This window comes from Brevibacterium samyangense (genome assembly GCF_039529845.1).
Classification (GTDB): domain Bacteria; phylum Actinomycetota; class Actinomycetes; order Actinomycetales; family Brevibacteriaceae; genus Brevibacterium; species Brevibacterium samyangense.
Genome location: NZ_BAAANO010000027.1, coordinates 1 through 43,487 on the forward strand (window position 1 = coordinate 1; position 43,487 = coordinate 43,487).

Here is a 43,487-nt window from a genome sequence, read left to right on the forward strand (position 1 = left end):
TGGTCACATCGGCAGGAACGGGGATCAAGACGAAGAGATTCTCGGCTCTTCGGAATCAAGGGTGTAGGTGAGGTCTGAACCCTCCGGCTTCGAGCAGCGACCTGGCGATGTAGTGGGTGAGGTTGCGGAAGCCGAGCGCGGAGCCGCGGAGGTGTTCGAGGCGTCCGTTGATCGCCTCGGTCGGGCCGTTGCTGGTGCCGGGCCGGTCGAAGAACGCGAGGATGTCGGCGGCGCGTTGCTTCATGGTGCGGCCGAGCTTGCGGATCTCCACGAGCGCCGCGGGAACCCCGGTGGTGATCGTGGCGATCACCGCCTGCATGGCCTGCCTGGCCTTCTTCTTGTCGGGTTCCCGGTAGGCGGCGACGATGCGCTGGTAGATGCCCCAGGTCGCCTCGACCTCGACATGCTCCTCGCTCGCGAACACCGCGTCCAGGCGTGCCCGCTGCTTGTCGGTGAGCAGGCTCGCGCCGGTGTGGAGGGTGCGGCGGGCCTTGTAGAGCGGGTCGCCCTTCATCCCGCGGTGCCCGGTGGTGTCCTGCTGGACCCGGCGCCGGCAGGCATCCAGTGCGTCGCCAGCGAGACGGACGACATGGAATGGGTCCATCACCGCAACCGCGTCGGGGAGCTCTTCCGCGGCGGCGGTCTTGAACCCGCTGAACCCGTCCATCGCGACCACCTCGATCCCGTCGCGCCACTGCTTCGGGCGGCCCGCGAGCCATTGCTTGAAGACGGACTTGGAGCGGCCTTCGATCATGTCCAGCAAGCGCGCGGGGCCGGTCTTCTCGCGGGCGGGCGTGAGGTCGATGATCACGGTGACGTACTTGTCGCCGAATCGGGTGTGTCGCCAGACGTGCTCGTCGACGCCGATCGTGGTGACCCCGTCGAACCGGGCCGGGTTGTCGATGAGGCGCCGCTTGCCTTCGACGAGGATCGCGGTGTTCGCGGTGTGCCACGACACCCCGAGACCGGCGGCGGCGCGCGAGACGGTGAGGTGGTCGACCACGATCGCAGTGAGTGCCCACCCGATCCCGCCGCGGGAGATCTTCGCCCGGGGCGCGGCCGCCTTCGACGTGTCCTGCCGCCAGGTGCGGCGGCAGGACACGCACCGGTAGCGGCGCACCCGGATTAGCAGCGTCGTCGGCCGGTGCCCGAACGGTTCATGCGCCAGCGGGCGCGTCACCGTGTCCCGTGGCGCGCCCTCGGCGCCGCACCTCCGACACCACGGGTCGTCCTCGACGACGCGGCACTCGATCACCGCCCGATCTGGCTCGAGACGCTGCCCAACGGCCTCGAGGCCGAGCTCGTCGAGACGGCAGAACGTGGTCAGGTCGGGCGCGGCGAAGGTAGCGTGGTGCAAGTCGAGGTCTTCCGGCGGATGGGCAGTGTAGGAACTTCCATCTTGGAAGACCTCGACGTCTATCCACGAACCAGCCGCCCACCCCCGACTACACCCTCAACTGCGAAGAGCCTCTCATCCTCCAACCTGACTTGCACAGGTTTTCGGGGTTGAGCTGATTCGCCGAGCATCGTTCCAGGTCAGCGGGCCGTGGTGCGCTGAAGTGACACACTAAATCCAAGGTGTTCCTGCGAAAGGTGAAGACAGCGTCCGGTGCGACCGCTGTGCAGATCGCCAAACGCGAGAACAGACGCGACGTCGTCCTCGAGCACCTCGGATCCGCCCACACGGATGCCGAGCTCGCTGCACTGTGGAAACGGGGCCAGGAGAAGCTCCACGCCGGCCAGGGCGTACTCGACCTCGGACTTCCCGACGATCCCCGCCAGGCTCTCATCCAGTCCAAACGATCCCGGCTGTTACTGGATGTTCTTCGCTCCGCGTGGGTATCCCTGGGTTTCGACACGGCCGGGGACGAAACGTTCTTCCAACTCGTCGCTGCCCGCCTGATCGAACCGACCTCGATGAGTGACTCCAGACGGGTACTCGAAGAGATCGGCATCTCCCCGGTACACCGGAACACATTCCACGCTGCCCTGCGCCGGTGCGGGAACCAGGGATACCGGGACGACATCGCCACGAAGTGCTTCGAGTACTCGACGACGCACGGTGATATCTCCCTGGTCCTGTACGACGTGACAACCCTGTACTTCGAAGCAGAGAAAGAAGACGGGCTGCGGAAGGTCGGATACTCCAAAGAACGCCGCGTCGACCCGCAGATCGTCATCGGTCTCCTCGTCGACCGGAACGGGTTCCCCCTGGAGATCGGGTGCTTCGAAGGGAACAAAGCCGAGACCCACACCTTCCTGCCGATCGTGAAACAGTTCCAGGAACGCCATCGCATTGCGGAAATGGTCGTCGTCGCTGACGCGGGCATGCTGTCGGCGGCGAATATGCGCGAACTCGATACTGCGGGGCTGCGGTTCCCCCCCCCCGATGAGAGGAAAGGGCATGACCGAGGCGACGACCCAGACGGACTACCTCACGCGCGCCGAGGCCGCCGCCCGATGCCGGGTACCGCTGCCGACGTTCGACAAGCTGCGCCGCGAGGGGTTGATCCCCGAACCTGATGCCCAGGTCGGCAAACACAAGCTCTGGAGGGCAGACACGATCGATGAGTTCCTTGAGGTCGGCGGAACAAGACGCTGATGGCTGGCCGACCATCGAATACCTCCCCGTGGCGCATCGACCCGAAGACAGGTCGGCCGCTGCCCGAGGGGATACGTTGGCGGGCAGATCGCAACCGCTATCAGATTCGCGTCACGGTCACCGATCTGACGGGGAACAAGCAGCACCGCTCGCGCATGTTCCTCACGCTCGCCGAGGCGAAACGGGAACTGGCGAAAGAGATTGCTGGCCGCAATCCGAACGCCGGCATGACGCTCACCCAGTGGCACGAGCGCTATTGGCCTGCCGTCGCCGCGTCGGTACGCGTCGGAACCGCGCACGGGTACGACGTGTCGTGGCGCAAGCGGGTGCAGCCGACCCTCGGCGATAAGAAACTCGAAGAGATCACCTCGCCACTCATCGAGTCTGCGATGGTGTCATGGGCGGGATCTCCGTCGATCAAGGTCGATTCGCTCGCGGTGCTCAGCCGCCTGTTCGACGGTGCACGCCGGGCGAGGATCATCGACTACAACCCGGCACGAGAAGTGAAGCGCCCGAGCCAGGACACCTCCACTTCCCCGACCTCGCGGGCACTTACTGTGCAGCAGATCAGGAGACTGCTCGAACTCATCCCCGCGGGAGTGTACCGGCGTTACGCGGCAGCGCTCGTGTTCACAGGGATGCGTGCGGGTGAGGCAACCGCGCAGCGGGTGCGCGATGCCGACCTGGACCAGAACATTCTCCGCATCAGCCGCAGCTTCTCCCCCGGCAAGAACGGCGAACTGGTCGAACAAAGCCCCAAGAGCCATAAGGAGAGGGAAGCCCCGATTACGAATCAACTCCTTCCCTTTGTCATCGAGGCGGTCGAGGGTAAGGAACCAGATGACCTGTTGTGGGCTGGACAGAACGGTGGCGGACTCACCGCACGTAACTTCCGCCGCGCTGTCTATTGGGAGAAAATCAAGCAAGAACTTCGCCGCCCCGACCTGCGGGTGCACGATCTCCGGCACACCTTCGCCACGATCCTCTTCGACGCAGGAGCCTCTGCACCTGACGTGCAAGCCGTACTCGGGCATTCCAGCCTGCAAGTCACCGAACGATATTCACGCGCACGCGAGGGTGCCGCTCGGCGGGCCGGGTCGGTGCTCGACGAGCTCTTCGAGCCCGACAAGCCGAAGTCGAAGAAGAACACCAAGAAGAGCAGCACGACGAACGGCGCAAAGAAGTCGCGGCGCTCGTCTGCGAGCCCGAACCTTGCCGACTCGTTCAGCAACCCGTTCGAAAGCGCTGACTACAGCACGGGCCGCGGAAATGGCCCAAGGTCGCGGCGGGCTCGGCTTGTAAGGACCACGATAGATCCTGCGACTTCGAGCAGGATGACGGCGGGGCGGCGCAAGACGACGCTAGAGCGACGCAGAACCGGCGTCTGACCAGGAAAAATAAAAGAACCCCCATGAGTAGAAGCCTCATGAGGGTTCAGTAACGGTGTAATAGCCGCTACGTGGCTCCGACCGGCGTCGATCCGGTGACCTTTCGATTTTCAGTCGAACGCTCTACCAACTGAGCTACAGAGCCTGATGGGAATCACTCGCCAGGAGTGTTTCCGCGACCTCGACGGGACTCGAACCCGCGACCTCCGCCGTGACAGGGCGGCGCGCTAACCAACTGCGCCACGAGGCCAATATTCAGTTCTTCCGCTTCCGTGGTTCTCCCACTTCTGCGGATCCCCCAACTGATCCGGTGAACCGTTCCGGCCGGGTTCGTACCCCCAACGGGATTCGAACCCGTGTCGCCGCCGTGAAAGGGCGGTGTCCTAGGCCACTAGACGATGGGGGCCCAGTTCTTCCCGCCGTCACCGGCGTGCGAACCTCGAATAGCTTAGCGCACCACTTTCGGGCATTGCAAAGCGAAAGGATCGTTCCCCCTGGTGATGTGCGTCACCGCAGGTGAGCAGCCGGTCAGCCGCAGGTGAGCAGCCGGTGAGCACCCGGTCAACGCGGGCCACCGCCCTCGTAGAATCCGCATATGGAGTACATCGACGACGCCCGCTTCGACCAGCTCGTCGACGAGGCGATGGAGGATCTCCCCGAGGGCGTCGTCGACCACATGAACAACGTCGTCCTCTTCGTCGCCGACGACCCACCGCCGGAGGAGCCCGACCTCCTCGGCGTGTACGACGGCATTCCGCTCACCGAGCGCGACGGCTCCTGGGGGTTCGTCCCGCCGGACACCATCTTCCTCTTCAAGAACAACCTCGTGGCGTTCTCCGAGGACGAGGACCACCTGCGGGAGGAGATCCTCGTGACGATCGTCCACGAGATCGCCCATCACTACGGCATCGACGACGCCCGCCTCCACGAACTCGGCTGGGGCTGAGCCGCCCGACCGTCCCCACGACCTGCCCTCACCATGAGCACCGTCCCGCCGAGGCGCCACGCGGCACCCGGCTCCACCGCACCTCGGGCGCGGGAATAGTTCGTGGATCGGAACCGTTTGCCGGATGGTCACCCGAGGGCCGCCTCGGGGCGCCGCATCGGGACCGGGGCTGCTCCGAGCCACGTTCCCGCAGGCGCTCCACGGGGTTTGGCCCGGTCAACGGGCATCCTCTAGGGTGACCGATAACCCAAACGGAAATCGAGAATCCGCCCTGGATCGCCGGTTCCGACGCTCCCGAAGGACGAGCTCGGGTCCCGGCCCCCTCAGGGCAGGAGGCACAGTGTCGATAGCAGTTCGCTCCCACGCGGCCGCCACGCCGGCGCTCCGCGTCCTCAACCTGGCCGGAGTCGAGTACTCGGTGCACGAGTTCGATCACGACCAGACGACCCGCCGCTACGGAACCGAAGCCGCGGAGAAACTCGGGGTCGATTCGCATCGCGTTTTCAAGACCCTCTACATCCTCGTCGACGGTGAACCGGTGAACGCGCTCGTTCCCGTCACCGGACAGCTCGACCTCAAGGCCCTCGCCGGAGCCCGCAGTGCGAAGAAGGCCCAGCTCGCCGGCGTCGCGGAGGCCGAACGTCGCACCGGCTACGTCACCGGTGGCGTGAGCCCCTTGGGGCAGCGTCGCTCGGCACCCGTCGTCATCGACCAGTCCGCGCAGGACCACGACACGATCTTCGTCTCCGCCGGCCGCCGCGGTCTCGAGATCGAGATCCACCCCCGCGACCTCGCGATGACGACGAACGCGCAGTTCGCGAAGATCGCCACCCTGGACTGACCCGGGCCGGGCCGGGCGGGCGGGAATCCCGGCCCCGCCTCGGTACCGCGGCACCCCCCGACCCATCCGCCGCCGAGGTGCCTCAGAAGTACCCGGCCGCCCCCACCTCGGGTTCGGCCGCCCCCGCGGAGAGATCCGCGAGTACCGCGAGCGCCCGCTCGACCTCCTCCGGTGGCACGGCGAGTGTGTGCCGCACCGAAGCCCCGTACTCGCTGTCCGTGATCCGCCACCCCTGCTGCTCGGCCGCGAGCGTCACGGCGGACGCCTTCGCGTAGTCGAGGTCGACGACGATCGGGGTGCGCAGTTCGCGTTCCTCCACCGGCAGCCCGTCGAGCGCCTCGGACACCGCTCCCCCGTACGCCCTCACGAGCCCACCGGCACCGAGGAGCGTGCCCCCGAAGTACCGGGTCACGACCGCGACGACGTAGGTGAGTCCGTGCCCCGTGAGCACTTCGAGGATCGGGGCGCCGGCCGTGCCGGACGGCTCCCCGTCGTCGCTGAACCTTTGGGTGCGGGAGTCCGGATCGAGCACGAAGGCACTGCAGTGGTGCCGGGCCTTCGGGTGGAGGGAACGTTCCTCCTCGATGACGGCGCGCGCCTCGGCCTCCGTCTCCACGTGTGCGATCCGGGCGATGAACCGGGAACGTTTGATCTCGATCTCCGCGGTGCGTTCACCGCGGGGCGTGCGGTACCCCATGAGCCGGACGGACCGGTGTCAGCTCGCGCGGGAGTACAGCATGAGCTGTTCCCACTTGCGGGTGTACATGTTGAACGCGCGGATCGCGGCCTCGGTGTCGTCCTGGTCGAGCGCGTCGATCCATTCGTGCACGAGTTCGGACCCGGTGTCCGGCCACAACACCTCGGACATCCCGCCGAGGTCGAGTTCGAGGACCGAGTTCATGTCGAAGGAGTCGAGCCAGGTCGTGAAGCTCTCGGCACTCTCGACGACACTCACGAGGCGCGACTTCTCCTTCGCCACGTCGAAGGCCCACTCCATCCGGGCCGAGGCGGTGAGGATCGGGGTGCGGATGAAGACGCGGGGGTTGCCGTGCTCGTCCTCCGCCTCGATGACCTCATCCTCGTCCGGGTCGATCGCGAGCCACCACACGGGTGACACGTCCCAGGAGCTCGTCCGGGTGAACACCCGGGTGTCGGGATCGTCCTGCATCCACTCGACACGGAGTGCTGCGGCACGCCGACGCGCCGCCTTCGGCACGATCATGTCGAGTTCGCTCTTCGAGGACACCTCCTCGAGGGCGTCGAGCGCATGCCACGACCGGATGTCGTCCTGGACGGGGCTCACCCGCGTGAATCCGTCGCCTCCCTCGTCGGACGTGAGGAAGATCGGGGTACCGCGGTAGGAGTCCGCGACCGGGTCCGGAGGCAGACTGATGAGGCGCGCATCCGCGTCCGCGGCGACGAGTTCCTCGATCCGCTCACGGTTGTCACCGACGGGGAAACCCGTGTACTCCGGGTGCACGACGAGCGGTTCGAAGACTCGCAGTCGGATCTCGTAACTCCGCGTGTAGGACATGCCCTCCAGCCTACTCGGCGGGCCGGACACGGCGCCTTCCCCGGGCCCGGGTGGTTAAGCGGGATGCGGGTGGGAACAGGACCCGGAACAGGCCCCGCGCAGCTCCCGGTTCCTGCGGCCGACAGCGTCTCGGGAGCGTGTCCACATCAGCGTCCGCGGAATGGCGCGGTCCCCGTGGGCACGGTAGGATTCTCGTACGATTAGTTGAGACAGCACCCGGGGCCCTGAATAGGGGAACGGAACCGGCATTATCCGCCCCCGCCCCGGGACGACAATGGAGGGGGTCACGCCTGTGGGTCGCGGCCGCGCTAAGGCAAAGCAGATCAAGGTAGCCCGGAAGCTCAAGTACTACAGCCCGGACACCGACTTGGGTGCACTCCAGAAGGAGCTCGGCGGTGGGGACTCCCACCACGGTTCCTCTTCGGATCCCTTCGACGACGAACCCGACTACTCGGAATACGCCGACAAGTACGCGGACTTCGACGACGACGAGGACGACGACCGCTCCTGATCCGACCGAGTGCACCGAGCACTTCCCGCTCGGACAACTCGAGCCTCATGCAGAAGGCCCCGACTCCCACGAGGAGTCGGGGCCTTCTGCCGCGCACAGGGGCTCGGTCGAGGTGGGTGCTCAGTCGAGCAGGATGGCGGCGCCGCCGTCGACGCCTTTCGCGCCCTGGACGTAGTACTCGTCCGAGGCGTGGGCACCGTCGTTCGCGGAGACCTCACCGAGGACCCAGGCGCCCTCGACGGCGTTCACCACGGCATCGACCGAGGCGCCGTCGACGACGAGCACCATGCCGACACCGAGGTTCCACGTGCGTTCACGATCCGCCCGCGGCACACCACCGAGGTCGCCGAGCACGGAGAAGACCGCGGGGATCTCCCAGGTGGAGCGGCGCATCGTCGCGATCGTGCCCTGCGGGAGGACGCGGGCGATGTTCGCCGAGAGGCCACCGCCGGTCACGTGGGACATCGAGTGGACCGCGCCCGGGCGCTTCTCGAGGAGGTCGAGGAGCGGACCGGTGTAGACGGTGGTCGGGGTGAGGATCTCCTCGCCGAGGGTCCGGCCGAACTCGGGCACCTCGCGGTCGAGGCTCCAGCCGGCGTCCGCGATGATGCGGCGCACGAGGGAGTAGCCGTTCGAGTGGAGACCCGAGGACGGGAGGGCGACGAGCACGTCACCGGCGCGGACCTTGTCGGCACCGAGGAGCATGTCGGCGTCGACGACGCCCGTGGCGGCACCCGCGACGTCGTACTCGTCGAGCCCGAGGAGGCCCGGGTGCTCGGCGGTCTCGCCACCGACGAGGGCGACACCGGCGGAGGCGCACGCCTCGGCGATGCCGCGGACGATGTCCGCGATGCGCTCGGGGACGACCCGACCGCAGGCGATGTAGTCGGTCATGAAGAGCGGCTTCGCCCCGGCGACGACGATGTCGTCGACGACCATGCCGACGAGGTCGTATCCGATGGTGTCGTGGATGTCGAGAGCCTGCGCGATCGCGACCTTCGTCCCGACACCGTCGGTGGAGGTCGCGAGGAGCGGCTGCCGGTAGTCCTTGAGGAAGGAGACGTCGAACAGCCCGGCGAAGCCGCCGACCCCGCCGAAGACGTTCTTCGTGTGGGTCGCGGAGACGGCTGCCTTCATGAGTTCGACGGCCTTGTCACCGGCCTCCACGTCGACGCCGGCAGAGGCGTAGGTGGTTCCCGGATTCTCGATGCCCTGGGTCTCGGTCACGGTCAGCAGCTCCTCTCGAGAGCGGTCGCGGCGTCGCTCGGCACGGTGATCGGGTAGGTACCCGTGAAGCAGGCCGTGCACAGTTCCTTCGGTTCCTGCGTCGTCGCGGCGATCATGCCGTCGACGGAGATGTACCCGAGGGAGTCCGCGCCGAGGGACTGGCAGATCTCGTCGGTGGTGAGACCGTTCGCGATGAGTTCGGCGCGGGTCGCGAAGTCGATGCCGTAGAAGCACGGCCACTTCACCGGCGGGGAGGAGATCCGGATGTGGATCTCCTTCGCCCCGGCCTCCCGGAGCATCCGCACGAGGGCGCGCTGGGTGTTGCCGCGCACGATCGAGTCGTCGACGACGACGATGCGCTTGCCGGCGATGTTCTCCTTGAGCGGGTTGAGCTTGAGGCGGATGCCCTGCTGGCGGAGGGTCTGCGAGGGCTGGATGAAGGTCCGACCGACGTAGGCGTTCTTCATGAGGCCCTGGCCGAACGGGATCCCGGACTCCTCCGCGTACCCGACGGCGGCGGGGGTGCCGGATTCCGGGGTCGCCATCACCATGTCGGCCTCGACCGGGTGTTCACGGGCGAGGACACGGCCCATCTCCGCGCGGGAGGCGTGGACGAGCTTGCCGTTGATGACGGAGTCCGGACGCGCGAGGTACACGTACTCGAACACGCAGCGGGCCGGCTTCGGCTCCGCGAACCGGTACGAACGCAGGCCGTCCTCGTCGATGGCGATGAGCTCACCGGGTTCGACCTCACGGACGAAGGACGCGCCGACGATGTCGAGGGCCGCGGTCTCGGAGGCGACGACCCAGCCGTGCTCGAGGCGACCGAGCGCGAGCGGACGCACCCCGTGGGGGTCGCGCGCGGCGTAGAGGGTGGTCTCGTCCATGAAGACGAAGCTGAAGGCACCGACGAGCTTGGGGAACATCTCGAGGGCGGCCTCGGTGAGGTCCTTGCCCTCGGCGGAGGCGAAGAGTTCGGTGACGAGCGAGGTGTCGTTCGTCGAATCGCGGTACGGGCGGGTCCGGCCGGTCTTCTTCGTGTGGGTACGGACCACGTGGTCGTGCGCGGGGCGGCGGGCGTCCGCCATCGCCTCGAGTTCCTCGAAGTTCGTGAGGTTGCCGTTGTGGGCGAGTGCCACGGTGCCCCACGGGGTCGGGCCGAGGGTCGGCTGCGCGTTCTCCCACATGGGCGAACCCGTCGTCGAGTACCGGGTGTGACCGATCGCGAGGTGGCCCGGAAGCGTTTCGAGATCGCGCTCGTCGAACACCTGGGACACGAGTCCCATGTCGCGGTAGACGAGGATCTGCTCGCCGTTGCTCGTCGCGATCCCGGCGGACTCCTGACCGCGGTGCTGGAGGGCGTAGAGGCCGAAGTAGACGAGTTTCGCCACGTCCTCGCCGGGAGCCCAGATGCCGAACACACCGCACTGGTCCTGCGGTTTGCGATCGGTGGGGTCGATTTCGTGTGTGAGAAGACCATCAGCGCGTGCCACGGGGAACATTCTCCCACAAGGAACCGGGCACGAACGCGCCGTTCACGGGGGTGTAGGCCGGATCACATCGGCCATCGTTCGGGTTCCGGAATATCTTCCGCGGTCAGGAGTCCTTCTCCGGGCCCTCCGGCCCCGCTGCGCGCTCCCCGTCGCCGGGATCCGTTGCCGGGCCCGAGGCGCTCGGCGGCTCCTCGAGGGACGACATCTCGTCCTCGGCGGGCGCCTCGGCAGTGGCCGCCTCCCCGCCCAGCGCTTCCGGGTTCACGACGTCGTAGCCGGTGTACTCGCCGGAGACGGTGTAGCTGCGGGCCCGCTTCGTCGCGACCCGGTCGAGGACGAGCGCGACGATCGCGCCCAGGAACCCGAATCCGACGGCGAGGAGCACGACGATGAGCCAGACGGCGGAACCACGGGCGTACTCGGTGCCGGCGACGGGTTCCGCCGGCGGACGGAGCGCGAAGAAGAGACCGACGAGGCCTCCGAGCGCAGCGCCGAGCCCGATGAAGACGGAGTAGCGGGGGCTGCGACGGACGACGACCTCGACGGGTTCGGCGATCTTCTCGGGCATGGACGTTCCCCCAGCGGTGACGGCGTTCGATGACGTACGGAGCGCACGAGGCGCCCGTCCAGTCTAGTGGGGAGCCCTCCACACCCGGCTCAGGCGTCGGGGTGGCGTCGCTTACGCCGTGATCGAGCGGGGCGGCCCCTCACCCGAAGAGCGGAAGCTCCTCGGTCAGGTCGGCGCGGGTACCGGAGGCGGTGACGGCGGCGGAGGCCGTCGCCTCGGCGAAGGAGAGGGAGCCGGTGACGAGCGAGAGCCAGGTCTCCGGATCGGTCTCGATGACGTTCGGTGGGGTTCCGCGGGTGTGCCGGGGCCCCGGGATGCACTGGGTGACGCCGAACGGCGGGACCCGCACCTCGACGGAGTTGCCCTCGTGACGGGCCGCAAGTTCCTCGAGCGTGAACCGGACCGCGGTCGCGAGCGTCGTGCGGTCGACGGGAGCAGCTCCCACGGCTCGCGCGTCCTTCCAGCGGTCGAGCGCGTTCCTGCCGGTCTCCGGGTCGATCCTCCGTCGTACAGCCATGGAGGGAATGGTAGCCGCGGATCCCCGGAACGTCCGGGAGGCCGGTGCCGTCCAGCGAACGTTCATGCGTACCCACGAATATGGGACACGTGATCCGCACCACGCGGATCACGTTTCCACACGCGTCTTATGTGAAGGAGTCGAGTCACCATGAAGGCAGCACGTTTCTACGACCGCCAGGACATCCGCATCGAGGACATCCCGGAACCCGAACTGCTCCCGGGCACCGTCGGCATCGACGTCGCCTGGTGCGGGATCTGCGGCACCGACCTCCACGAGTATCTCGAAGGCCCGATCTTCGTCCCGCCGAAGGGCCATCCGCATCCCATCTCCGGCGAAGAGGCGCCGGTCACCCTCGGCCACGAGTTCTCCGGCACCGTGAACGCCCTCGGGGACGGCGTCACCGACCTCCACGTCGGCCAGAAGGTCGTGGTCGAGCCGTACATCATCCGCGACGACGTCGAGGTCGGCCCCGGCAAGGAATACCAGTTGTCGAAGGACATGAACTTCATCGGGCTCGGTGGTCGCGGAGGCGGCCTCGCGGAGAAGATCGTCGTCGAACGCCGATGGGTCCATCCGATCGCCGATGACGTCGCACTCGACGAGGCCGCGCTCATCGAACCGCTGTCCGTGGCGCACCACGCGTTCGTCCGGTCCGGAGCCGCCTCCGGGCAGACCGCACTCGTCGGCGGTGCGGGCCCGATCGGGCTGCTCACCGCCGCGATCCTCAAGGCCGAGGGCCTCACGGTGTACATCTCCGAACTCTCCGAGAAGCGCAAGCAGATGGCGCGCGACGCGGGCGTCGCGGACGAGGTGTTCGACCCCCGCGACGGCGACGTGGCGGAGGCCGTGCGCGCACGGACGGACGACGAGGGCACCGATGTCGCTTTCGAGTGCAGTTCCGTCCCTGCCGTCCTCGACACCCTCATCGATGCGGTGCGGCCCGGCGGTACCGTCGTCAACGTCTCCATCTGGGGCCACAAACCCGAGGTCGACATGCCGAAGCTCGTCCTCAAGGAGATCGACCTGCGCGGCACCATCGGCTACGCGAACGACCATCGGGCGACGATCGAACTCGTCGAATCCGGGAAGCTCGACCTCGCCCCGTTCATCACGGCGCGCATTCCCCTCGACGACCTCGTCACCGGCGGATTCCAGCAGCTCATCGAGAACAACGAATCGCACGTGAAGATCCTCGTGGATCCCCACGCCTGAGGGGTCCGCCGGGGTACTCGGTGGGCGGGGCGGGCCGTGTCCGCCCCGCCCACTATCCTTGTCCCCGTGAAGGTACTCGTCATCGGGCCCGGAGCCCGCGAACACGCCCTGGTTGCCGCCCTCTCCCGTGATCCGCAGGTCGAGGCGGTGATCGCCGCCCCCGGGAACCCCGGTATCGGGCTCCTGTGCGAGACCCGCCCGGTCGACGCCACGGACCCGGCCGCGGTCACCGCTCTCGCCGAGGAACTCGACGTCGACCTCGTCATCGTCGGCCCCGAGGCACCCCTCGTCGCCGGCGTCGCCGACGCCCTCCGCGAGGCGTCCTTCGCCGTCTTCGGTCCCGGCCAGGAGGCCGCGACCCTCGAGGGCTCGAAGGCCTTCGCGAAGGAGATCATGGAGTCCGCCGGGGTACCGACCGCCTCGGCCGTCGCCGCGACCTCCGAACAGGAGGCCGCCGAGGCACTCGACCGTTTCGGCGCCCCGTACGTCGTCAAGGCGGACGGCCTCGCCGCCGGCAAGGGCGTCGTCGTCACCGAGGACCGCGCCGCCGCCCTCGCCCACGCCACGAGCTGCCTGAGCGTCTCCGACCGCGTCGTCATCGAGTCGTATCTCGACGGCCCCGAGGTCTCCCTCTTCGTCCTCTGCGACGGGAAGACCGCCGTTCCGCTCGAACCCGCGCAGGACTTCAAGCGCATCCGCGACAACGACGAGGGCCCGAACACCGGCGGCATGGGCGCCTACTCGCCCCTCCCCTGGGCTCCCGAGGGCATGGTCGAGGAGATCGTCCGCACCGTCGCGCAGCCCGTCGTCGACGAGATGGCCCGCCGCGGCCACCCCTTCGTCGGACTCCTCTACTGCGGCCTCGCCCTCACCTCGCGCGGCATCCAGGTCATCGAGTTCAACGTGCGCTTCGGTGACCCGGAGACGCAGTCGGTGCTCGCCCGCCTCGAATCGCCGCTCGCCCAGGTGATGCTCGCGGCCGCCGAGGGGCGCCTCGCGGAGATCGAGCCCCTGCAGTGGTCGGACGACTACGCCGTCACCGTCGTCTTGGCGGCCGAGAACTACCCCGACTCCCCCCGCTCCGGCGACGCGATCGGTGGGCTCGAGGAGGCCGCCGACCTCGAGGACGTCATGGTCCTCCACGCGGGCACCGCGACCGCACCCGACGGGGAGATCGTCACCTCCGGCGGCCGCGTCCTCTCCGTCGTCGCGAAGGGCGCCACCCTCGACGCCGCCCGGGAGCGCGCGTACGCCGCTGTCGACCTCATCGACTGGGACGGCGAACAGCACCGCTCCGACATCGCCCTCGCCGCCGCCGAGGGACGCATCTCCGTCCCCACCCGGGGCTGAACCGCCGCTGCCGGCCCCGGGCCCACCGGTTCCGGCCTCCCGAGGCGCCCCGCCGGCCCCGCAGAGAAGCCGGCCCCGCAACGAACAGGACTTCGCATGACCACGATTCCCGCCCCCACCTACGACCTGCCCGAGTGGACGCACGTCTACTCCGGCAAGGTCCGTGACATCTACGTCCCGAAGGGCGCCACCGGATTCGCCGACGCCGACCGCATCCTCATGGTCGCCTCGGACCGCATCTCCGCCTACGACCACGTCCTTACCTCGGAGATCCCGGACAAGGGCGCGGTCCTCACCGGGCTGAGCATGTGGTGGTTCGACCAGCTCTCGGACGTCATCGGCAACCACATCCTGCCGGACGCCGAGGTCCCCGCCGAGGTAGCTCATCGGGCCATGGTGTGCACACCCCTCACGATGTTCCCCGTCGAGTGCGTCGCCCGCGGGTACCTCACCGGATCGGGCCTCGCCGACTACCGCCGCACCGGCGCGGTGTGCGGCAATGTCCTCCCCGAGGGCATGGGCGAGTCCGACCGCATCGAACCGGCGATCTTCACCCCCGCGACGAAGGCGGAGATCGGCGACCACGACGAGAACATCGACTTCGCCCGGGCGAGCGAGATCCTCGGGGCCGAGGACGCCGAGGCCCTGCGTGACCTCACGCTGCGCATCTACACCCGTGCCGAGGAGATCGCCCGCGAGCGCGGCATCGTCCTCGCGGACACGAAGTTCGAGTTCGGCCGGGACGCCTCCGGTGCGATCGTCCTCGCCGACGAGGTCCTCACCCCGGACTCCTCGCGGTTCTGGGACGCCGCCGAGTACGCCCCGGGCAAGGCCCAGGCGAGCTTCGACAAGCAGTTCGTCCGCGACTGGCTCACCGGCCCGGACAGCGGTTGGGACAAGAACTCCGACGTCGCTCCCCCGGCCCTGCCGCAGGAGATCGTCGAGAAGACCCGTGCCCGCTACATCGAGGCCTTCGAACGCATCACCGGCACCGCCTTCCCGCTCGCCTGAGCGCACTCCCCCACCCGCCGAGGCGTCCCTCAGCACCCGCTGTCGGGGCGCCTCGGCGGCATTCGGCGGGTGTGGTCCGGAGCACGCCGTGGGCCGCACAGCGGCCCCGGGCACGTTGGTAGACTTGCCGCCGGAGCGTTCATCATCTGAAGGGAACATGCACATGGGACGTGTCGTCGTCGAGGTCATGCCGAAGCCGGAGATTCTCGATCCGCAGGGCAAGGCCATCGGAACCGGTCTGGCACGTCTGGGCTTCGAGGGATTCACGAGCGTGCGCCAGGGCAAGCGCTTCGAGCTCGAGGTCGACGGTGACATCACCGACGCCGTGCTCGCGCAGGTCGAGGAGGCCGCCACCAAGCTCCTCTCCAACCCCGTCATCGAGGACGTCGTCGCCGTACGCGTCGAGGACCCGGCCGAGGCCGCGAAGTGACCGCGCCGCTCATCGGCGCCCCCGCCTCCACCGAGGCCACCCCCGGCGCGGAGAACATCAGGGTCGGTGTCGTCACCTTCCCGGGAACGCTCGACGACCGTGACGCCATGCGCGCCGTGAAGCTCTCCGGTGCCACCGCCGTCAACCTCTGGCACGCCGACTCCGGACTCTCCGACGTCGACGCCGTCATCCTTCCCGGCGGGTTCTCCTACGGCGATTACCTGCGGTGCGGTGCGATCGCCCGCTTCGCCCCGATCATGGACTCCGTCATCGACGCCGCGAACGGCGGCATGCCCGTTCTCGGCATCTGCAACGGATTCCAGGTCCTCTGCGAGGCACACCTGCTGCCCGGCGGCCTCATCCGCAATGATCACCAGCAGTTCATCTGCCGTGATCAGAAGCTCCGTGTGGAGAACACGAACACCGCGTGGACGAACATGTACGGGGAGAACGAGGAGATCGTCATCCCGCTCAAGAACGGCGAGGGCGGCTACATGGCCGACGACCACGTCCTCGACGAGCTCGAGGAGTCCGGTCGCGTCGTCTTCCGCTACCTGGACGTCAACCCGAACGGTTCGCGCCGCGACATCGCCGGCATCACGAACGAGCGCGGCAACGTCGTCGGCCTCATGCCGCACCCCGAGCACGCCGTCGAGGCGGGCTTCGGTGCGGACACCGCCGCGGGCATCCGCACGGGCGTCGACGGGCAGAACATGTTCGTCTCCGTCCTCAAGAGCCTGCTGAACGCCTGACCCGCGGAACGCCCGGGTCGTCCACCGGACGCACCCGGCGTCTCTGCACCGGCCCCCGTCTCCTCCCGGAGGTGGGGGCCGCGTCGCGTCCGGCGTCATCCCGGCATGTGCGCCTTGCTACTCTGACGGCATGAGCGAATCCCTCCAGGACCTGGTCAACCGCGCTGTCTTCCTCTCGACGGAGGCACAGAGCCACTTCGGTGCGCTGCTCGCGGACGAGGACGGGAACGCTCCCGAGTGGAACGTCGACTTCTCCGACTCCCCCTCGCTCTCCTTCGCGAAGGAACCGCCCTTCGTCGTCACGCCGCACATGGTGGGGTCGTTCTCCGAACGCCTCGGGTCGTGGCACTGGGCGTGGGACAACATCAACGGTTTTCCGCCCGCCGTCATCGGCACCGCCGAGGCGCTCCGCACCCACACCGCGGGCCTCGGCATCGCAGAACTCACCGAGGAGGAGGTGAGCGCCGACGAGGACACGGCCTTCCGCCACACCCTCGTCGCGAAGCTCCTCACCGGACTGTGGACCCACTACCCCGCACCTGCCGGTGGCGGTACCACGGTGTGGCTCCTCGTCGACCACCCGGACCTCGCACTCGGCGAGCCGGAGATCCGCACCCTCGTCCGCTCGGTCGCCGCCGGCCTGCAGACGACGACCGTCTCCGACCACGCCGCGGCCCTCCGCTCCTACGCCCACCTGCGCGGATTCCCCCTCGTCGCGCTCGACGTCACCGAGGACGAGGCTGCGGAGAAGAAGACCCGGATGCGCCTGTTCGCCGCCGACGGCAGTGCGGACATCACCTTCGACGAGCTGCACCGCGTGGTGAACGCGGAGATGCACCAGCCGCTCTCCCCCGCACTCGAGGCCGAGTACGCGCAGCTCGTCGCTGCGCTCCCGTCCGTTCCCGAGGCACCCGTCACCCCGATCGCCCCCGGCACCGCCGCCGGCGGAGCGGTTCCGGTGGCTCCCGAGGTCGTGGCACCGGAGATCGTGGCACCCCAGGCACCGGCTCCCGCCGCCTCGGCCCCGGCTGCCGCTGCTGAGGAGGGTGTCCGGGCGCCGGAGGCCCCTGCGGCAGCGAGCAGCACCTCGGCCGCGGACGCTGCGCCCACGGACACGCAGCCCACGGTCCACGAGGAGGAGACGACGGAACCCGTCGTCGAGGCTCCGATCGCCTCGCCGGACGCGGACTCGATCGCGGAGAGCGCCTCGGCCCCGCAGGCGCCGACGGAGCCGGAGCCGGCAGCCGAACGCACGGAGGCAGGCGAACGTGCGGAGGTCGAGCGCACGGCGGCGGACGAGCGCACGGAGGCCGAGGAGCAGAAGAAGCCGGAGAAGAAGGGCTTCTTCAAGCGTCTCTTCGGACGCTGACGCACAGAGTTCACCCGCCGGACAGGTCTGTTGCAGGATCGGTACCCGGCGGGCCCTCGGGCTGTGGTCCGTGTCAGGCCCGGACAGTACAGTGGTCGTTGGTATTCCAGGTCCGAATGCCGCCGTCCCTGTCCGATACAGACCCGTAGGTGGTCCGACTCAGCCCGTAGGTGCCCGTGGTTCTTCCGCTGTCCCGTTCGATCGACACCACTCGTGACGAGCCGTCACGCATGCGCCGCCTCACCGGCCTCGCGCTGTCGTCGGTGTGCGTACTCGCGCTCCTGAGCGGATGCGGTGGTGCCGACAGCGAGGTCGTGCCCGGAGGGCACAGCGGATCGGTGGCTCCCGACAGCGCGACCGAGGCGCCCGTGGAGTCGAGCACACCGGCCGACAGCGGCGATCCGACCGAGGCGCCGGCGTCCGAGGAGTCCGCTCCCCCGGCCGACGAGGGTGGAGAGGACAGCGCTCCCGAGCGCGGGAGCGGCGGCGGTTCCGGTGAGGTCGACGACGCGGGGTACCGTGACGTGGGCCTCGGCGCCGCCACGGAGATGACGACCTTCACCGGCGCGGAGGCCGCGTCGAGCGAACCCGGCCGCATCGCCGCCGAGTACTACGCCGCCCTCACCCGTGCCGCGAACGACGAGAACTGGGGCTCGGGAGAGCTCAAGGACCTCTCGACGGGGAACATGCAGGACTCGAACTCCGGCGTCCTCGGCGTCTCCGGGAAGGGAACCTTCATCGGTCCCGTGCCGTTCGTGGCGACGGAGGCGGAACAACTCGGTGGTACGGCGAACGTGTACGGCTGCACGACGACGGGCGGGGTGACCCGTGACGACTCCGGCGAGGTCTTCGGCTCCGTCCGGGCGGTCGGCCGGTTCCTGAACCTCGTGTCGGAGGACGGAGAACTCAAGGTGGATGCCGTGGTGGAGATGCCCGATGCGGATTGCGCCGGTGTCTCTCTCGAGGTGGAGGAATGGTGACGATGTCGACTACAGGTCCCCGGGGCGCTCTCTCGCGCCGAACACCACGGCGGATTCTCGCGGCAGTCATGGCGGCATTCGTTGTGGTCACGACCCTCGTCCTGGCACCCACCGTGCCGGCGGCCGCCGCGGGGGAAACCACCGAGGACGGCAACTGCCGGTACTACATCAACGACCACAACTTCGGGTACTGGTGCTCGAACTGGAAGAACCCGCGCCACGAGACGATCAAGGAGTTCCTCGACGTCGACAAGGACTGGTTCCGCGACCTCCGCGATCCCCGGATGCCGGAGTGCTGGATCGAGGACCAGGCCAAGGTCGTCCCGAACAAACAGCTCGCGGAAGGGGAGAACCTCTACCTCGAGACCTGCATCCTCCGGTACGAGGGCATCAACCTCGCCCAGACCCAGGTGCGCGAACTGCAATTCACCTATTCGCACACGTCCTACACCGAGGAAGAGTTCCGGAACGCGGAACGACTGCCCGAGGAGTACGAGCCCCTCATCGAGCTCGTCGAGGACTCGAACCGGTTCCCCGCCACCACGGTCTCCTACAAGCCGGAGGACGGCGCGCGCGTCGGGCAGAACACGATCTTCTACTTCGATGCAGCAGGAATGCAGCGCAACCCCGGCGGGGTCATGTACCTCGAACCGCTCGAAACGCCGAACGGCGCGCTCATGACCGCGTTCCTCACCCGCCTCGAGGTCTACCCGGACGGTGAGGGACCCGGGAAGCCCAAGGACACGTGCTACGGCAGTTCGATCAATCCGAGGCAGGACGTGATCAACCGCTGGGAGAACAGCCCGTTCGCCGAGTTCTCGCCCCTGTGCACACATGTCTACGAGCGATCGTCCCGCAACCAGATCGCCGGCGTGTACTCCGCCGTTTCCTACGCGACCTGGGACGTGATGATCAGCGATGACGGAGGGAACTCCTGGCGCCGCTTCGGCGAAAGCATCCGTCAGGGCATCACCCGTGTCGCCGTCCGTGAAGTCCAGACCATCGTGGTTCCCTGAGGAGGACAGCACGCATGACGTACACCCCCACGACCCGCCTCCCCCACCAGGGACACGAGACCCCGCAGGCCCGCCGCTCCGACATCCTCAAGGGCATCGCCGCGATCATCGGCACGCTCCTCGTCGTCGTCGGACTGCCGATCGGACTCGCGGCGTTCCTCGGGAACCCGTTCGCCGACTTCGCCTCCGAGGGGCTCGCGCTCTTCTCGCGCGGCCTCGATTCCTCGCTCGTGCTCCAGGTCTTCATCATCGTCCTGTGGCTCGCCTGGGCCTACTTCACCGTGAGCCTCGCGCTCGAGTTCGTCCGCTGGTTCCGCAACAAGCGCCGGTACGGCACGGGGCTGGGCCCCGGCGGCGCCGGGATCCTCACGCGGCGCCTCGTCGCCTCGATGATGCTGCTGTTCAGCGCCTCGTCGTTCGCCCCGAGCTTCCAGAGCCTCACCGCGCCCTCGGGCGCGCAGGCCGCTGCGGAGGCGGAGATCCAGCGCGAGATGCACGAGGTCGCGATCGTCGAGCACAACATGGCGGTGCAGAACGCATCCTTCACGATGCAGGGCTCGGTCGGCGACTCGACCGGGAAGCACACCACGTCCGACGGCACCGTCATCTCCTATGTCGTGCAACCGCAGCAGGGGCGCCACTACGACACCCTGTGGGACATCGCCGAGCGGTACCTCGGCGACGGCATGCGGTACAAGGAGATCTTCGAACTCAACCGTGACAAGGAGCAGGCCGACGGCTCGAGGCTCCGCGACGCGGACCTCATCCTCCCCGGCTGGACGCTCGAACTCCCGGCCGATGCGAAGGGCCCCGGCCTGCAGATCTACCAGGCGGCACCGGCGCCCGCCGTGCCCGGCGGTACGGCGACGGGCGGCGAGAGCTCGGCGAACGGCGGCGGCTCCGTCGAGGAAGCCGCCGGCGACAGCACCGACGCCGAGTCCATCGTCGCCCGGACGACCACCGGGTCGACCGCGACCGCGAACCTCTCCGGCCTCGGAGCCGGCGCCGGCAGCATGCTCGGCGACCGGGACGACTCCGCACAGGGCTCGGGCGACGAGGGCTCCGGCGCGGCCGGCGCCGAACAGGACAACGCCGAGGCGCCGCGCGCCGCAGGCACCTTCGGCACCGCCGATTCCCGGGACTCCGGGACTCCTGGACTGCTCACCGCCGCGGAACTCGCCGAGCACCGCGAGGGCGCGCAGACGGTCGCCGATCTCACCGCTGCGGCACCGGGCGGCGTGGCCGACGACGTCCGCCACGCGGTCGGCGGCGGGCTCCTCGTCGCCGGCATCCTCATGGCGCTCAGCGCCCGCCGCGGCCCCTACGGGGCGGTGCAGAACGAACGGATGCTGCGCCTCGCGGAGAACGGACGTCTCGCGCTCGATCTCGACCGTGCCCTGCGGTACCTCGCACTCGGCTGCCGGGAGACGAACACGCCCCTGCCCGAGGTGAGCATGGTGATGGCGGGTCCGGAGACGATCGTCCTCCACCACTCCTCCGGTGCCGGGTCCGCTCCGCCGTGGCCGTGGCGACAGGCGGAGGGCAGCACCGCGTGGATCGTCGACCACAAGGACATCCCGGAGGACCGGATCGACGCTCCGGCGCCCTACCCCGCACTCGTGAACGTCGCGGACACCCGCGGCTACGAGATCCTCGTCGACCTCGAAGCGGCTCCCGGCCTCATCTCCGTCGCGGGACAGCCCGAGTACGCGCGTGAGGTCCTCATGTCGATGGCCGTCGAACTCGCGACGAACTGCTGGTCGGACGGCATCGACGTCGACCTCGTCGGGTTCGGGTCCGATCTCTCCGCGATCGCGCCGACACGTATCCATCAGTCCGCGTCCCTCACCGAGGTCCTCGACGAGGTCGCCGAACGCGGTCGGGAGTCCGAGGAGCTCCTCGCGCGTATGGGCGTCGACGGGGTTCTCGCCGGGCGTACCGCACGCGGCTCGCAGGTCGTGCGGCCCCGCATCGTCTTCACCTCGGGCGCACCCGATGCCGAGGAATCGGCGCGGATCCACGACCTCATCGGCGTCCAGCGGGTGCCGCTCGCGGTCGTGAGCCTCGGAAACACCCCGGCGTCACGGTGGAAGTTCGTCGTCGGCCAGGACGGGGCGCTCTCGCTCGACATCTTCCGGCTCCAGGGTTCGGCCCGCCGGATCTCCCTCGAGCAGCTCGAACAGATCACGCACCTGTTCCGACTCGCGGACACCGCGCGGTCGGCCCCGGAGGCACAGATCGACGGACTCGACCCCCGGGCGGCCGCGGACCAGGCGATCTCGCACGTGACGACGTACGAGGAGGACCCCTCCGGGAGCACCCAGCCCTCGGCGTTCCAGTTCCCCGACAAGGACCCGGCGTCGCTCCAGAGCGAACTCACCGGCACCCCGGACGCCGTCGTCCGCATCCTCGGACGGGTCGAGGTCGTGGCCCCCGGCCCGGTCGACGAGACCCAGCGCGAGCTTCTCACCGAGCTCATCGCGGCCGTCGCCCTCCACCGCGAGGGACTGCACGACGCGGTCCTCCGTTCGATCGTGTGGCCGCGCGGCGTGTCCGACGACGTCGTCGCCGCGGCGGTGCGCGCGGCACAGTCCTGGTTGGGCCGGGCGACCGACGGCAGCCACCGCCTGCGGCAGCGCGAGGACGGACGGTGGGAGCTCCACGACGTGCAGAACGAGTGGCAGCTGCTTCTCGACGTCGCGCACACCGGATTCGGGACGGCGCAGGAGATCGACCTCTTCGGGCTTCTCCTCGACCGCGCCCGGGGTGAGGTACTGAGTGTCCCGGACACCGGCGGGTACTCGTGGGTGGCGTTCCACACCGCGCGCCGTGACGCCCGGGTCCTCCTCACGACCATCGCCACGCACGCGGCCCAGAAGTCGACGGCCGAGGGAAATGCGAACGGCGCGATCTGGTTCCTGCGGCGCGGACTCACGTGCGTGCCGACCGCGGAGAGCATGTGGCGGGACCTCCTGCGCATCACCGGTGACCACAACCCCGCCGAACTCGAAGCGGTCGCCCGCCAGATGTTCCGCACGCTCAACCTGTTCGGCGTGGAACGTCGGGAGGCGGAGACGGACTCGCTCGTCCAACAGATCGTTCCCGCGGTCGCCCGCACCCGGTTGAGCGCGTGACGCGCCTACAGTGAGAACACACCCCGGTGGTGGGGAGGCCCGTCCTCCCCACCACACCTGATTCACGAGGACTCCCTGCATGCAATTGCTGCTCACCGCCATCGGCCCGGACAACGTGCCCCACGACCTCGCGGTCGAGTGCGAGGAATCGGCGACGGTCGACGAGGTGACGAGCTTTCTCGCCGAACGTGTGGGGGCACCCGCACACATCGGTGCGACGCGTGGCCGCCTGTACCTCGGTTCCCACGTCCTCGACCCCCGGCAGAAGGTGGCGGCCTCGCCCCTGCGCCACGGCGTCGTGGTCGGCCTCGACCGACCGGTACCCCGGATCGAGGACGAACCGCCGGGGACGCTCGAACTCCGGATCACCTCGGGCACGGGCGCGGGGACGACCTACCGCCTGTCCCCCGGGTCCTGGTCGGTCGGCACCGGCGCGTACGACGCCGTGCGACTCGAGGATCCTCTGGTCCACGGGACCGCGGTGACCCTCGATATCGGTCCGGACGGCACGGTCGGGGTGACTCCCGAACCCGCGATCGTCGGAGCGACCAGGCCGGTCCCGCCCCGCCGTCGGCCCCATGACGGGCCTGTGCTCATCCCGGTGCCCCCGACGAAGGAGTACGCGCGCAGCAGGCAGGGCAAGAAGGAACAGAAGCAGGACCTTCTCATCGGTCTCGATGCGACCCACACCGAGGTCGACCCGAGCCTCCCGATCCCCCTCGTCCACGTCGAGCGGATCCCGGTCACCGGGCGGACGCATCTTCCGCTCGGGCATGCGCTCACGATCGGCAACACGATGCTCGAGGTGTCGTGGGTGACGCCTCCCGATGCCTCGCTCACCTACACACCGACCGGATCGACGCTCGACTTCAACCGGCCTCCCCGCATGCTGCCGCCCGAGCGGCCGACGAAGTTCGTGTACCCCCGGGAACCGAAGAAGCCGGAGGGCGTCCGATTCCCCTGGCCGATGGTCGTGGCTCCCATCGTCATGGGCCTCGTCATGTTCCTCGTGTTCGACCGGTGGTACATGCTGCTGTTCGTCCTGCTCTCGCCGCTCATGTACATCGGCAACATGCTCCAGCAGAACTCCGGGACCGCGAAACGGTTCCGTCGTGACCTGGGCAGGTACCGGGAACGGCGGAGGAAGATCCAGGGAGATGCGTTCCGTGCGCTCACGGAGGAGAGCGCGGCCCGCAGACGCGACTACATGGACCCCGCGAACGTCCTCCTCACCGCCACCGGCCCCCGTGCCCGGCTCTGGGAACGACGTCCCACGGACCCGGACTGGCTCCACCTCCGGGTGGGGACCGCGGACACTCTGAGCGAGATCACCATCAACGATCCCGAACGGGAGAAGCACGAGGAGGACCTCATCTGGACGGCTCCGGACGTCCCGATCGTCGTCGAACTCCCCGAGTTCCGGGTCCTCGGTCTCGCCGGACCGACCGCCCATCGTCGCGCCGTCGCCCGGTGGATGCTCGCGCAGTTGTCGGTACTCCATTCCCCCGGCGAGGTCGATATCCGGCTCATCTCCGACCGTGCCGACGACGAGGCCTGGGGATGGGTGCGGTGGCTTCCGCACGTGCGCGCCGGTCGCGACGAGGACGGAATCGCACGGGTCGGTACCGACGAGCAGAGCACCGCGCGGCAGTTCGCAGCGATCGCCGGGATCATCGACTCCCGCGGAGAGGAGCTCAAGGCCGCCGGCGGCTTCATGCGCAGTGGCCGGACGGGATTCCCCCCTGTCGTCGTCTTCCTCGAGGACGCCGCCCGGCTCCGCCTCCTCCCCGGGGCGGTCGGCCTCCTGCAGGCAGGTCCCGCGGTGGACGTGTACTTCGTGTGCATGGACGACGACGTCCGGCTCCTTCCGGAGGAATGCCAGGCGGTCGTGTCCTCGGACGGGTACTGGCTCACCGTCGAGAAGACGGGGAAGGAGACCGCGGATTCCGTGCGACCCGACCTCGTCTCCCGCGCATGGTGCGAACGGGTCGCGCGGGCGCTCGCACCATTGCGCGATGTGAGTCTCGAGGACGCCTCGGGGGCGATTCCCGCACACTCGCGACTGCTCGATGTCCTCCGCCTCGATCCCCCGGTGGCCGACCGGATTCTCGCGGGGTGGTCGGGTCGGCCCCGCACGACGGCGGCGGTGATCGGTGAGGGCCTCGACGGACCGTTCACCCTCGACATCTCCCGCGACGGGCCGCACGGCCTCGTCGCGGGCACCACCGGTTCCGGTAAGTCGGAGCTGCTCCAGACCATCATCGCCTCGCTCGCCGTCGGCAACCGTCCGGACGAGTTCAACTTCGTTCTCATCGACTACAAGGGCGGGTCGGCGTTCAAGGACTGCAACAACCTGCCCCACACGGTCGGCATGGTGTCCGATCTGGACGGGCATCTCACGACTCGGGCCCTCGCCTCGCTCGCGGCCGAGCTCCACCGCCGTGAGCGCATGCTCGCCCGTGCCGGTGCCAAGGACATCGAGGACTTCACCGCGCAACGCGAGGCCGGGACCAATCCGACGGACGAGCCGATGCCCCGGCTGCTCATCGTCATCGACGAGTTCGCCGCGCTCGTCTCCGAGCTCCCCGACTTCGTCAAGGGACTCGTCGACATCGCCCGCCGCGGTCGTTCCCTCGGCGTCCACCTCATCCTCGCGACCCAGCGACCGTCCGGCGTCGTGAGTGCGGAGATCAAGTCGAACACGAACCTCCGCATTGCACTCCGGGTCACGGATGCGAACGACAGCCAGGACGTCATCGAGGCCTCCGACGCCGCCGAGATCCCCAAGAGCCTCCCGGGTCGTGCCTTCGCCCGCCTCGGGCATTCCGCGCTCCACCAGTTCCAGTCCGCCCGCGTGGGAGGTCGCCCGCGCAACGTGGAGGCCGGGCCCGAGGTGGAGGTCTCCCGACTGGCGTGGTCGACTCTCGCGGCGCCGGCCGAGGTGCGCGAGGAGGGCGACGAGGACATCACGGTGCCGACCGACCTCGCCTCGCTCGTCGGCGTCATCAACGAAGCGGCGTCCGCGGCCGGGATCTCCTCGCCGCCCCCACCGTGGCTTCCGCCGCTCGAGGACGTCGTCACGGTGGACGAGCTCTATACCCACGTGCCGCGCGAACGGGTCCGGTCGGAGCTCGTTCTCCCTCTCGGACTCGTCGATCTGCCGCACGACCAGTCGCGCACCGCACTCACGTACGACCTCGCCCACGACACGAACGTTCTCGTCGTCTCGATGCCCCGCATGGGCCGCTCCTCGATCCTGCGCGGGGTCGCCGGCGTCATCGCCGACAACCTGCCGGTGACCGATGTGCACATCTACGGCATCGACTGCGGAAACAACGCACTCCTGCCGTTGCAGGCGCTGCCCCACGTCGGAGCGGTCGTCACCCGCGATCAGCCCGAGCGCCTCGGCCGCCTCACGACGAAGCTCCGGGAGGAGATCACCCGGCGGCAGGAGCAGCTCGCCGCGAGCGGATTCGCCGACATCACGGAGCAGCGGCGTGCCGTCGCCACGGAGGACCGGTTGCCGTACATCGTCGTGCTCTTCGACCGGTGGGAGGCGTTCAATGCGGCGTTCTCGAACGTCGACATGGGCGCGCTCGTCGACGCCTGGCAGCAGATCATCCAGGAATCGTCCTCGGTCGGCATCCGCATCTTCATGACGGGCGATCGATCGTGCCTCGTCGGACGGATGTCGACGCTCATCGACGACAAGTTCCTCATGCGCATGGCCGATGCCTCGGACTTCACGAACATCGGGATGAACGTGAAGGAGGTGCCGAACCACCTGCCGCCCGGTCGTGCGTTCCGCAGTGGAAGCACGGCCGAGTCCCAGTTCGCACTGCTCACCGCCGATCCCGACGGCACGGCGCAGGTCCGCGCGCTCCAGGAGATCGGACGGGCCGCGGCCGCGCGCATCGGGGATCTTCCGGCCGCGAAGAAACCGTTCCGGGTCGACGACCTGCCGACGCGCATCACGGTCCCGCAGATGTTCGCACTCGGCGGCGCACGATCGGACGACACGAGCTATGTGCCGCTCGGAGTGGGCGGCGACACCCTCACGATGAAGCACCTGAGCATCACGGAGGACGGTCCGACCTTCATGATCCTCGGGCCCCGCAAGAGCGGACGGTCGAACGTGCTGCGCCTCGTCGCCGGCCACCTCGTCGACGCCGACTACTCGCTCCTGCTCGTCATCCCGCGACGCTCGCCGCTCGCGGAATTCGCCACCGACCCGCACGTCGTACGGACGCTCACGCCGGAGACCGACCGGGACGAGGGCAAGGAGGTCTTCGAGCAGTTCGCCGAACTCACGAAGGACCGGACGAAACGGACCGCGGTGCTCATCGACGACCTCGAACTGCTCGGACTCGACGGGTGGCTCGTCGACGGGATCGAACAGCAGGTCAAACTCGTGCGTGACTCGGAGAGCTTCGTCATGGCCGCCGGCACCGCGGACGATCTGGGAAGCTCCTACCGCGGACCCGCGGTGGCACTCAAGAAGTCCCGCTCGGGTCTTCTCCTCCGCCCGCAGCAGCCCAACGACGGCGATATGTTCGGGGCGCGTCTGCCTCGTTCGATCGGTTCGGGGTCCGGGAACACCGGACGGGCGTTGCTCTTCCGGTCCGGGCAGTGGGAGCGGATCCAGGTACCCCTCGTCGAGGGGTGAATCGGCCCGGCGACGGTTCCCTTCCGCAGGTTCCGTCTGCATTCTTCGGCGTGCGTTCTCGCTGGTCAGGTGAACGGAAAGTGGACAGCGAACGTGCATGTTCCCGATCTGTCACAGCTGTTGCGGGATTCCCAGAGCGGAGCGCCGGGCGAGGTGTCCCCCGTGTGATTGAGTAGATCACGTCCCCCGAACCGGGATGCCAGCGGGGCCTGTACGGTTCCCGAGCCTCGACGAAAGGAAACGCCATGAGCGTTGGTGCAGAACTCCATACACTCCAGGAACTCCACAAGACCTTCGACAACAACTCGCAGGCCGCACTCGACATCAAGAAGGCCGTCAACGACAGCGTCGGTGCCTCCGTCTGGACCGGCACCTACGCCGATGAGTTCCGCAACGCCTGGGACGACTACCAGAAGAACCTCGACGTCCTCAGCGACGCCCTCGCGAAGGCGCGTGACGACGTCCGCACGAACCACAACAACATCGCCGCTGCGACCGGCGAACCGGATCGCCTCTGATCTTCTCTCCACGCGTCACAGGACGCATGGACGAGGGCCCGATGCTTCACGCATCGGGCCCTCGTTGCGTCGTGTCTGCGGGTGGGAGACCGGTACGCGGACCGTGGGTAGTCAACAGTTCCGCCGAGGGAAAGCGAATCGGTTTGCGATTCGTGAACGGGAAATCGATTCAGTTCCCCTTGGCGAATGCGTTGTTGTTCCGGTGCTCAGCCTTGTCAGTGGGCTCCTCGACCGTCGTCACGACGCGTGACGTTGCCCGCTACGCCGGCGAAGGCGAACCCCTTCACTCGCCGTTCGACGTGATGCCGAGGCCCTCTTCCTCGTACGGGCGGGCACGGCCGGTACCGGTCGCGCCGATGGTCTGGAGGCCCACCATCTTGAGCAGCGTGGCGTCCTTGCTCATCCGCACGTTGACCTGGACGACGATCCGTGCCTGGTTCTGCGGGTCGTTCGGATCGAGGTAGAGGCCCTCGAACGTGCACCGGTCGACGGCGCCGGTGCGCTCGATCTCCGCGCAGTACGTGGTCACGGCCTGCGCTGCGCGCGGCTCGTTCACCCGGAGTTCGGTCGTCCCCTCCTCGATCTGGGTGGCACCGGCACGGGCGGCCTCCTGGGCGTATGCCACGGCGCGGGCACGGAGATCGAGCTGGCGCCCGGTGTCGACCGTGAGACCGCCGAGCAGGAGGATGACGATCGTCATGATCGGCACGATCGGGGAGATCGAACCCTCGTCGCTGCGCAGACGCCTCGAGCGCGTCGGGGCGTGGAGACCCGCTCGGCTCGACATGAGGCGCGCTGCCACGGACATGCCCCGCCGCATCAGCCGAATTCCTTGTTCGTGTCGAGAGGCGAGGTGAAGGTGCTGCTCACCCACATGTGGCCGGGAAGTACTCCGAACATCTGTGCCATCGGGTACCGGCACTTCGCGGACACGGTGACGAACTGTCCGGAGGAGAAGTTGTCGATCGGTTCGACGTCGAGGGTGTCGGTGCACTCCTGGGAGGCACGCGAGGTGGCGTCGCGGAGGGTCTTCGTCGCCGCGGAGTACGCCTGATCGCCGGTGTCCGACTGAGTGGCGGCACGCGCGGCGTCCCGTACGCCCGCATCGAAGTTCGCCTGGACGATCGCGACCCGTCCGAAACCGAAGACGAGGGCGAGCACCATGAAGAGGATGGGGATGACGAGCACGAGTTCGATCGACATCGCGCCGCCGTCGCGCTTCGTACGCACCCGTGCGGAGACCGCACGTGCCTGCCTCCGGAGTTTCCTCACCGTTCCTCGCATCGTCATCAGTCGATCTCGAATCGTTCGATCTGGCCGGAGGCCTCACCCGAAGCGGTGAGGTGGAGCCCCGGGACGAGCGTGATGACATCGCCGGTGACGCGGACCGTCACGACTCCGTCCTCGTCGTCGTACTCGGACGTGACCTCCGGGGTGATGAGCGATTCCCCGCCGAGGCTCGACGCGAACGACCGGGTGTGTTCGAGGACGGGCCCACGGCCTGCCTCGTAGCTCTGCTCGTCCTGGAACAGTCGCATCTGCGCAAGTCCTTCACGGGCCGAATGCACCGCGATCGTCCGACCGTAGTACCAGAAGCCGGCCTGGATGCAGAAGAAGATGAAGATGACGAGAACCGGGCCGGCGATCGCGAGTTCGATGGCGGTGGCACCTCGGTCGCGCCGTGTACGGAGAGCCACGCGCATGCGCCGGCCGAGCTCACTCGACGACGGCACGCCGAGGCCCGGACGCCGTGCGGGGCGTCCGGGCCTGTGATCGGTGCGTGCGGGCATGGAAACGAGGATGCTCGTCGAGTCGGTGATGAGTCAGAATGCCGAGAAGCTGTCGCAAGATTCACCCTGCGATGCCGAGTCCGCGCAGTCCGCCATCTGGCCCGACTTGTCGCGCACGATGTTCATGACGATGCCGCCGACGACGGACACGGCGATGACGAGAACAGCAGTGATGATGACCCACTCGATGGCCGAGGCACCGGCGTCGTTCCGCTTGCGAAGACGCTCGAGGTTGGAGCGCCAGAGCGACCATTCGTCGAGAAGGAACTTCATGTCGATTCCAATCGTGAGAGTCCTCTGTCGCGGGAGGAAGGTCCCCGAGGACGGAAGTACTGGGAAATGTCCGGTTCCACTGTACGGCGCGGCTCCGCCTACCGCGTAGTCACCCGTGGTGCGAACCCGACACATCCGGGCGATATTCATGGTCGAACGCGCACGCTCGAACGAAGCCGGCATCGCGTGTTCACCGACCGTTCATCCCGCGCTCGGGGATGACGCGATCACAGGTTCATGAGTCCGCCGATGGCGGGGTACGCGAGGAACAGGAGGAACCCGCCGGAGAGCAGCAGCTGGGCGACGAGCATCGACTGCGAGCGTTCACCTTCCTTGCCCTCGACCTCGGAGAGTTCCTTCGTGCGCATCGTGTCCGCACGGGCGGCGAGGGAGCTGCGGATCTTCGCGCCGTCGTTCGCCGCGAGGCCGAGCGCCCCGGCGAGGTCGGTGAGCTCCTCGATGTGGATCGCCTCACCGAGTTCGCCGAGGCCCTCCCAGGGGCTGATGCCGAGCAGACGGGCGTTCGCGAGAGCCTGGCGGATCCGTACGAGCGCCCAGTTCTCGCTCACGGACGCCGCGGCGAGGAGCGCCTCGGGGAGGCCACGGCCGCCCGAGAGGTTCATCGCCACGAGGTCGAGGAAGATGCCGACGACCTTGCGGAACTCCTTGCGGCGTTTCTCCGCCTCCTGCTTGAGCGAGAGGTACGGGATCGCGGCACCGAGGGCACCGAAGACGAGCGCGACGGCGAAGGGCAGCGCGCCCGGCAGATCCACGCCGAGCATCTGGGTGATGCCCCAGACGAGCGGTCCGAAGAGGAACATCGCGAGGCCCGTGAAGACCGAGGTGGCGAGGAATCCGCCCACGGACTTCGACATGATCGCGAGGTCCTTACCGGTCTTCCCGAGCGTCCACCCGCGTTCGGCGGCGAACGCCTCGAGGCGGTCCGCCGCGAGCGCGAAGATCGAGTTCGCGACGCCCTGGGCCCGGTTGGTCGCCTCCTCCATCTCCGTGAGGACGGAGGTGCGCATCGACTTCCGTCCCTGGTCGAGGCGGGCGACGAGTGCACCGACACCCGGCTTCGGGTGGTAGAAGGTGCGGACGAGGAGGAACACGCCGAGGCCGAAGATGCCACCGACGGCCATGGTCCAGAAGAGATTCATCCGTCCCCCGCCTCAGTCCCGCACCAGGAAGCGGTCACGGGGTTCGGGTTCGGCGAGCTTCCGCAGCCACATGAGCCCGCCCATGATGAACGCCGCGACGACCATGAGCACGACCTGTCCGATGAAGTCGCCGTAGGGCTCGACATAACCGCGGTTGAAGATCGAGAGCCCGCCCATGACGCCGAGGATGATGACGAGGACGATCTGCACACTGCGGCGGATGCCCGCGCGCGAGGCGTCGATGCGCCGGCGCATGTCGAGTTCGAGGCGCGTCGACCGCGCGAGGGCCGTGAGCACGTCCCGGAGGCCCGGTCCGCGCAGACGGGCGTTGAGAACGAGCGCGGAGACGATCATGTCGGCACTCGGATCGTCGAGGTCGTCCGCGAACTTCCCGAGCGCGTCCGCGAGCGGCTCGCGCACCCGGAGGCGGTCGACGAGGAGGTTGAGCTGCGGGCGGATGACCGGCGGCGTCGCGTTCACCGAGGCGGGAATCGCCTGCTCGAGGCCGACAGCACCGGCGATCGTGTCACGGAGGGACTCCGTCCACGTCGCGAGCGCCTCGAGGCGCATGATGCTCACCTTCTCGGCCTTCTGGTTCGAGAGGATCCGGTCCCAGAACGCAGCAAGTGCCCCGAGGATCACCGCCGGGACGATCCAGCGGGTGAGCAGGAGGACGAGGAGGAACGCTCCGATGCCCCACACCATGCGGGACAACACCGAACGGGATCCGGCACGCCTGGCCCTCCGCCGCTTCGGGGTCCCGTCCGCGGAGCCGAACGGCCATCCGACGAAGGAGACGATGAGGAGGAAGATCGCGGCACCGAACAGCGCGCCCGCCCCGAGCGCAGCGGGCAGCTGCCAGCCGAATCCTGCGAATGCCGGCATCAGCTCACCACCGTCCGTGGACGGCCGGGTCGTAACCGAACCGGGCGAGTTCCGGGGCGGAGGCGATCGGGGCGTGCGCGATCGCCATGCCGTCGGGCCCGGCGGCGAAGATCTCCGAGGACAGCACGCGTCCGTCGATGCCCGTGACCTCGCGGATCGATTCGACGACACGACGGGTGACGCCGTCGGGGAACTCCTTGCGCTTCATGAAGACGACGAAGTTGATGGAGCCGGCGATGAGCATGTGCGTCGCCTCGACCGGGAGGTTCTCCGCGGCCTGGAGCGCATATGTCGAGATCCTGTTGAACACCTCGATCGAGGAGTTCGCGTGGATGGTCGAGAGGGAGCCGTCGTTGCCCTGGCTCATCGCGTTGAGCATCGTGACGATCTCGTCGCCGAGGACCTCACCGACGATGACGCGCGAGGGGTTCATGCGCAGCGAACGGCGGACGAGTTCCGCCATGCTCACGCCACCGACGCCCTCGGAGTTCGGCAGACGTTCCTCGAACGCGACGACGTTCGGGTGGAGTTCCGTGAAGTGTTCGAGCCCGAGCTCCATCGAGCGTTCGACCGTGATGAGGCGTTCGCGCGGGGGGATCGAGTTCGCGAGTGCGCGGAGCATCGTCGTCTTCCCGGCGTTCGTCGCACCGGCGATCATGATGTTCTTGCGCGCGGACACGGCGGCCTGGAGGAACTGGGCGACGTCCGGGGTCATCGTCCCGGTACCGACGAGGTCCGGGAGGAACACCTTGCCGAGGCGCGAGCGACGGATCGAGATCGCGGGGCGTTCCGTCACGCCCATGACGGCGGACATACGCGAACCGTCCGGCAGCCGGAGGTCGAGCTGCGGGTTCGCCGCGTCGAAGGGTCGCGAGGACAGACCGACGTTCGAGGCGAGGATCTGGACGAGCTCGATGAGTTCCTCGTCGGATTCCGCGACCGGCGCGTGTTTCTCCTCGGAACCGTCCGCGTACCCGACGAACACCTGGTCGTGGCCGTTGATGTCGATGTTCTCGACGTCCGGGTTCTGCAGGAGCGGCTGCAGACGTCCCACACCGAAGAGCGCCGCGTGGATCGCGTTCGCGACATCGGCCTCGTCCTCCGGGGAGATCGGGGTCCGGCCGGAGGCGATCTCCTCACGGGCGTGGTCCTCGAGGACCTGGATGATGAGGGAACGCGCGTACTGGCGTTCGTCCTCGGAGGACATCGCGGTCCGCCCGGCGAGTTCGTCGGCCCTGCGCTGCTGATTGAGACGGTCGGCGACCCGCGCGCGGAGGGTCCGGACGAGTTCGTTCTGGTTCTCGATCATCGGCCCCTCCTCTCACGTCGGGTCATCGGTCGGTCCGCCGGTGGAGCCGGTGGCTGCGGCGGTTCCGTGGGTGCGGGTTCCGTCCCCGGCTGCGGAGCGGCCCCCCGGCCCGGAGACCCGACGGGCCGGCGGGGGATCTCCACGGTGGGTTCGGGAGCGGCCGAGGCGACACGCCCCTCCGGCATCCCCGACCGGGGTGTGCCCGGCCGGGAATCGGACTGCGGCGGAGTGCCCGGAGCGGACGCCGGGGGCTGCTGCGGTGCCGGGTACCCGGCCGGAGCCGGGGCTCCCGGGCCGGGAGTCGAGTGACCGGGAGTGCCGGCGGGCGCCTCGGGAGCGGAGGACCCGCGCCGTTGCTTGCGCGACGGCTTCGGGGCACCCGGCAGGGGCTTGGCGGGCTTGCCGCCGAGAGCTGCGGCGACCTGGCCGGCGTCGAGGGTGATCCCGGCGAGCGCCGCGATGTTCTCGATGACGGGGACCGCGCTGCGGACGAGGACGGTGCGTTCGGGGCGGTTGAGCACCTGGCCCTCGAACATGCTCGCGCCCTTGGGGTCGAAGGCGACGTGACCGAGGTAGTCGGTGAAGCGGAGGACGTCCTCGCCGAGGGAGGCGACGGCGGCCTCGGCGTTGCGCCTGTCGGACTGCGGCGCCACGACGACGATGCCGAACCGCGGCGTGGCGCCCGGCATGGCGTCGCGGAGTTTCTGCAGGCGCGAACGCATGTGCATGACCTGCGTGGAGCGCGGACGCATGACGAAGACGAGGGCCTCGGCCTCACGCGCGAGCTGGAGGTGCGGGGAGGACATGCGCAGCGATCCGAGGTCCGCGAGGACGTCATGGCTGGTGAGGGTCGCGAACGCGCGTCCGATGGTGGGCCAGAGCTTCTCGACCGCCTGGGCCTGTTCGGGTTCGGGCAGACCGGCGAGGAGGTCGATCCCGCCGAGGAGCGTCTGGGCGTGCTGCGGGACGACGGCGGCGTCGAGGCTCTTGCGGGCGATCGGCAGGAGCGACATGAGCCCGCGATCGGTGTTGAGCGGCTGTCCCGATTCGCCGATCATCTGGTAGGCGATGTCGCCGCCGGTGACGTCGGCATCGGCGAGGATCGAGGTGCGCGGCCACAGGGCGGCGGTGAGCAACGACAAGGTCGTCACTCCCGGCGATCCCTTGGCCGAGGCGAAGGCGATGAAGGTCATGGCCCGGCTCAGCCCTCGGTGCTCTCGGCGGTCGGTTCGGCGGAGGGCTCTGCCGCTTCCTCGGCGCCCTCGGAGGTGGTGTCGCCCTCGGTGTCCGTGCTCTCCGGGGTGGTCATGAAGTCGATGCTCGGTTCCGTGCCCTCGGACAGACGGGAGGCGACGACCTGGGTCGCGGCGGCGGGTCCGACGAGCGCGGAGGCCTGGTCGGCGGTGACGAGGACGGAGACGGCGAGGGTGCCGCCGTTGTTCGAGACGCTCACGACGCGCACGGCGTCGACGAGGAGCTCGCCACCGGCACCGCCGAGGTCGAACGCGGAACCGGAGTAGAGGCGCACGACGTCACCGGCCTCGAGTGGTTCGCTCGGGCGCTGGGAGGGGCTGAGGATGAGGCCGACGATCTCCCCGCCCGCAGGAACCGCGGAGTCCGGAGTGAACATCTGCGGGGTCACCATCGTGCCGGCGGGCACGTACGTGAGGGCCTTGGAGCCGATGAAGTTCTGGCGGCTGGCGACCGGGATGAAGGCCGCGGCGTCCGTGCTCACCTGGACCGTCGTGAAGTCGTCCTCGGTGATCTCCTGCCCGGCGGCGATGTCGTCGTTCGCGACGAGCACCTCCGTCTTGTTCCCGGCCATGATCGCGATGAGCGCACTGAGGACGGCACCGACGAGGATGAGGACGATCGCGAGGGCCGCCATGAACGGGCGACGATCGCGGCCGGCGGACGGCAGTTTCGCCTTGTTCGCGAGTGCCGTCGGCATGCTGCCCGTGGAGGTCGAGGAGGACCCGGTTGCGGGTCCGGACAGGGACCCGGACGGCAGGAAGGTACCGGGAGAACTATCAGCCATGGGTCCCACTGTAGAGGAGGGTCCGGACACGGCCCGGGCGGTTCACGTGCCGACTCGGAAACAGGAGGTGAAGTTCCTTCTCCACCGGACGGTCGTTGCGGTCCACCGGACGGTCGTTGAGGTCCACCGGACGGGCGGCGCGGTCGTGTCCGTGCTCACGCCTAGGATGCAGCCATGACCGAACCCCCGTACTCCCCCGCTGCTCCGGACACCGTCGACGCCGCCGTTCCCGAGGGGCCGGCCGCCCAGGACGCCTCCACCCCGATCACCGAGCTCCTCGACGCCTCGCGCTTCGGTGGGCTCGTCGCCGCTCGTTCCGGCGGCCCCGTGTTCGCCACCGTCTCCGCACTCGATTCCGCGGGCACCGGCCGCGTCACGCGGATCGTCCAGCTCGACGAGGAGTCGACGTCGACCCTCACGCGCGGACCGGCCTCCGTCGGTTCGGTCGCCGCCGCGGCCTCCGGAGCCCTCGTGTTCACGTCCAAACGCACCGGTGAGGACGGCTCCGAGGCGAAGGACGCCGGACTGTGGATCCTGCCCGTCCGGGGTGAGGCCCGTCGACTGGCCGAGCGCCCGGGTGGTTTCGGGTCCGTCGTCCTCGCCTCCGAGGACTCCGTTCTCGTCACCGAGGTCGGCGTGCACACGCACGCGTCCTCCGAGGAGGAGCACGCGGAACTCGCGAAGGCGCGGACCGAGGCGAAAGTGTCCGGCATCCTCCACGCCGGGTTCCCCACCCGCTACTGGGACCACGACCTCGGGCCGTTCCGGCAGACGCTCGCCGTCGCACGCTGCGCGTCCCCGGATCCCGGGGCAGTGTCGGCTCCCCTGTCGACTCCCGCGGCCCGGTCGATTCCCGAGGCGCCCGCACCGTTGTCCTTCGCGTACCCGGCCATGCCGGACGGTCGGCTCACGGGGTGGTCCGTCGCGCCGAACGGCACCTTCGCCGTCGTCGAGGTCGAGGTCCCCGCACCGGGTGCCCTCCAGACCTCGCAGCTCTGGAAGGTCGACCTCACGGAGGCGTGTGCCGCACCGGTCCTGCTCCTCGCCGGTGACCTCGAGTACGACTGGTCGGTCGGCGAGGTGAGCCCGGACTCCATTCGGGTCCTCGCCACCCGCACCCGCAGGCGGAACCCCACGACCACACTGCGCCAGGACCTGTTCGTGCTCGAGGTCGGTGGCGCCGACGGGACCGCCCGTGCACCCGCTCCGGTGTGGGAGAAGGGAGACCGGTGGTTCTCCGCGACATGGTTCGACGAGGCGACGCTCGTCGCGACCTCGGACGACCTCGGCCGGGGTGCCGTGTGGACGGGTGCGATCACGGACGAGGAGCCCCGTCGGCTCACGGGTGGGCCCGGTCAGCGGTTCCACTACGCGGGGCTCGTGGTGACGGGCGGCCGGGTGGTCGCGGGCGCCTCGGCGGTGGACGTGCCGCCGTTCCCGGTGGAGATCGACCCGGGAACCGGCGAGGTGACGCCCCTGACGAATCCCGCGACGGAACTCACCGCGCCGGGATCGATGCACGAGGTCGTGGCGACCGGCAAGGACGGCACCGCGGTCCGCGCGTGGCTGCGTGTACCCGAGGCCGAGGGCCCGCACCCGCTGCTCGTCATGGTGCACGGCGGACCGTGGGGATCGTGGAACGCGTGGACGTGGCGCTGGAACCCGAATCCCTTCGTCGCCGCCGGGTTCGCCGTGCTGCTGCCGGACCCGGCGATCTCGACCGGGTACGGCCAAGACATGATCGACCGCGGTGAGCTCGAGCTCGGCGGGGCGCCGTACACGGACATCCTCGCGCTCGTCGATCAGACGGTGGCGCGGCCCGACATCGACGAGGAGCGCACCGCCCTCGCCGGCGGCTCGTACGGCGGGTACATGGCGAACTGGATGGCCGGGCACACGAAGAACCGGTTCCGATGCATCGTCACGCACGCGTCGTTGTGGAACGTCGACTCGATGGGCCGGACCACGGACAACGAGTCGTGGGAAGCGGCGATGCGCGAGCAGATCGCGGTGTACTCACCGCACAGGTTCGCCTCCGCGATCGAGGTCCCGATGCTCGTCATCCACGGTGACCGGGACTACCGCGTCCCGATCTCGCAGGGACACGAACTCTGGTTCGACCTGCTCACGAAGAGCGCGACGCCGCTCGCGGCCGACGGTTCCACGCAGCACCGGTACCTGTACTTCCCGGACGAGGGCCACTGGATCCTCGGCCGCGGGAACGCGCAGGTCTGGTACGAGGCAGTCCTCGGATTCGTGAACGAGAAGGTGAACGGGGAGACCTGGGAGAAACCGGCGACGCTCGGGTGAGGCCGGGCGCGCTCTGCTGAGCCGACTTCGGATGCTGTCGGGGTGAGCCCGCGTGTCAGCGGCGGACGAAGGGGATCGACCAGGGGTGGAAACCCTTGCCCGAGAACGCCTTGACGCACCCGACGATCTGCACGATGAGCACGACGAGCGGGAACAGATACGCGAGGACCGCTCCGGGAGGGCCGACCCACAGGATCGCGTCCTCGGAGGCCGCGGTCGCCGCGACGATGCCGACGAGCGTGCCCCACACCACGAGGTACGCGATGAACAGGACGAAGAACGTGAGCCACATGTTGAGGAGCTGACGGCTGTGCTCACGGACGAACGGGGAGGAGTCCTTGTACATCGAGAGGCCGATGATCGGCATGATGAAACCCGCGAGGAACGCCGAGACGAGGTAGAAGACGCCGCCCATGTTCCGTTCGTTGCTGTCCGCCTGCCAGTAGACCTCGCTGCCGGCGCCGTAGGCCTCGGGCGGGTGAGGGGCGCGGAGGGGAACCCCGGCACGCAGTGACCCCGAGGGCATCGGCGCAGCACCGTTCGGCATCGGGGCGCCGGCGGCTGGGCCACCGTACTGCGGTTGGCCGTACTGTCCCGGGATGGGTTGACCCTGGATCGGTTGACTCCGGGAGGGTTGGCCGTGACCGTAAGGACCTGCGCCGTACTCGCCCTGACCGTATTGGCCGGAGCCGTGGTGGCCCGCGTTGTACTCGCCCTGGCCGTACGGGCCGGAGCTGTGCGGGCCGGGGCCGTCGTTGGCGCCATATCCGGGGTAGTCGTTGCTCATGTCCGCCAGCCTACGGGCACTGGGCCCGAACAGGGTGTCCCGGAATGCACCGGATCCGCGACACAGGACGAGCCGGGAATCCCCGTGGCGCGCCGTGCCGTTCGGATGTTCGTAGCACCGATGAGGCCCGTCCCGCGGGGTGACGCACGCAGGCACCCGGCACCGCGCGTGGGCACGCCGGTGACGGACGTGCTCAGGGAGCGAGCGCCTCGGCGGAGGGTTCCGGGGTGAAGCCGGCGGTGGGTTCCGGGCTCGATTCCGCTGGGGCGCCGGTGGGCACGCAGTCGCCGCAGAACGGGTGGGCGCCCTTGTCGGTGCAGGTCTCGCAGCGGAGGAACTGTTTACGGCACTCCTCGTTCGCGCAGTTGACGTAGATCGGGGTGGGTTCGCCGCACTCGGCGCACGACCCGAGGGACTTCACGTTCTCCCCGTACTCGACGTGCATGCGCTTGTCGAAGACGTAGAGCGAACCGTCCCACAGGCCCGAGGTACCGAAGGTCTCCGCGTATCGGACGATGCCGCCGTCGACCTGGTAGACCTCCTCGAAACCGCGGTTCTTCATGAGGACGCTCAGCACCTCGCAGCGGATCCCGCCGGTGCAGTACGTGACGATCGGCTTGTCCTTGAGGTGGTCGTACTTCCCGGAGTCGATCTCTTCGATGAAGTCGCGGGTCGTGTCCGTCTCCGGGACGATCGCGCCCCTGAACCGGCCGATCTCCGCCTCCATCGCGTTCCGGCCGTCGAAGAAGACGACGTCGTCCCCGCGTTCCTCGACGAGCTTGTGGAGCGCCCCCGGCTTGAGGTGGGTGCCGCCGCCCTGGACGCCGTCCTCGGTCACCGTGATGGTGTCCGGAGCCTTGAAGGTGACGAGCTCGGGGCGCACCTTGACCGAGAGACGCGGGAAGTCGTCGCCGGTGCCGGTCGACCACTTGATGTCGGCCTTCTTGAACGGCGCATAGCTCTTCGTCACCCGCACGTACTTCTTCACGTCGTCGATCTCGCCGCCGACCGTCGCATTGATCCCGTCCGGGGAGACGATGACGCGCCCCTTGAGCCCGCAGCTCTCCGCGAGGGCGTGCTGCCAGAGGCGGACGGCCTCCGGATCCGCGAGCGGGGTGAAGACGTAGAACAGAACGATCTTGTGCACGGCCATGGAGAAGATTTTAGTCGCGCCGCTGCGGTCGACTTCCCAGTGTTCGCGTGGGCCCACGCCGGCGCGCAACGCGATCACCTGATGCAACACAATGCGACGCAGGCATACGCGCCTGCAGCACAAAGTACTGCGTGAGGAGATCTCGTCGTACTGAGAGGGCGCGGAGATCCCGTCGCCGGGACCACGGCGCGCCCGCCCGGAAAAGCCGAGGCGCCCGTCCCGGTGACGAATTCTCGTCACCGGGACGGGCGCCTCGGGTGCGGCAGGGCCGGGCCCGCCGCTCATGGGTACCGGTTCAAGCTCCGACGACGGCGCCGAAGTACTTCGGCAGCGTGCCCTCGTGGGCGACACGGAGTTCGGAAACCGGAAGGGAGAAGTGGTCGACGACCTCGAGCGCGGGCTCTGCCTCTCCGGCGTCGGTCATGCCGATGCGGGCGAAGGCGAAGCCGCGGGCCGAGCACATGTCGGTGAAGCGGACCTCCTCCGACCGCGGCACGGCGACGATCGCACGGCCGGTCGACTCGGAGAAGAGCGTCGTGAACAGGTCGAGGCCGTCGCGCTCCATGACCTCGTCGAGCCAGATCCGCGCACCCATGCCGTAGCGGAGGGTGGCCTCCACGAGGGCCTGGGAGAGTCCTCCCTCGGAGAGGTCGTGGGCGGCGTCGATCATGCCGTCGCGGGAGGCGTTGATGAGGATGTCCGCGAGTTCCTTCTCGGTGGCCGCATCGAACTTCGGCGGCACACCACCGAGGTGCTGGTGCGCAACCTCGGCCCAGGCGGAACCGTCGAGTTCGTTCTCCGTGGTGCCGAGCAGGTAGATCGTCTGGCCGGCGTCCTTCCACCCCGCGGGAGTACGGCGCGCGACGTCGTCGAACACACCGAGCACACCGACGACCGGGGTCGGGTGGATGGCGACGCCACCGGTCTGGTTGTACAGGGACACGTTGCCACCGGTGACCGGGACGGCGAGCTCCTGGCAGGCGTCCGAGAGGCCCTCGATCGCCTGAACGAGCTGCCACATGATCTCCGGGTCCTCGGGGGAACCGAAGTTGAGGCAGTCGGTGACGGCCATCGGGCGAGCGCCGGTGGTGGCGACGTTGCGGTAGGACTCGGCGAGGGCGAGCTTCGCACCCTGTGCCGGGTCGAGGTAGCAGTAGCGACCGTTCGCGTCCGTGGAGATCGCGACGCCGAGGCCGGTCTCCTCGTCGACGCGGACCACACCGGCGTCGTCGGGGAACGCGAGGGCGGTGTTGCCCTGCACGTACTTGTCGTACTGGTTCGTCACCCATTCCTTCGAGGACAGGTTGGGCGAGGCGGCGAGGTCGAGCACGGTCCGTCGCAGCGCCTCGTCGGTGGAGGGCTTGGCCAGACCGGCGGCCTCGACGGAGTTCGCGCGCACGGGCTCGGTCCACGAGGGCTGCTCGTAGGGGCGCTCGTAGACGGGGCCGTCGTGGGCGACGGAACGCGGCGGCACGTCGACGATGACGTCACCGTGCCACTCGATGACGAGGCGGCCGGTGTTCGTCACCTCACCGAGGACGGAGGTCTCCACGTCCCACTTGCCGGTGATCGCGAGGAACTGCTCGAGCTTCTCCGGGGTCACGACCGCCATCATGCGTTCCTGCGACTCCGACATGAGGATCTCCTCCGGGGTGAGGGAGGGATCGCGCAGGAGGACGTCGTCGAGGGCGATGTGCATGCCGCCCTCACCGTTCGAGGCGAGTTCGGAGGTCGCGCAGGAGATGCCGGCGGCGCCGAGGTCCTGAATGCCCTCGACGACGTTCGCGCCGAAGAGCTCGAGGCAGCACTCGATGAGGACCTTCTCCGCGAAGGGGTCGCCCACCTGGACGGCCGGACGCTTCGAGGGCTTCGTGTCGTCGAAGGACTCCGAGGCGAGGATCGAGGCTCCACCGATGCCGTCACCACCGGTGCGGGCACCGAAGAGGACGACCTTGTTACCGACACCGGAGGCGTTCGCGAGGCGGATGTCCTCGTGGCGCATGACGCCGACGGCGAGCGCGTTCACGAGCGGGTTGCCCTGGTAGACCGAGTCGAAGACGACCTCGCCACCGATGTTCGGCAGGCCCAGGCAGTTGCCGTAACCGCCGATGCCGGACACGACACCGTGGACGACGCGGGCGGTGTCCGGGTGGTCGATCGCACCGAAGCGCAGCTGGTCCATGACGGCGACGGGGCGGGCGCCCATCGAGATGATGTCGCGGACGATGCCGCCGACGCCGGTGGCCGCGCCCTGATAGGGCTCGACGTAGGACGGGTGGTTGTGGGACTCGACCTTGAAGGTGACGGCCCAGCCGTCGCCGATGTCGACGACGCCGGCGTTCTCACCGATCCCGACGAGGAGGTGTTCCTTCATCTCGTCGGTGACCTTCTTGCCGAACTTCGACAGGTGGACCTTCGAGGACTTGTACGAGCAGTGCTCCGACCACATGACGGAGTACATCGCGAGTTCCGCGGACGTCGGACGACGACCCAGGATCCGCTTGATCTCCTCGTATTCGTTGGCCTTGAGACCGAGGTCAGCGTACGGCTGCTCGACTTCCGGATGGGCGGCTGCGTACTCGACGGTCTCCTTGACCTTCTTCGACGCGGACTGGTCGCTGCTCGTCATGTGCGTGTGCGGTCCTTTCGTGGTCGTCCCCGCCCGATTCTAGCCGCCCCGGGGCTCCTCCTTCCTGCCGTGGGCCCACCCGGACGGCAGGGGTGGCGAGGGTCACGTACGGCGGGTGGTGGGGCGGGCCGAGCGGGCTACCGACAACGGTTTCGACCAGGACGACCGAAACGCTTGCCGAATCGCGGAACGGAAACGGATTGTGTTGCCGTGGGCGAATCCGTTGCGGCTGCCTCGTGAGGCGCGGGCTATGCGTCGCGACGGGCGGTGCGGGCAGCGAACAGATGCATGACGAGGAGCGCGGCGGCGAGGACGACGAGATAGACGAGGCCCCCGGTGGGTTCGGTGGCCCATTCCACGATCCGCGACTCCCCCGCGAAGCTGTACATGATCCACAGCGCGAACGCCATCGCGAGGCCTGTGACGAGGCCGCCTCCGATCGCGGGGAGGATGAGGATCGGGCGGCGACCGTGGACGAGGTTCCACGCCACGAGCAGGAGCGCGACGGTCGTGCCGGTGAGGAGGCCGGCGACGAGGAGGACCGCGTCCGCGCCCGCGAGTGCGTTGTAGATCGGGATGCTCACCCCACGCACGACGATGCCGAGGACGGCGAGCGCGATCGCCGCGATGCGGTGCCCCGGGTCGGAGCTCTTGACCAGGCACAACGCCACGACGACGAGAGCGATGCCCACCGGCAGGCAGATGAGGACGGTGAGGTCGTAGACGTTGAGGCCGCCCGCACGGATCGGGTTGAGCTCACGGAGGATCAGGTCGAACGTGAAGACGAGCCCGGGAACGATCTCGAGTCCGAGCGCGAGCCAGAAGAGGATCCGGGAGAACCAACCGGGACGGATCGGGTCCGGCCGGCGCTGTCCGGGGGCGGCAGGTGCCGTCCCGGCGAACGGGTCGAAGGTGCCGTCGTGGAACGGGTCCTGCCCGTAGGGGACCCGGTCGAACGGCTCCGGGACGGATGCGCCCGGGTACGTCGTCGGGTACGGCTGCGAACCGAGGGACGGGTGGTGCGCGGCCGGTGACTGCGGCCCGGCCGGCGGCTGCGGCCCGGCCGGCGGCTGGTACGCGGCCGG

The 43,487-nt window shown here is 68.7% G+C and carries 37 protein-coding genes, 3 tRNA genes and 1 pseudogene; 18 read left to right on the forward strand and 23 right to left on the reverse strand.

Annotation, left to right across the window (positions count from 1 at the left end; genetic code table 11):
* Window positions 1–55 precede the first annotated feature (55 nt).
* The gene (locus tag ABD172_RS12895) at window positions 56–1,357 is read right to left on the reverse strand and encodes an ISL3-like element ISAar42 family transposase (RefSeq protein WP_344310246.1); all 1,302 of its coding nucleotides are present in this window, start codon (window positions 1,355–1,357) and stop codon (window positions 56–58) included.
* Window positions 1,358–1,578: 221 nt separating this feature from the next.
* Here ABD172_RS12895 and ABD172_RS12900 point away from each other — a divergent pair.
* Both ABD172_RS12900 and ABD172_RS12905 read left to right on the forward strand, forming a co-directional pair.
* Window positions 1,579–2,379: pseudogene (locus ABD172_RS12900) on the forward strand (IS1634 family transposase); the annotation flags it as partial.
* Between the two features lie 222 nt (window positions 2,380–2,601).
* Entirely contained in the window at window positions 2,602–3,990 is a 1,389-nt protein-coding gene (locus tag ABD172_RS12905; RefSeq protein ID WP_344310250.1) for a tyrosine-type recombinase/integrase, read from the forward strand.
* A 72-nt stretch (window positions 3,991–4,062) separates the two neighbouring features.
* Here the strand turns inward: ABD172_RS12905 and ABD172_RS12910 are convergent.
* From ABD172_RS12910 to ABD172_RS12920, 3 genes are all read right to left on the reverse strand, one after another.
* Window positions 4,063–4,135 (reverse strand) — tRNA-Phe (locus ABD172_RS12910).
* A gap of 31 nt (window positions 4,136–4,166) precedes the next feature.
* Window positions 4,167–4,240: transfer RNA gene (locus tag ABD172_RS12915), tRNA-Asp, on the reverse strand.
* Window positions 4,241–4,323: 83 nt separating this feature from the next.
* Window positions 4,324–4,396, reverse strand: a tRNA-Glu gene (locus ABD172_RS12920).
* Between the two features lie 189 nt (window positions 4,397–4,585).
* Between ABD172_RS12920 and ABD172_RS12925 the strand changes: the two genes are divergently transcribed.
* Complete coding sequence (locus ABD172_RS12925) at window positions 4,586–4,936, forward strand: metallopeptidase family protein (protein ID WP_344310251.1); 351 nt, start codon at window positions 4,586–4,588, stop codon at window positions 4,934–4,936.
* 346 nt (window positions 4,937–5,282) lie between these two features.
* On the forward strand, window positions 5,283–5,777 hold the full coding sequence (gene ybaK, locus ABD172_RS12930) for a Cys-tRNA(Pro) deacylase (protein WP_425546691.1): 495 nt from the start codon (window positions 5,283–5,285) through the stop codon (window positions 5,775–5,777).
* 82 nt (window positions 5,778–5,859) lie between these two features.
* On the opposite strand, the gene ABD172_RS12935 is transcribed toward ybaK, so the two are convergent.
* Entirely contained in the window at window positions 5,860–6,474 is a 615-nt protein-coding gene (locus tag ABD172_RS12935) for a YigZ family protein (RefSeq protein ID WP_344310255.1), read from the reverse strand.
* Between the two features lie 18 nt (window positions 6,475–6,492).
* A complete protein-coding gene (locus tag ABD172_RS12940; protein ID WP_344310257.1) occupies window positions 6,493–7,311 on the reverse strand; it encodes a DUF8083 family protein in 819 nt (272 codons plus the stop codon).
* Between the two features lie 292 nt (window positions 7,312–7,603).
* Here ABD172_RS12940 and ABD172_RS12945 point away from each other — a divergent pair, with 292 nt between their 5' ends.
* Window positions 7,604–7,822 carry a DUF3073 domain-containing protein gene (locus ABD172_RS12945; protein WP_344310309.1) on the forward strand — a complete coding sequence of 73 codons (219 nt, stop codon included), beginning with the start codon at window positions 7,604–7,606 and terminating at the stop codon, window positions 7,820–7,822.
* 120 nt (window positions 7,823–7,942) lie between these two features.
* Here the strand turns inward: ABD172_RS12945 and purM are convergent, their stop codons facing one another.
* The 4 genes from purM to ABD172_RS12965 form a co-directional block, all read right to left on the reverse strand.
* On the reverse strand, window positions 7,943–9,049 hold the full coding sequence (gene purM / locus ABD172_RS12950; RefSeq protein ID WP_344310258.1) for a phosphoribosylformylglycinamidine cyclo-ligase: 1,107 nt from the start codon (window positions 9,047–9,049) through the stop codon (window positions 7,943–7,945).
* A 2-nt stretch (window positions 9,050–9,051) separates the two neighbouring features.
* Window positions 9,052–10,542, reverse strand: coding sequence for an amidophosphoribosyltransferase (gene purF, locus ABD172_RS12955; RefSeq protein WP_344310260.1), 1,491 nt, complete (start codon window positions 10,540–10,542; stop codon window positions 9,052–9,054).
* A 103-nt stretch (window positions 10,543–10,645) separates the two neighbouring features.
* The gene (locus ABD172_RS12960; RefSeq protein ID WP_344310261.1) at window positions 10,646–11,110 is read right to left on the reverse strand and encodes a hypothetical protein; all 465 of its coding nucleotides are present in this window, start codon (window positions 11,108–11,110) and stop codon (window positions 10,646–10,648) included.
* Window positions 11,111–11,249: 139 nt separating this feature from the next.
* Window positions 11,250–11,627: a sterol carrier family protein gene (locus ABD172_RS12965; protein WP_344310263.1), complete on the reverse strand. Its 378-nt coding sequence runs from the start codon at window positions 11,625–11,627 to the stop codon at window positions 11,250–11,252.
* A gap of 150 nt (window positions 11,628–11,777) precedes the next feature.
* Here ABD172_RS12965 and ABD172_RS12970 point away from each other — a divergent pair, with 150 nt between their 5' ends.
* The 11 genes from ABD172_RS12970 (at window position 11,778) to ABD172_RS13020 (ending at window position 28,068) form a co-directional block, all read left to right on the forward strand.
* Window positions 11,778–12,842: a 2,3-butanediol dehydrogenase gene (locus ABD172_RS12970; RefSeq protein ID WP_344310265.1), complete on the forward strand. Its 1,065-nt coding sequence runs from the start codon at window positions 11,778–11,780 to the stop codon at window positions 12,840–12,842.
* 66 nt (window positions 12,843–12,908) lie between these two features.
* Window positions 12,909–14,192: a phosphoribosylamine--glycine ligase gene (gene purD, locus ABD172_RS12975; RefSeq protein WP_344310267.1), complete on the forward strand. Its 1,284-nt coding sequence runs from the start codon at window positions 12,909–12,911 to the stop codon at window positions 14,190–14,192.
* Window positions 14,193–14,288: 96 nt separating this feature from the next.
* On the forward strand, window positions 14,289–15,203 hold the full coding sequence (locus ABD172_RS12980) for a phosphoribosylaminoimidazolesuccinocarboxamide synthase (RefSeq protein ID WP_344310268.1): 915 nt from the start codon (window positions 14,289–14,291) through the stop codon (window positions 15,201–15,203).
* Window positions 15,204–15,366: 163 nt separating this feature from the next.
* Window positions 15,367–15,633: a phosphoribosylformylglycinamidine synthase subunit PurS gene (gene purS, locus ABD172_RS12985; protein WP_344310270.1), complete on the forward strand. Its 267-nt coding sequence runs from the start codon at window positions 15,367–15,369 to the stop codon at window positions 15,631–15,633.
* Window positions 15,630–16,385, forward strand: a complete 756-nt coding sequence (purQ, locus tag ABD172_RS12990) for a phosphoribosylformylglycinamidine synthase subunit PurQ (RefSeq protein ID WP_425546690.1) — start codon at window positions 15,630–15,632, stop codon at window positions 16,383–16,385. The genes purS and purQ overlap by 4 nt, the downstream gene beginning before the upstream one ends.
* Window positions 16,386–16,515: 130 nt before the next feature.
* Entirely contained in the window at window positions 16,516–17,754 is a 1,239-nt protein-coding gene (locus ABD172_RS12995; protein ID WP_344310272.1) for a DUF6882 domain-containing protein, read from the forward strand.
* 176 nt (window positions 17,755–17,930) lie between these two features.
* On the forward strand, window positions 17,931–18,734 hold the full coding sequence (locus tag ABD172_RS13000) for a hypothetical protein (RefSeq protein WP_344310274.1): 804 nt from the start codon (window positions 17,931–17,933) through the stop codon (window positions 18,732–18,734).
* A gap of 68 nt (window positions 18,735–18,802) precedes the next feature.
* Window positions 18,803–19,750: a hypothetical protein gene (locus tag ABD172_RS13005; protein WP_344310276.1), complete on the forward strand. Its 948-nt coding sequence runs from the start codon at window positions 18,803–18,805 to the stop codon at window positions 19,748–19,750.
* Between the two features lie 14 nt (window positions 19,751–19,764).
* Window positions 19,765–22,884: a LysM peptidoglycan-binding domain-containing protein gene (locus ABD172_RS13010; protein WP_344310278.1), complete on the forward strand. Its 3,120-nt coding sequence runs from the start codon at window positions 19,765–19,767 to the stop codon at window positions 22,882–22,884.
* A 79-nt stretch (window positions 22,885–22,963) separates the two neighbouring features.
* Window positions 22,964–27,550, forward strand: a complete 4,587-nt coding sequence (locus tag ABD172_RS13015; protein WP_344310279.1) for an FtsK/SpoIIIE domain-containing protein — start codon at window positions 22,964–22,966, stop codon at window positions 27,548–27,550.
* Window positions 27,551–27,795: 245 nt separating this feature from the next.
* On the forward strand, window positions 27,796–28,068 hold the full coding sequence (locus tag ABD172_RS13020; protein ID WP_344310280.1) for a WXG100 family type VII secretion target: 273 nt from the start codon (window positions 27,796–27,798) through the stop codon (window positions 28,066–28,068).
* Window positions 28,069–28,351: 283 nt separating this feature from the next.
* Here ABD172_RS13020 and ABD172_RS13025 read toward each other — a convergent pair whose 3' ends face one another.
* From ABD172_RS13025 to ABD172_RS13065, 9 genes are all read right to left on the reverse strand, one after another.
* Complete coding sequence (locus ABD172_RS13025) at window positions 28,352–28,876, reverse strand: TadE/TadG family type IV pilus assembly protein (RefSeq protein WP_344310282.1); 525 nt, start codon at window positions 28,874–28,876, stop codon at window positions 28,352–28,354.
* 11 nt (window positions 28,877–28,887) lie between these two features.
* Complete coding sequence (locus ABD172_RS13030; RefSeq protein ID WP_344310284.1) at window positions 28,888–29,340, reverse strand: TadE/TadG family type IV pilus assembly protein; 453 nt, start codon at window positions 29,338–29,340, stop codon at window positions 28,888–28,890.
* A 17-nt stretch (window positions 29,341–29,357) separates the two neighbouring features.
* Window positions 29,358–29,765, reverse strand: coding sequence for a TadE family protein (locus tag ABD172_RS13035; RefSeq protein ID WP_344310286.1), 408 nt, complete (start codon window positions 29,763–29,765; stop codon window positions 29,358–29,360).
* 126 nt (window positions 29,766–29,891) lie between these two features.
* A complete protein-coding gene (locus tag ABD172_RS13040) occupies window positions 29,892–30,131 on the reverse strand; it encodes a hypothetical protein (RefSeq protein ID WP_344310288.1) in 240 nt (79 codons plus the stop codon).
* Window positions 30,132–30,358: 227 nt separating this feature from the next.
* Window positions 30,359–31,291: a type II secretion system F family protein gene (locus ABD172_RS13045; protein ID WP_344310289.1), complete on the reverse strand. Its 933-nt coding sequence runs from the start codon at window positions 31,289–31,291 to the stop codon at window positions 30,359–30,361.
* 12 nt (window positions 31,292–31,303) lie between these two features.
* Window positions 31,304–32,176, reverse strand: coding sequence for a type II secretion system F family protein (locus tag ABD172_RS13050; protein ID WP_344310291.1), 873 nt, complete (start codon window positions 32,174–32,176; stop codon window positions 31,304–31,306).
* Between the two features lie 4 nt (window positions 32,177–32,180).
* Complete coding sequence (locus ABD172_RS13055; protein WP_344310293.1) at window positions 32,181–33,485, reverse strand: TadA family conjugal transfer-associated ATPase; 1,305 nt, start codon at window positions 33,483–33,485, stop codon at window positions 32,181–32,183.
* Window positions 33,482–34,678: a CpaE/TadZ family protein gene (locus ABD172_RS13060; RefSeq protein WP_344310295.1), complete on the reverse strand. Its 1,197-nt coding sequence runs from the start codon at window positions 34,676–34,678 to the stop codon at window positions 33,482–33,484. The genes ABD172_RS13055 and ABD172_RS13060 overlap by 4 nt, the downstream gene beginning before the upstream one ends.
* 8 nt (window positions 34,679–34,686) lie before the next feature.
* Complete coding sequence (locus ABD172_RS13065) at window positions 34,687–35,523, reverse strand: SAF domain-containing protein (protein WP_344310297.1); 837 nt, start codon at window positions 35,521–35,523, stop codon at window positions 34,687–34,689.
* On the opposite strand from ABD172_RS13065, the gene ABD172_RS13070 reads away from it, so the two are divergent.
* Both ABD172_RS13070 and ABD172_RS13075 read left to right on the forward strand, forming a co-directional pair.
* On the forward strand, window positions 35,522–35,701 hold the full coding sequence (locus ABD172_RS13070; protein WP_344310299.1) for a hypothetical protein: 180 nt from the start codon (window positions 35,522–35,524) through the stop codon (window positions 35,699–35,701). The genes ABD172_RS13065 and ABD172_RS13070 overlap by 2 nt on opposite strands.
* The gene (locus ABD172_RS13075) at window positions 35,698–37,833 is read left to right on the forward strand and encodes a S9 family peptidase (RefSeq protein ID WP_344310300.1); all 2,136 of its coding nucleotides are present in this window, start codon (window positions 35,698–35,700) and stop codon (window positions 37,831–37,833) included. Before ABD172_RS13070 ends, ABD172_RS13075 begins: the two co-directional genes overlap by 4 nt.
* Window positions 37,834–37,888: 55 nt before the next feature.
* Here ABD172_RS13075 and ABD172_RS13080 read toward each other — a convergent pair whose 3' ends face one another.
* The 4 genes from ABD172_RS13080 to ABD172_RS13095 form a co-directional block, all read right to left on the reverse strand.
* The gene (locus ABD172_RS13080; protein WP_344310302.1) at window positions 37,889–38,620 is read right to left on the reverse strand and encodes a DUF4870 domain-containing protein; all 732 of its coding nucleotides are present in this window, start codon (window positions 38,618–38,620) and stop codon (window positions 37,889–37,891) included.
* Window positions 38,621–38,813: 193 nt separating this feature from the next.
* Complete coding sequence (gene trhO / locus ABD172_RS13085) at window positions 38,814–39,773, reverse strand: oxygen-dependent tRNA uridine(34) hydroxylase TrhO (protein WP_344310303.1); 960 nt, start codon at window positions 39,771–39,773, stop codon at window positions 38,814–38,816.
* Between the two features lie 295 nt (window positions 39,774–40,068).
* Window positions 40,069–42,402: a phosphoribosylformylglycinamidine synthase subunit PurL gene (purL, locus tag ABD172_RS13090; RefSeq protein WP_344310305.1), complete on the reverse strand. Its 2,334-nt coding sequence runs from the start codon at window positions 42,400–42,402 to the stop codon at window positions 40,069–40,071.
* 248 nt (window positions 42,403–42,650) lie between these two features.
* Window positions 42,651–43,487 (reverse strand): hypothetical protein (locus tag ABD172_RS13095; protein ID WP_344310307.1); only part of this gene is annotated, 837 nt, incomplete at its 5' end.

Excerpts from the sequence above, each read along its gene's own strand:
- ABD172_RS12905 (WP_344310250.1), top strand. The coding sequence starts at position 2,602 with ATGGCTGGCCGACCATCGAATACCTCCCCGTGGCGCATCGACCCGAAG.
- ABD172_RS12925 (WP_344310251.1), top strand. The coding sequence starts at position 4,586 with ATGGAGTACATCGACGACGCCCGCTTCGACCAGCTCGTCGACGAGGCG.
- ABD172_RS12935 (WP_344310255.1), bottom strand. The coding sequence starts at position 6,474 with ATGGGGTACCGCACGCCCCGCGGTGAACGCACCGCGGAGATCGAGATC.
- ABD172_RS12940 (WP_344310257.1), bottom strand. The coding sequence starts at position 7,311 with ATGTCCTACACGCGGAGTTACGAGATCCGACTGCGAGTCTTCGAACCG.
- ABD172_RS12960 (WP_344310261.1), bottom strand. The coding sequence starts at position 11,110 with ATGCCCGAGAAGATCGCCGAACCCGTCGAGGTCGTCGTCCGTCGCAGC.
- ABD172_RS12965 (WP_344310263.1), bottom strand. The coding sequence starts at position 11,627 with ATGGCTGTACGACGGAGGATCGACCCGGAGACCGGCAGGAACGCGCTC.
- ABD172_RS12970 (WP_344310265.1), top strand. The coding sequence starts at position 11,778 with ATGAAGGCAGCACGTTTCTACGACCGCCAGGACATCCGCATCGAGGAC.
- ABD172_RS12980 (WP_344310268.1), top strand. The coding sequence starts at position 14,289 with ATGACCACGATTCCCGCCCCCACCTACGACCTGCCCGAGTGGACGCAC.
- purS (WP_344310270.1), top strand. The coding sequence starts at position 15,367 with ATGGGACGTGTCGTCGTCGAGGTCATGCCGAAGCCGGAGATTCTCGAT.
- ABD172_RS12995 (WP_344310272.1), top strand. The coding sequence starts at position 16,516 with ATGAGCGAATCCCTCCAGGACCTGGTCAACCGCGCTGTCTTCCTCTCG.
- ABD172_RS13005 (WP_344310276.1), top strand. The coding sequence starts at position 18,803 with ATGGCGGCATTCGTTGTGGTCACGACCCTCGTCCTGGCACCCACCGTG.
- ABD172_RS13010 (WP_344310278.1), top strand. The coding sequence starts at position 19,765 with ATGACGTACACCCCCACGACCCGCCTCCCCCACCAGGGACACGAGACC.
- ABD172_RS13015 (WP_344310279.1), top strand. The coding sequence starts at position 22,964 with ATGCAATTGCTGCTCACCGCCATCGGCCCGGACAACGTGCCCCACGAC.
- ABD172_RS13020 (WP_344310280.1), top strand. The coding sequence starts at position 27,796 with ATGAGCGTTGGTGCAGAACTCCATACACTCCAGGAACTCCACAAGACC.
- ABD172_RS13025 (WP_344310282.1), bottom strand. The coding sequence starts at position 28,876 with ATGTCCGTGGCAGCGCGCCTCATGTCGAGCCGAGCGGGTCTCCACGCC.
- ABD172_RS13040 (WP_344310288.1), bottom strand. The coding sequence starts at position 30,131 with ATGAAGTTCCTTCTCGACGAATGGTCGCTCTGGCGCTCCAACCTCGAG.
- ABD172_RS13045 (WP_344310289.1), bottom strand. The coding sequence starts at position 31,291 with ATGAATCTCTTCTGGACCATGGCCGTCGGTGGCATCTTCGGCCTCGGC.
- ABD172_RS13050 (WP_344310291.1), bottom strand. The coding sequence starts at position 32,176 with ATGCCGGCATTCGCAGGATTCGGCTGGCAGCTGCCCGCTGCGCTCGGG.
- ABD172_RS13055 (WP_344310293.1), bottom strand. The coding sequence starts at position 33,485 with ATGATCGAGAACCAGAACGAACTCGTCCGGACCCTCCGCGCGCGGGTC.
- ABD172_RS13060 (WP_344310295.1), bottom strand. The coding sequence starts at position 34,678 with ATGACCTTCATCGCCTTCGCCTCGGCCAAGGGATCGCCGGGAGTGACG.
- ABD172_RS13070 (WP_344310299.1), top strand. The coding sequence starts at position 35,522 with ATGGGTCCCACTGTAGAGGAGGGTCCGGACACGGCCCGGGCGGTTCAC.
- ABD172_RS13065 (WP_344310297.1), bottom strand. The coding sequence starts at position 35,523 with ATGGCTGATAGTTCTCCCGGTACCTTCCTGCCGTCCGGGTCCCTGTCC.
- ABD172_RS13075 (WP_344310300.1), top strand. The coding sequence starts at position 35,698 with ATGACCGAACCCCCGTACTCCCCCGCTGCTCCGGACACCGTCGACGCC.
- ABD172_RS13080 (WP_344310302.1), bottom strand. The coding sequence starts at position 38,620 with ATGAGCAACGACTACCCCGGATATGGCGCCAACGACGGCCCCGGCCCG.
- trhO (WP_344310303.1), bottom strand. The coding sequence starts at position 39,773 with ATGGCCGTGCACAAGATCGTTCTGTTCTACGTCTTCACCCCGCTCGCG.
- purL (WP_344310305.1), bottom strand. The coding sequence starts at position 42,402 with ATGACGAGCAGCGACCAGTCCGCGTCGAAGAAGGTCAAGGAGACCGTC.